The sequence below is a fragment of the Geobacter sp. genome (assembly GCF_030834625.1).
Classification (GTDB): domain Bacteria; phylum Desulfobacterota; class Desulfuromonadia; order Geobacterales; family Geobacteraceae; genus Geobacter.
Window position 1 is genome coordinate 1 of sequence record NZ_JAUQXO010000021.1, and the last position, 49,376, is coordinate 49,376.

A 49,376-nucleotide genomic window follows, 5' to 3' on the forward strand; every position below is an offset into this window, starting at 1 on the left:
CCCGAGGAGCGCGAGGCGCGCGTGGTCGCGCGCCGTGAACCGGAGCGAGACGCCGCGCAGCAGGCACCACGCGACGAGGACGAGCGAGGCCAGGCCGAACCGCCACGCCACGGAGACCTCGGGGGCCACGACCCCGAGCTGGAACTTGATGGCGAGCCAGGTCGTCCCCCAGATGAACGAGGAGAGGAAGAAGAGGAAGACGTCGGACGAGCCGCCGGGCCTTGCCGACGTCGCGGGCGGGTGATCCATCCGCCGGATACTGCACCCGCCCGGCGAATCGTCCGAGGGCCGCGTCGCCCGCTTGCTTGACCCCGCCGTAGAGAAGGAATAGATTCCTATCTGCGGATGATCCGCAAATAGGAATGAAACGTAACGAGCAGGGCGACCCCGCCGGGCGGAGGCTCGAGCGCCTCCGCGCCGTCGCGAAGGAAGCGGGCCTCAAGCTCACGCACCAGCGGCTCGAGATCTTCCGGGAGCTGGCGGCGTCGGAGGAGCACCCCGACGCGGAGACGGTGTTCCGCGCGGTCCAGCAGCGGATGCCGACGGTATCGCTCGACACGGTCTACCGGACGCTGTGGGCGCTCCACGACCTCGGGCTCGTTTCGACGCTCGGACCGAGGGCCTCCGGCGTGCGTTTCGACGCCAACCTCGACCGTCACCATCACTACTTCTGCGTGCGCTGCCGGCTCGTTCGCGACTTCGAGAGCCCGGAGCTCGACGGCCTCCGGGTCCCCGACGCAGTGAAGAGGCTCGGGAGCGTCCTGGACGCGCACGTCGAGGTGCGGGGACTCTGTGGGACCTGTCAGGGCGGCCCCGAAGCCTCGAGGGTTCGAAGGCAGCCAGGAATCCGAGGAGGATGAAATGAGCGAAACCGGCACGTGCCCGTTCACCGGGGCTTCCGGCCACCCGGTCGCGGGTCGAGGCACGACGAACCGGGACTGGTGGCCCAAACAGCTGAACCTCGGGATCCTGCACCAGCACGCGCCGGCGTCGAACCCGATGGACCCCGGCTTCAAGTACGCCGAGGAGTTCAAGAAGCTCGACCTGGCGGCGCTGAAGAGGGACCTCTACGCCCTGATGACCAGCTCGCAGGAGTGGTGGCCCGCCGACTGGGGCCATTACGGCGGCTTCTTCATCCGCATGGCCTGGCACAGCGCCGGCACCTACCGCACCGGTGACGGACGCGGCGGTGGGGGCACCGGCAACCAGCGGTTCGCGCCGGTCAACAGCTGGCCTGACAACGGCAACCTGGACAAGGCGCGCCGCCTGCTCTGGCCCATCAAGCAGAAATACGGCAACCAAATCTCCTGGGCCGACCTGATGATTCTGGCCGGCAACGTGGCGCTGGAGTCCATGGGCTTCAAGACCTTCGGTTTCGGTGGTGGCCGCGTGGACATTTGGCAGCCCGAGGAGGACATCTACTGGGGAGCCGAAGCCGAATGGCTGGGCGACAAGCGCTACACCGGCGACCGCGAGCTGGAGAACCCGCTGGCTGCCGTGCAGATGGGCCTAATCTACGTGAACCCCGAAGGCCCCAACGGCAACCCCGACCCCGTGGCTTCGGGCCTTGATGTGCGTGAGACCTTCGGCCGCATGGGGATGAACGACGAAGAGACCGTCGCGCTCGTCGCCGGGGGCCACACCTTCGGCAAGTGCCACGGCGCCGGCGACCCGTCGCTGGTGGGGCCGGAGCCCGAGGCCGCCCCTCTGGAAGAAATGGGCCTGGGCTGGAAGAACAGCTTCGGCACCGGCAAGGGGGTGCACACCACCACCAGCGGCATCGAAGGGGCCTGGAAACTCAATCCCACCACATGGGACATGGGCTACTTCAACACGCTGTTCGGCTACGAGTGGGAGCTTTCCAAGAGCCCAGCCGGCGCCCAACAATGGCATGCCAAGGACGTGAAGCCGGAGCACATGATTCCGGATGCCCATGACCCATCGCTGAAGCACCGCCCCATGATGACCACGGCCGACCTGTCGCTGCGCTTCGACCCCATCTATGAGCCCATCGCGCGCCGCTTCCACCAGGACCCGCAGGCCTTTGCCGACGCCTTCGCCCGCGCCTGGTTCAAGCTGACCCACCGCGACATGGGTCCCAAGGCCCGCTACCTGGGGCCTGAAGTCCCGGCCGAAGACCTGATCTGGCAAGACCCGCTCCCCGCCGTCGATCACCCCCTGATCGACGCCAGGGACGTCGCCGACCTCAAAGCGAAGGTTCTGGCCTCGGGGCTGTCGGTGGCGGAGCTGGTTGCCACCGCTTGGGCCGCGGCCTCCACCTTCCGTGGTTCGGACAAGCGCGGCGGTGCCAACGGCGCCCGCATTCGCCTGGCGCCGCAGAAGGAGTGGGAGGTCAACCAGCCGGCGCAGCTGGCCAGGGTGCTGGGCGTGCTCGAAACCATCCAGCGGGAGTTCAACGGCACCCAGGCGGGGGGGAAGAAGGTCTCCATGGCGGACCTCATCGTGCTGGCCGGCTGCGCAGCGGTTGAAGCGGCGGCCAAGGCAGCCGGCCACGGGGTGGAGGTCCCCTTCACCCCGGGTCGCACCGACGCCTCCCAGGACCAGACCGATGTGAAATCGTTCGCCGTGATGGAGCCCGAGGCCGACGGTTTCCGCAATTACCGGAAGAAGGCATTCACCGTGTCGGCCGAGGAAATGCTGGTGGACAAGGCGCACCTGCTGACCCTGAGCGCGCCCGAGATGACGGTGCTCGTCGGCGGCCTGCGCGTGCTGGGCGCCAACGCTGACCAGTCGCAGCATGGCGTGTTCACGAAACGGCCGGGGGCGCTGACCAACGACTTCTTCCTAAACCTGCTCGACATGGCCACCGCCTGGAAGCCCGCGTCCGCTGCCGGGGACACGTTCGAAGGGCGCGACCGCACGACGGGGGCGCTCCGGTGGACCGCTACCCGGGTCGATCTGGTATTCGGCTCCAACTCGCAGCTGCGCGCCCTGGCCGAGGTATATGCCCAGGACGATGCCCGGGAGAAGTTCGTGCGTGACTTCGTAACAGCCTGGAACAAGGTCATGAACCTGGACCGCTTTGACAGGGAGAAGTAATACTGCTAATAAGAAAGAGCGCGGGAAACGCCCCATTTCATTGCCCACAAGGAGAAATCAGATGTCCACAAAGGAAAATCTCGCCGAAGCCTTTGCCGGCGAAAGCCAGGCCAACCGGAAATATCTCGCCTTTGCCAAGCAGGCCGAGGTGGACGGCTTCCCCCAGGTGGCCAGGCTCTTCCGGGCCGCGGCCCACGCCGAGACCGTCCATGCCCATGCCCACCTTCGCGCCATGGGGGGTATCAAGAAAACCGCCGAGAACCTTCAGGAGGCCATTGAGGGGGAAGGCTTCGAGTTTCAGACCATGTACCCCCCCTACCTGGAAGAGGCAAAGCAGGAAGGGGACCGCATGGCGGAAATCTCCTTCCGCAACGCCCTGGCCGTGGAGGAAATCCACCACGACCTGTACCAGAAGGCCTTCGCCGCGGTCATGAGCGGCGGCGACCTGGCGGCACGGAAGGTGTACGTCTGCGAAATCTGCGGCAACACCGTCTATGACGAGGCGCCCGACAAGTGCCCCGTCTGCCAGGTGCCGAAGGACCGCTTCACCCTGATCGACTAATCAAAAAAACACCACGAAGGAGATTGTTAGATGAGCAGCATCAAGGGAACCAAAACCGAGCAGAACCTCCTGAAGTCCTTTGCCGGCGAGAGCCAGGCCCGCAACCGGTACACCTACTTCGCCGCTGCGGCGAAAAAAGAGGGGTACGTGCAGATCGCCGACATCTTCGAGGAGACCGCCAACCAGGAGAAGGAGCACGCCAAGCGCTTCTTCAAGTTCCTGGAGGGGGGCGACACGGAGATCACCGCCTGCTTCCCCGCCGGCAGGATCGGCACCACCGCCGAAAACCTCCTGGCCGCCGCCAGGGGCGAGCACGAGGAGCACACCGACCTCTACCCCGGTTTCGCCGCCATCGCCAAGGAGGAGGGGTTCCCCGCCATCGCGGCGGTCTGGACCGCCATCTCCGTGGCTGAGAAGCAGCACGAGAAGCGCTATCGGGATCTCCTGGCCAACATCGAGGCCAACCGGGTCTTCACCCGCGACACCGAGGTGGTCTGGCGCTGCCGCAACTGCGGCTACCTCCACACCGCCGCCGGAGCGCCCGACCAGTGTGCCGCCTGCGCCCACCCCAAGGCCCACTTCGAGCTTCTGGGCGAGAACTGGTAGAGAACAGCGGGGCACCACAGCAACTGATGCGAAAAGGACACGTCCCCTGGCAGGGGAGGTGTCCTTTTTTATTCGCCGCTTCTCCGTGCCCCATTGTCATTATTGCGCTAAAGCCCTCCCCCCATTGTGCCGATAGGGAGAAGGAGGGGCTGGCGATACCGGGCCGCTCCCAAACACCAGGGAAAGGCCAAGGTACCGCCATGGACCAGCTTCGCGTCATCTGCCCCCACTGTCAACTCGCCAAGGACATCCGCCGGGATCAGGCCCCGAAGCAGCCGGTGACGGCCACCTGTCCCCGCTGCAAGGGGAAATTCCTTCTGGACCCGGCTAAACTTGCCGCTGCTCCAGCGTCCTCATCCCCGCAACCGCCTGCCGGGGGAGCAGCACCGCCTCCCCTGCGGCAACCGCCTCCCGCGCCATCATCATCTACCCCGTCCCGCCCCAATGCCTCGCGTCCGAACCCGTCGCGCCCCGCCCAGCACAGCCGGGGACAAAGGGCGGAACTTAGAGGGATCGGCGAACTGTTGCGTGATGCCTGGACGGTGTTCCAGAGCCGCTTCGCCACCCTGTTCATCATCTATCTCCTTTTCCTGCTGGCGGCGGCCGCCGCGCCGGTCGCCGCGGGGGCGCTCGGCTTCGCCCTCGCCGCGGCACTGCCGTCCGCCAAGGGGGCGGTGGTCACCCTCAGCTCCGTCATCGGCCTCGCTGCCGGCGTCCTCGGCTTTTCGTGGGGATGGGGGGCCTGCGTTGCCGCGTCCCTCGACGAAACCCTCGACACCCGCGCCGCCTTTGCTGTGGCCCGGGAGAAACTCCTCCCCTTCGCCCTGGTGAGCTTCCTGGTCGGCTTCATCATCACCGGAGGCTACCTCCTCTTCGTCATTCCGGGCATCATCTTTTCGGTCTGGTTCTTCTTCGCGAACTTCGTCATCTTCGACGACGACACCCGCGGCATGTCGGCCCTGCTCAAGAGCAAGGCCTACACCGCCGGCCGCTGGTTCGACGTCTTCCTCCGCCTCGTGGTCATCTGGGCCTGCCTGGCAGTCGTCGGGGCCATCCCGGTGGTGGGACTGCTTCTCACCCTCGTGGCGATCCCCTATACCATGGTCTACCAGGCCCTTCTCTTCAAGGACCTGAAGGAGGCAGCCGGCGAGGTGATTTACCCCTGCGGCTTCGGCGACAGCGCCCGGTGGGTCGGCCTTGCGGTGCTGGGGTATGTGGCCGTGCCGGCGATCCTGCTGGCCACCTTCGGGGCAGCCCTCTACAAGAACCTCTCCCCCCTCATGGGCGGCGGGGTGCCTGCCATCACCCTTCCGGCAACAGCGGGTTCCGGCAGCGGCGACGGAGACTTCCGCGTCATCCCGGTCCCCACACAGGGAGAACCCTCGGGAAGCATCTCCGTCTCCCCCGTCGAGAGCGGATCGTCTCCCTCCTTCCCGTCATCGTCCCAACCGGCGGAGCAGAACCAGGCCCGGCACCCTGAGCACATCCACGTATTCATCTACTCCGTCAACTACGGGGGAAAGGTGGAGGCCAACGGCTCCACCGTCAAGGAACTGGGGACCGAGCCCAACATGCAGTACAACTACAACGAGAACGGCGAGGAACTCGTCTTCGGCCGCAACAGCATCACGGTGAATTACGAGCCGGTCAAAGATCCGGCGGCAACCATGGAGCCGCGGCTCCACCTGAAGATTTCCTACTGGAACGGCAGCGACAAACGGGTGCTGGGGGACTGGGAGATCAAGGAGACAACGCCGGGAAGGAAGACCTTCGACCTGGAGATACCCGAAAATCTCGGAAAATCGTAAGGAACAAACCATGCGCAAGCGCACCGTCATCGCCTTGGCCCTGTGCGGGATGCTTCTCGCAGCCACGGGCTGCCGTAAGGAAACAGGAAACTCACAGCAGGCACCAGCCAAGAATTCCGTAGCCATGGTTTCGGCTGCGGGCGGCACCCCCATCGAGCTGCGCTACGTTCCCGAGGGATTTCCTCTGGGGCTCTCGGTCTCCCAGGGGTTTGCCCTCCACCTGTTCGAGACGCCGGGGGGCAACCAGGGGTTCAAGACCCTGCCCCCCGACTCGGGCCACAAGCGCTACTACGACGAGTTCGCCATAGCCGGCCGGAGCCACCTGGTGATAACCGAGGAGAGCACCCCGCCCCGGTTCTATTTCGACGAGAACCGCAACGGCAACCTGACCGACGACCGGGGCCCTTTCATCGCCGAGAAGGAGGGGCTGCTCCCCAACAACGTCTCCATCCAGATCCGCTACGATGCCGAAAAGGTGGTCGCCCCCTACCGGCTCTGGCTTTTCGGGAGCCCCATGGGAGGGGTCCGGTTCTACCCGGTCTGCCACTGGCAAGGCGAGCTCACCATCGACGGGCGCAGCCACCCCCTGGTGGCCTTTGACGGCAACGCCGACGGCGACTATTCCAACGATCCCCTTGCCATCGACGCCAATGGCAACGGCACGGCCGACGACGGCGAGCAGCTGAAACCGGGCGATGAGATCACCATCGACGGAAAGCAGGTGAAGCTGGTGGCGGTATCACCGAGCGGACTCACGGTGCGACTGATCTGGTAAGCTCACGGAACCGCGCTCACACCATCATCCTTGCCGTCCCCGCGCAGTGCACACTTCACAGGCACATCCGGAATCCCTCCTTGCAGCTGACCGATTTTTTTGCGATAGTTGCCCAGATTAATCCCAGCACATGCACATCTTTTCAGCAAGGAGGCAACGATGCCCAGGCGCGACGACGTCAAGAAGGTCCTCATCATCGGTTCCGGCCCCATCATCATCGGTCAGGCCTGCGAGTTCGACTACTCCGGCACCCAGGCCTGCAAGGCCCTGCGCAAGCTCGGCTACCAAATCGTGCTGGTGAACTCCAACCCAGCCACCATCATGACCGATCCCGCCATGGCCGATGCCACCTATATCGAACCCCTTAACGTGGAGACCCTCACCGAGATCATCCGCAAGGAGCGCCCCGACGCCCTCCTCCCCAACCTGGGGGGCCAGACCGGCCTCAACCTCTCCTCGGCCCTGGCCAAGGCCGGGGTGCTGGACGAGTACGGGGTGCGGGTCATCGGCGTCAACCTGGATGCCATCAAGCGGGGCGAGGACCGGGAGACCTTCAAGGAGACCATGGCACGGCTGGGGATCGAGACCGCCCGCAGCGAGATCGCCACCTCCCTGGAGGAGGCCCTGGAGGCGGCGGGACGGATCGGGCTGCCGGTGGTGATCCGGCCCGCCTACACCATGGGGGGGACCGGCGGCGGCTTCGCCTACAACCTGGAGGAGTTCCGGACCATTGCCACCCGGGGGCTCTCGGCCAGCCCGGTCAAGCAGATTCTGGTGGAGGAGTCGGTGCTGGGATGGGAGGAGCTGGAACTGGAGGTGGTGCGGGACGCCAGGAGCCAGAAGATCACCGTCTGCTTCATCGAGAACGTGGACGCCATGGGGGTCCACACCGGCGACTCCTACTGCACGGCCCCCATGCTCACCATCGCCCCGGAGCTTCAGGCACGGCTCCAGGACTACTCCTACCGCATCGTCGACGCCATCGAGGTGATCGGCGGCACCAACGTCCAGTTCGCCCACGACCCGAAAACCGGTCGTGTGGTGGTCATCGAGATCAACCCCCGCACCTCCCGCTCCTCGGCCCTGGCCTCCAAGGCCACCGGCTTCCCCATCGCCATGGTGTCGTCGCTCCTGGCCGCCGGCCTTACCCTGGACGAAATCCCCTACTGGCGGGACGGCTCCCTGGAGAAGTACACCCCCTCCGGCGACTACGTGGTGGTGAAGTTTGCCCGCTGGGCCTTCGAGAAGTTCAAGGGGGTCGAGGACAAGCTCGGCACCCAGATGCGGGCCGTGGGCGAGGTGATGAGCATCGGCAAGAACTACAAGGAGGCGCTGCAGAAGGCGATCCGCTCCCTGGAGATCGGCCGGTACGGCCTCGGCTTTGCCCGCGACTTCAACGCCACATCGCTGCCGAAGCTCCTGGAGATGCTGGCCGAGCCCTCCAGCGAGCGCGAGTTCATCCTCTACGAGGCCCTCCGCAAGGGGGCAGACATCGACCAGCTCCACCGCCTGACCCATATCAAGCACTGGTTCCTGCAGCAGATGAAGGAGCTGGTGGAGCTGGAGGAACAGATACTCCGGCACCGGGGAAGCCTCCCCCCCGACGGGCTGCTGCTCCAGGCCAAACGGGACGGCTTTGCCGACCGCTATCTGGCGAAGCTGCTGGAGATTCCCGAGCCCCAGGTCCGGGAACGGCGGCTGGCCCTGGGACTCGCCGAGGCGTGGGAAGCGGTGCCCGTGAGCGGGGTGGAGAACGCCGCCTACTATTTCTCCACCTACAACGCCCCGGACACGGTACCGGTCAGCGACCGGAAGAAGATCATGGTGCTGGGGGGCGGCCCCAACCGGATCGGCCAGGGGATCGAGTTCGACTACTGCTGCGTCCACACCGCCTTTGCCCTGCGGGAGGCCGGCTACGAGACCATCATGGTCAACTGCAACCCGGAGACGGTTTCAACGGACTACGACACCTCGGACAAACTCTACTTCGAGCCCCTCACCGTGGAGGATGTCCTCTCCATCTACACCAAGGAGAAGCCCGAGGGGGTGCTGGTCCAGTTCGGAGGGCAGACCCCCCTCAACATCGCCGCCGAACTGGAATCAGCCGGGGTGCGGATCATCGGCACGTCGCCGGAGACCATCGACCTGGCCGAGGACCGGCAGCGCTTCGCCAAGGTCATGGGGGAACTGGGGATCCCCCAGCCCGAATCGGGCATGGCCAGCACCCTCGAGGAGGCCCTGGCTGTCGCGGCCCGCTTCGGCTATCCCCTCATGGTCCGCCCCTCCTACGTTCTGGGCGGCAGGGCCATGGAGGTGGTCCACGACGAGGAAATGCTCACGGAGTACATCGCCAAGGCGGTGGACGTTTCCCCGGAGCGCCCCATCCTCATCGACCGGTTCCTGGAGAACGCCATCGAGGCGGAAGCCGACGCCATCAGTGACGGAACCGACGCCTTCGTCCCCGCGGTCATGGAGCACATCGAACTGGCCGGGGTCCACTCGGGGGACTCGGCCTGCGTCATCCCCCCGGTCAGCATCCCCCTGAAGCACATCGCAACCATCGATGAGTACACCCGCAAAATCGCCGTGGCCATGGGGGTCGTGGGGCTCATGAACATCCAGTACGCCATCGCCGATGACACCGTCTACATCCTGGAGGCGAACCCCCGGGCCAGCCGCACCGTGCCGCTGGTCTCCAAGGTCTGCAACATCCCCATGCCCCGCATCGCCGTCCAGGTCATGCTCGGTGCGAAGCTGAAGGATATGGGGCTCGTCCGCCGCACCTTCCCCCACTTCGGGGTCAAGGAGGCGGTCTTCCCCTTCTCCATGTTCCCCGAGGTGGACCCGGTGCTCGGCCCGGAGATGCGCTCCACCGGCGAGGTGCTGGGGCTTGCGGGCAACTACGGCCTCGCCTTTTACAAGGCCCAGGAAGGAGCCAATGCCCAGCTCCCCCTCTCCGGTACGGTTCTCTTCACCATCGCCGAGCGGGACAAGGATGATGCCCTGGAGGCGGCGCGCCGCTTCGCCGACCTGGGCTTCGCCATCCGCGCCACGGAGGGGACCTGCCGGTTCCTGGCCGGCCACGGCATCGCCGCGACGCCGGTCAACAAGCTCCACGAGGGGCGCCCCAATCTGGTGGATGCTATAAAGAACGGCGAGATCCACCTGCTGGTCAACACTCCGGCCGGGAAGCAGAGCGCCCATGACGACTCCTACATCCGCAAGGCGGCCATCGCCAACAAGATCCCCCACATCACCACCGTCGCGGCTGCCGTCGCCGCCGCCGAGGGGATAGCGGCCCGCCGCAACGGCAAGGAACCGGTCATGAGCCTGCAGGAGTACCACGCCGGCATCCGCTGACGGCACAGACCGCACTGCGCCTGTATTACCCAGGGAAACAAGGGCGCCCCGCGCGGCCCCTTGTCCATCGCCACTAAGTCCAGAGTTTTTTTCAAGTTTCCTGCAAACCTTGACAGGGGAAAGCGGCCTGATACCATTATGAAAACCTGTTAATTGCAGATGCCAGGTGAAACGCTGGAAAGAGATGACAACCGACCAGGTGCCCGATTTGTTTCAGGCTCGCGCCGTGGGCGCGCAGTCGGTTGCCGTCAATGAAAGGAGAAAGCAGATGGGTATTTTCAGCAAAATTCGTGATTCCATCTTCGGCAAGAAAGAGGAAGAGGTTCACGCTGCCGCAGCACCTCCCATTCAGGCTGAGGCGGCTCAACCCGTTTCGGCGCCAGCTCCCATGAGCGAAGTCGACGTGGAGGCGAGGCTGACCTTCATGGCGGCGAATGCCGGCCAGCAACTCAACTGGCGGACATCCATCGTCGACCTGATGAAACTTCTCGGCATGGAATCGAGCCTTGCAGAGCGCCGCGAACTGGCTCAAGAACTCGGCTATACCGGCGACACCAACGATACGGCAACCATGAACATCTGGCTGCACAAGCAAGTCATGAGGAAGCTCGCTGAGAGTGGCGGGATTGTCCCCGCCGACCTGCTCGACTGACAGGCACGGCCTCGGACGGGTCAAGGGATTTTGGCTCATTCGCTGCGTTCTTCGACATTTCCGAACACCTTGCACAAACGGCCCGCCGGAATATCCCGGCGGGCCGTTTGCTTTGGGGCTACGAACCACTCTACCGCATCAACTCAAAGAACCGGTCCTCGCAGGTCTCATCCTTGATATCGATGAACTTGTTGGCGATCTCGGTCACCATGTTGACGACACCCTGGTAGCCGATGAGGGGATAGCGATGCTTGTTGACCCGGTCCATGATCGGAAAGCCGAACCGGAAGAGGGGGATGCCGGCGTCGCGGGCGGCGAACTTGCCGTGGGAGTCGCCGATCATGGCGTCCACCGGGTCGGTCACCAGGAGGCTCCGCATGTGCCAGAGGTCCTTGCCCATGTAGATCTTCCCCTGCTTGCCGTACATGGAGCTGTCCAGCAGCGCCTGCATCTCCTTCTCGAACTTCTTGCTCCCCTTGCTGCAGAGGATGTGGTACGGGATCGCTCCCATCTCCAGGAGGAAGGAAACGTACCCCAGGAGATAGTCAGGGTCGCCGTAGACGGCGAACTTCTTGCCGTGGATGTACTGATGGGAGTCGGTCAGGGCGTCCACGGCGCGACCCCGCTCGGCCTTGAGGGACTCGGGAACCGGCTTGCCGAACAGCTCGGCGAGCTTCTTGATGAAGGCGTCGGTCTTCTCGATCCCCATGGGCATCGGCAGAGAGGCATGCTTGCCGGAGTAGTTGTCCTTGATCCAGGTGAAGGTCTTGGGCGTGGCGTAGGGGCCGACGGTGATGGTCGCCTTGCCGTTGATGGAGTCGGCCGCATCGTCGAGCTTCGTCCCCCCCGGATAGACGTGGTAGCTGCCGTCGCAGGGTGAATCGAAGGACTCGGCGATGTCGGCCAGGATGGTGCTGGGGATGCCGAACTCCTTCAGGATGCGGGCATACTCCCGGTAGTTGCCGGTGTTGAAGTCGCAGCCGGCGACGAGGTTCAGCTTGCCGGTGCAGCGCCCCTCCACCTGCTTCCCCGCGGTCAGGGTCTGGAGGATGGAGAGGAGCATGGCGTCATAGCCGTGGATGTGGGAGCCGTTGAAGCTCGGGGTGTTGGCGTATGGCGCCGGGAACTCCTGGGGGATGTGCCCCTTGTTCCGGGCGTTCTTGATGAAGGCGGTCAGGTCGTCGCCGATGATCTCGGGCATGCAGGAGGTGAAGATGGCGATCATCTTCGGCTTGTAGAGGGCCAGGGCATTCTCCAGCCCCTCGTGGAGGTTGTTCTGGCCGCCGAACACGGCGCCGTCCTCGGTCATGGAATCGGAGACCGCCGGCGCCGGCTCGCGAAAGTGGCGATTGAGGGTGGAGCGGTAGTAGGAGGCGCACCCCTGGGAGCCGTGGACAAACGGCAGCGTCCCTTCGAACCCGTGGGCGGCCAGCTGGGCACCCAGCGGCTGGCAGGCATGGGGCGGGTTGATCACCAGCGCCTGGCGGGCGAAGTTCTTTTCCTTGTACTCCTCGGTGTTGATCCAGTCCGCTACCCGCTTTACTTCCTCCTCGGGTATTTCGGTTACATATTTGACGGCGGCTTCTGCGCTCATAATTATCTCCTCTCCGGATACCAATCCGTATCACGGCAGATTATGTTTTTGTAGGGGCAGGGTTTCCCTGCCCTGGTTTACATACCCTGAACAGGATTTCAGGCGGGCGGGGAAACCCCGCCCCTACATCAGATCAAAAAGGCGACTTCACCAGCTTCCACGTGGGGCTGTTCACCGCCATATCGATATCCCGCGCGAAAACCGAAAACCCCTGATAACCGTGGTAGGGACCGGAGTAGTCCCAGCTGTGCATCTGGCGGAACGGAATCCCCATCTTCTGGAAGACGTATTTCTCCTTGATGCCGCTGCCGATGAGGTCGGGCTTCAGGGTGTGGACGAACTGCTCCAGTTCGTACTCGGAGGGGTCGTCGTAGATGACCGTGGCTTCCGGCATCTCCGGTGCGGTCCGCTCGTAGTCGTCACCGTGGGCGAACTCGTAGCCGGAACCGACACACTCCATCCCCAGGTCCTCGTAGGCGCCGATGGTGTGGCGCGGGCGGAGGCCACCCACCAGGAGCATCACCTTCTTCCCTTCCAGGCGCGGCCGGTACTCGTCGATGATCGCCTGCATGATCGGATCGTACTTGGCGATGGCCTGCTCCACCTTGTCCTGAATGGTCTGGTCAAACCGCGCGCCGATGGCCCGCAGGCTCTCCCTGATCTTGGTGGGGCCGAAGAAGTTGAACTCCAGCCAGGGGATGCCGTACTTCTCTTCCATCACCTTGCACATGTAGTTCATGGAGCGGTAGCAGTGGATGAGATTGAGCTTCACCCTGTGGGTGGCGGCGATCTTCTCCAGCTCGCCGTCGCCGGTCCAGACCGATTTGACGTTGAGGCCGATCTCCTCCAGAAGCGCCTTGGCGCTCCAGACGTCGCCGCCGATGTTGTAGTCGCCGATGAGCGAGATGTCATAGGGGCTCTCCGGCTCGGCGAACTCGCGGGTACCGATGATATGGTCCCGGATGGTGTCGTTGGAGATGTGGTGCCCCAGCGACTGGCTCACCCCGCGGAACCCCTCGCAGTTGCAGGGGATGATCGGGATATCCAGCTCCTTGGAGGACTGCTTGGCGGTGGCGTTGATGTCGTCGCCGATGAGCCCCACCGGGCACTCGGAGAGTACCGATATCCCCTTGGCCAGGGGAAAGAGCTCCTTGGCCTCCACGAGCAGTTGCTTCAGCTTCTTGTCGCCGCCATAGACGATGTCCTTCTCCTGGAAGTCGGAGGTGAACTGCATGGCGAAGTTGGTGACGCCGGTGATGCCGCTCATGAGGTTCCGCCGGGTACCCCAGGAGTACCAGCCGCAGCCGACCGGACCGTGGGAGACGTGCACCATGTCGCGGATCGGTCCCCAGACCACCCCCTTGGCGCCGGCGTAGGCGCAGCCGCGGGCGCTCATGACGCCGGGAACGGTCTTTCTGTTAGACTTGACGCAGGAGCTGACCCCGTCGTTGGGAGCGAGGTGCGGAGCCCGCTTCTTCTTCGCCTTCTCGGGATATATTTCCAGGGCCTTGTCGATCATCTCCTGGGTCGACTCTTTCGTTATTCCTTCAACTTTTCGTATTGTCTGTGTCATGTTCGATTCTCCTGTATGGTTTTTGCTTAAACCAATTGGCGAACGATTTTGAGGTCAGGTCGGCGGCTTCCAAGGAAGAGCGCGGAGGCGTGGCAGCGCCACGTCGCACAAGCGATGACGCAGGAAACGCCGAGATGGCCCAAAAGCGTTCGTCATTTCGCCGCCGCTTCAGCCACACCCACGACGGTCTCGTCCTCGGCCTCCATGATGCCGAACTCCATGAGGAGATCTTCCAGCTCTTCCATCTCCAGTGGGGTCGGCACCACCAGCATCTTGTTGTCGAGGATCTTCTGGGCCAGGGTCCGGTACTCGTTCGCCTGCGGATGCTCGGGGGAGTACTCGATGACCGTCATGCGGCGCAGCTCGGCCCGCTGCACCTGGTTGTCCCGGGGGACGAAGTGGATCATCTGGGTACCGAGCTTCTTGGCCAGGGCATCGATCAGTTCGTACTCCTTGTCGGTCTTGCGGGCGTTGCAGATGAGGCCGGCCAGCCGGACCTTGCCGGAGGAGGCGTACTTGAGGATACCCTTGGCAATGTTGTTGGCGGCGTACATTGCCATCATCTCGCCGGAACAGACGATGTAGATCTCTTCCGCCTTGTTCTCGCGGATCGGCATGGCGAACCCGCCGCAGACGACGTCACCAAGAACATCGTAAAAGACGAAGTCGAGATCCGGGGTGTAGGCACCGTTCTCTTCCAGGAAGTTGATGGCGGTGATGACGCCGCGGCCGGCGCATCCGACCCCCGGCTCCGGACCGCCGGACTCCACACACTTCACATCGCCGTAACCGACCTTCAAAATGTCTTCCAGCTCCAGGTCCTCGACCGTTCCCAGCTCCCGCACCTTGTCCATGACCGTGGCCTGGGCCTTGGCGTGGAGGATGAGCCGGGTGGAGTCGGCCTTCGGGTCGCAGCCGACGATCATCACCTTCTTGCCGAGGGAGGCGAGGCCCGCCACCGTGTTCTGGGTCGTCGTGGACTTGCCGATGCCGCCTTTGCCGTAAATCGCGATTTGTCTCATGATGTTTCTCCTTTCGTCCACCAATCCGTGGACTGCCTGGGAATGTGCGGGGCAACAAAAAAAGGCGCCCCATTCGTTATCAATGGTGGCGCCTTTGCCTGCATTCTGCAGCGAATACTCCGACGTATTCTCATATTCTCTTATGACTGGGATAAAGCATTGACCATGCCAAATCTCAACATGCCGTAATTACTGAATTGTTTCTTTATGCTCTCCCCAACTGCGCCTCTTTCCCATGCAGGTGCCAACAATTTAATCACAAATGGCAGCTGCAACCCTTCCCACCTGAACCATTTCACAATCCCCACGAATCTGCCTAAAAAATGGAAGGGCACCGACTGCTGCCGGTGCCCCTCTTCATCCAACTGCTACGCGTCTACTCCTCCATCAGCAGAATCGCCTCGGCGATCTGGCGCAGGCTCTTGCGCTTGTCCATGGCCAGCTTCTGCATCTTGCGAAACGCCTCGGGCTCGGAGAGCCCCTGTTTCCGCATCAGGAGCCCCTTGGCCTTCTCGATGACCTTGCGGCTCTCCAGGGTCTCCTTCAGGTCCTCCACCTCCTCTTTGAGGGCCTCCACCTCGTCGGCATGGGCACAGGCAAGCTCGATGGCTGGCCAGAGATCCTGCTCCCGGAACGGCTTGGCCAGAAACCCTCCGATGCCGCTCTCCTTGGCCCGCTTGACCGTCTCGGCGTCGCAGCAGGCAGTCAGGAGGATGATCGGGATCTTCAGCCGCTGCCGGATCTCCCGGGCCGCCGTAATGCCGTCCTTCTTGGGCATCGAGACATCGAGAATGACGATGTCGGGCACCGTGGCCAGTGCCGTCTGCACCGCCTGCTCCCCGTCCCCGCACTCCCGGATTTCATCGAAACCAAGTTCCTTGAGCTTATTTTTTAAGCTCATCCTGATAATCGGCTCATCATCGCACACCAGGGCACTTCTCAATGAAATCACCACCTTATCATTATTTTGTCCCGCAAAACCTTCTTACTTTGATGTGATTGAGCATAAACCGTTCCAAACACGGACTAGCGCTCACCCTCCTCAATCCTTTACAATGCCGCCCATGGTGCCAAAATAGATGCTGACGCGCCCGAAGGCGCCGCCCCACTCCGGAGGACCGTCCATGAAGAAGAAGGTGATCCTGATCGCCATCCTGCTCCTGGCCATCGCGGCCATTGCCTGGTTCGTCACCCGCCGCACCGGCGACGACGGCAGCACCGTCGCCGTCTCGGGAACCATCGAGGTGACCGACGTGGAGGTGAGTTTCAAGATTCCGGGACGGGTGCGGGAACGGCTCGTTGACGAGGGGGAGCTGGTGAAGGCGGGACAGATCGTTGCGCGACTCGACGATGACGACCTTCGCCTGGACGTGGCCCAGCGCGAGCAGGACAGGGAAGTCCTGGCGGCGAACCTGCGGGAACTGGAGAACGGTTTCCGGAAGGAGGACATCGCTAGGGCCGATGCCGCCGTAACAAGAGTCAAGGCCGACGCCGAACGGCTCAAGGCCGATTTTGCCCGGCAGGAGACCCTCTTCCAGCGGGAGGTCATCTCCCGCCGCGACTTCGATGCCGCAAAGGCTGCCTTCGAATCGTCCCGGGCTGCCCTGAGGGAGGCAGTTGCCCAGCAGGAGCTCATGCACCGGGGCCCCCGGCGCGAGCAGATCGACGCAGCCCGGGCACGCCTCGGCCAGGCCCGGGAGGCACTGGAGCTTGCCCGCACGCGCCTCGGCTACACCACCCTCTCCTCCCCCATGGCGGGGCTTGTCCTGGCCAAGCACGTGGAGCCGGGGGAGCAGGTGGCCGCCGGCACCCCCATCGTCTCCGTGGGAGACATGGCGAACAGCTGGATGCGGGCCTACATCGCCGAGACCGATCTGGGGCGGGTAAAGGTGGGGCAGAAGGCCCGGGTGAGAAGCGACACCTGGCCAGACCGCCGCTACGAGGGGACCATTACCTTCATCTCCCCGGAGGCGGAATTCACCCCCAAGAGCGTCCAGACCGAGAAGGAGCGGGTGAAGCTCGTCTACCGGATCAAGATCACCATCCCGAACCCCACTATGGAGCTGAAGCCGGGGATGCCGGTGGATGCGGAGATTCTCGCGAGCGAATGAGTGCCGCAATTGTCACCGACAACCTCACCAAACGCTTCGGCGACGTGACCGCCGTGGACGGGCTCACCCTCTCCGTGGCGCAGGGGGAGCTCTTCGGCCTCGTGGGCTCCGACGGCGCCGGCAAGACAACCACCATGCGGATGCTGACCGGCATCATGGACCCTACGGATGGATCGGCCCGGGTCATGGGACACCACACGGTGCAGGAGGCGGAGGCGCTCAAGGAGGAGATCGGCTACATGAGCCAGCGCTTCGGCCTCTACCCGGACCTGACCGTGCTGGAAAACCTCCACTTCTATGCCGACATCTACGGCCTCCCCCGCCGGGGACGCGACGAGAAGATAGGCCGGCTCCTCTCCTTCAGCAACCTGACCCCCTTCGGGAAACGGCTGGCCGGCAACCTCTCCGGCGGCATGAAGCAGAAACTGGGGCTCGCCTGCGCCCTCATCCACACCCCCCGGGTCCTCTTCCTGGACGAACCCACCAACGGGGTCGACCCGGTTTCCCGCCGGGACTTCTGGCGCATCCTCTACCAGCTCCTGCGGGAAGGGGTAACAGTCTTCGTGGCCACCGCCTACCTGGACGAGGCAGACCGCTGCAACCGGGTGGGGCTCATTCATCGCGGCAGGATCCTGGCCTGCGACACGCCCGACAATCTCAAGGGGCTCATGCGGGGCACCATCCTGGAGGTGCGGACCCCCGCTCCACGCCGAGCCGCCCTGCTTCTGCGCGAGCAGCGAGAAAAGGAATCGGTGGGGATCTTCGGCGACCGGCTCCACGTGGTGACCCACAACGCCGGGGAAACAAGCACCGCCATCGAGGCGATCCTGCGTGGCGAGGGGATAGAGCTCCAGGGCCTGCGGGCCATCGAGCCGAGCCTGGAGGATGTGCTGGTGTCGGTGCTTGAGGGCGAAAACACCTGAAACAAGTCCAACCTTGACCTTACCAGTCACACCGAGTACCATTATTCCATAATCCGGCAAGCCGGAATCCAGAAGGAGAGCATCATGGAAATGGTAAAATTAGGCAAAAAAGGGCAGGTATCCATCCCTAAGGCCGTCCTCAATCGCGTTGGAATCAGCGGGGAAGTCCCCCTGCTGGTTGAGACGACCGATGACGGAGCCATCATCCTCAGACAGGCCGCAGTCTATCCCATCGAGATTTACTCGGACGAACGGATCAGGGAGTTTCTGGCTGAAGACGCTTTGAGCCCGGAAGAGGAAAAGCAGATACGCGCCAAGCTTTCAAAGAAGAAGGCAGCATGAAGCTCTTCCTCGACGCCAACATTCTTTTCACCGCCGCCTATTCCCCCACGGGAATCTCCCGTAAAATCTTCTCCCTTGCGGAGGCCGGGCACTGCACCCTTTCCACCTCGGCCTTCGCCTTGGACGAGGCACGGCGCAACCTGGCATCGAAGACTCCGAACCATTTACAGGAACTGGATTCTCTCGTGCGGTTGCTCGTGATCGTCCCCGAACCGAAACCTGACACGGTATTGTGGGCACGGCAGCTCCCCCTTCCCGCCAAGGACGCCCCCATCATGGCGGCAGCCGTCCAGAGCGGCGCAACGGTATTGGTCACCGGCGACCGCAGGGATTTCGGCCATCTTTTCGGCCAGACGCACCAGGGGATAGCGGTGCTGAGTCCGCGAGATACGCTGGCAGAACTCCTGAAGCCGTAGATTATTGCTCCGAAGACTAAACATTTATGTCTTGGCGTATCCGATGCCGTTCAGGCATTCAAACGGTCAGGAATTGATGCAAACGAACTTTAAGAGCATTGACAAGCACGCCTGGCATCTACGCACTGGCTGAAAAATGCCCCACCATGACCCCACATACGCCGTCACCCTCCGCGACCTGGAAAAGCGCTTCGGCGACTTCGTGGCCGTGAACCGGATATCCCTCGACGTTAAACGGGGGGAGATCTTCGGCTTCCTGGGCCCCAACGGCGCGGGGAAGTCCACCACCATCCGGATGCTCTGCGGCATTCTCCAACCCACCGCCGGCAGCGGCACCGTGGCCGGCTTCGACATCGTCCGCCAGCCCGAGGAGATCAAGAAGAACATCGGCTACATGAGCCAGAAGTTCTCCCTCTACGAGGACCTGACCGTGGAGGAGAACATCGACTTCTACAGCGGCATCTACCGGATTCCCGACGCCAGGAAGAAAGAGCGCAAGGAGTGGGTCATCCGGATGGCGGGGCTTACGGAGCACCGGGCCTCCCGGACCGCCATCCTCTCCGGCGGCTGGAAGCAGCGGCTGGCCTTGGGGTGCGCCGTTCTCCACGAGCCCCCCATCATCTTCCTGGACGAGCCCACCTCCGGAGTGGACCCCATCAGCCGCCGCAACTTCTGGGACCTGATCTACCACCTTGCCGGCGAGGGAGTCACCGTCTTCGTCACCACCCACTACATGGACGAGGCCGAGTATTGTGATCGGCTGGCACTCATCTACCGCGGGGAGCTCATCGCCCTGGGGACGCCGGGGGAGCTCAAGACCCGCTTCATGGAGGAGGAGATCGTGGAGGTGCGCTGCAACCGGCCCCAGGATGCCATGGAGACAATCGAGGCCCTTCCCGGCATCGGGCACGCCGCCCTCTTCGGCCGGGCGCTCCACGTGGTGGCCCAACGGGCCGACATGGCGATTCCATCCATCGAACAGGCCCTTGCCACCGACGGGTTCACCGTGGACAGCATCGAGCGGATCGTCCCGTCCCTGGAGGACGTCTTCGTCTCCCTCATCGAGGCCAGGGACCGGGAGGCCGCACCCCAGAAGGGATTCAGCCGATGAAGCTTCAACGCGTGGCGGCCGTGGCCCGCAAGGAATTCATTCACGTCTTTCGGGACCCCCGGAGCCTCGGCATGGGGATCGCCATCCCCATGTTCCTTCTCTTCCTCTTCGGCTACGCCCTCACCCTGGACGTGGACCGGGTCCCCCTCATGGTCTGGGACCAGAGCGGCACCACTGAAAGCCGCGATTTCATCAGCCGTTTCGACGGTTCCCGCTATTTCGCCCTGACGGGGCATGTCGACACCTACCGGGAAATCGAGGGGGCCATCGACCGGCGTGACGTCCTCATGGCGCTGGTGATCCCGGCCGATTTCGCCCGGAAGGTCCGCACGGGCACACCGGCCCCGGTGCAGGCGATCCTGGACGGCAGCGACTCCAACACGGCCACCATCGCCCTCGGCTATGCGGAGGCTGTCACCCTTGCCTGGTCCCGGGAGGTGTTTCTTGAGCAGGCTCGGCGCCTGGGCACCGTCCCCACCGCCGGCAGCGTCGATGTGCGCCCCCGGGTCTGGTTCAACAACGACATGGTTTCCCGCAACTACATCTTCCCCGGGCTCATTGCGGTTATCATGATGGTCATCGCGGCCCTCCTCACCTCCCTCACCGTGGCCCGGGAGTGGGAGACCGGCACCATGGAGCAGCTCATCTCCACGCCGCTCCGAGGGCCGGAACTCATCGCCGGCAAGCTCATCCCCTATTTCGTCATCGGCATCCTCGACCTGATCCTCTCGGTCCTGGTGGGGGAGTTCGTTTTCGATGTCCCGCTGCGGGGGAGCCTCTGGCTCCTGTTCAGCATGTCGTTCATCTTTCTTACCTGCGCCCTCGCCTTCGGGCTCCTCATCAGCATCATCGCGAAGAACCAACGCCTTGCCTCCCAGATCGCCATGGTAACGACCATGCTTCCGGCATTCCTTCTCTCCGGCTTCATTTTCCCCATCGAGAACATGCCGCCTCCCATCCAGGCGGTCACCCACATCATCACGGCCCGTTACTTTGTTACGATTCTCAGGGGGATCTATCTCAAGGGGGTGGGGCTCGGGGTGCTGGCGCCGGAAGTGGTGTTCCTGGCGGTCTTCGGCGTGGTGGTGCTGGCCCTGGCGGTGAGAAAGTTCCGGAAGAAGGTGGAGTGAGGCGATGCTCGAACGGCTCAAGTGCATGCTGGTGAAGGAGATTATCCAGGCCCTGCGGGACCCTCGGATGCGCTTCATCCTCTTCATCATCCCCGCCTTCCAGACGGTGATTTTCGGCTACGCGGTGAACACCGACGTGCGGAACGTGACAACCGCCGTCTACGACCTGGACAACAGCACCGAAAGCCGCGACCTGATTGCCCGGTTCCAGCGATCGGGCTACTTCCAGATCACCGAGCACATCAGGCGGGAGGGCCGGGTGCGGGAGCTCATGGACCGGGGAGAGGTGAAGGCAATCCTCCGGATGAACCAGGGCTTCGGCGCCGACCTTGGGGCCGGGCGCACGGCCCCGCTCCAGATCATCCTGGACGGCACCGACTCCAACACCGCCGGCATCGTCCTGAACTACGCCTCGCGGATCGCTGCCCGCTTCAATGACGAGCTCCAATCGTCCCAACGTGCCCGCAGTCGGGGAATGAGCCCCTCCGCCGCCGGCGTCCAGCTCCAGAGCCGCGCCTGGTTCAACGAGAACCTGGAGAGCAGCAACTACTACGTGCCCGCGGTCATCGCCAACATCGTCCTGATCATCACCATGCTCCTCTCCGCCATGGCCGTGGTGCGCGAGAAGGAAATAGGCACCATGGAGCAGATGATCGTCACCCCCATCTCCCGGAGCGAGTTCATCCTCGGCAAGACCATCCCCTTCATCCTCATCGGCTTCATCGACGTGGCGGTCATCACGGCCGTCTCAAAATTCTGGTTCGATGTCCCGATCCGGGGGAGCCTCCTGCTCCTCTTCGGCGCCACGGCCCTCTTTCTCATGAGCACCCTCGGCTTCGGGCTCTTCATCTCCACCGTGAGCACAACCCAGCAGCAGGCCATGATGAGCTCATTCTTTTTCATCTTCCCGGCCATGCTCCTCTCCGGGTTCGCCTTTCCCATCGAGAACATGCCGCAGGTCGTCCAGTACGTCACCTACCTGAACCCGCTGCGCTACTATCTGGTCATCATTCGGGGAATATTTCTGAAGGGGGTGGGAGCAGATATACTCTGGCCCCAGATGGCGGGCCTGCTGGTGCTGGGGAGCGTCATCCTGGCATTCGCGGTGACGCGGTTCAGGAAGACCCTTGCGTAAGAGGGCATTATGGAAATTGCTGACGTCTTTTCCTCCGCGACAGTGCATTTCCGCCTGAACTGACACCTTCAAATTTTCAGCACAAAACCAACATAAAATAATCCTCCTTAAAAACGCTAAAGTTAGTGCACATCGTGCCGATACGGTAACCATACACCGTTGGAGAACTTACATCCCCCCTCGCAGAGCCGGCAGAGCAGGCTCAAAACGACTCCACGGATAAACTCCTGGAGGCTTGCCATGAAACTCAGCACGAAAATTTCCCTCATCAGCGCATCTCTACTTGCCATATCGGTTGTTTTGACAAGTGTCATCATCATGTCGGTCCTTCACCGGGATATGTCCACACTGGCAACGGAGTCGCAGGAAAGCCGGATGAAGACTTTCTGGGAACTGCTCGGACAAAAAGGGACGGAATGGAAAGTGGTGGACGGCACTCTGAAGGTTGGCGACTATGGGGTCAACGGCAACTTCGAACTCCCCGACAAACTGAAAGGGTTGTGCGGAGGTACGGCAACCATTTTCATGGGGGACAAGCGGGTTTCCACGAACGTGCTCAAGCCCGACGGGAGCAGGGCCGTCGGAACAGCCCTGCAGGGACCGGCCTACGACGCCATCTTCAAGGAAGGAAAACCATACCGGGGAGAGGCCAAGATCCTCGGCACTCCCTACTTCACGGCCTATGATCCCATCAAGGACGCCGGAGGCAACACCATCGGCGTACTCTACGTCGGCGTCAAGGAAAGCGAATTCATGAGCTCCTTCAACCGCCTGACCTGGGTTGTCGCTGGACTGGTGTTCGTATTCATCGCCGTGTCGGCGACACTGATCAAGATCTTCGTCACGCGTTCCATGAAGCGGCTCGACAAGGCGGTGGAGGTTCTCGCCCAAGTGGCTGACGGAAACATTGGCGTAAGACTGCCGAGCGGCACAGGAAAAGACGAAATAGACCTCCTGACCGGCTCGGTGAACACGATGCTCGACGAGATGGGCGCCACCCTGACGCAGGTCATCTCGGCATCCAATCAGGTGGCCGCTGCCGCCGGGCAGTTGCAGGGAGCGGCAATCCAGATCGCCACCGGAGCGGAAGAGGTGGCGTCACAGGCTGGCACCGTGGCAACGGCCAGCGAGGAGATGGCTGCCACGTCGCTCGAAATCGCCCATAACTGCGCCCTGGCAGCAGGAAGCTCCGACAAGGCCAGCGGCTCGGCCGACTCCGGCGCCTCCGTGGTCATGGCAACGGTGGAGGCAATGAACGCCATATATGGGCAGGTTCGGGATGTGGCCCAGAACGTGGCGAGCCTCGGCACCCGAAGCGACCAGATCGGCGAAATAGTGGGAACCATTGAGGATATTGCCGACCAGACCAACCTGCTGGCGTTGAACGCGGCCATTGAGGCGGCCCGCGCCGGGGAACAGGGGCGCGGGTTCGCCGTGGTGGCCGACGAGGTTCGGGCATTGGCAGAGCGCACCACCAGGGCCACCAAAGAGATCAGCCAGATGATCAAGTCAATCCAGCATGAGACGGCGTCCGCAGTCTCGTCCATGAACCAGGGCGTTACCATAGTCCAGAGCAGCACCCAGAAGGCTGCCGAATCGGGAGAAGCGCTCGCTGACATCAGGACCCAGATAGATTCCGTGGCCCAGCAGGTGAGCCAGATCGCAACCGCGGCCGAACAGCAGACTGCAACCACGACCGAGATCAGTAACAACATCCAGATGATAACCCAGGTGGTGGGAGAAACGGCCAAGGGAGCCCAGGAATCCGCAGAGGCGGCAAGCCATCTCCGAGAACTCTCCGAAGACCTCAGGAAGATGGTGGTGCATTTCCGTATGAACTGACCTCCCTCTACACCTCAGCACCCAGCAATAAGGCGCGGAGATGGCTCTCCGCGCCTTTATTCTTCATCCCCTGCCGTTGACGGCGGCAAAGCTACGCCTGATACTTCCCGTAATGGACGATCTCATCCAGCGGCTTGCGGGGGGGCCCTGCCTTCACTTCCTCCAGCGGGTAGCCGAGGGGAAAGAGCCCCACGATCCTCAGCTCCGCCGGGATGCCGATCAGCTCCCCCAACTGCTCCTCGTCGAATACCCCGACGAACACACTCCCCAGTCCCTGGTCATGGGCGGCGAGCATCAGGTTCTGGGCGGCGATCCCCACATCGGTCAGATAATACTGCTGACCCCGCAGCTCCCCGGACTGGGGCGGCTCGCCGCAGGCGATGATCACCACCGGCGCCTCGGCAAGGGCCTTGCGGGCCGGGTTCGACTTGTACCCCTTCGGGGCGAAGTACGTCTCCACGTAGGACAGCTCGCTGATCTGCGCCTTCGTTGCCTGATCCTCCACCACTACGAACCGCCAGCACTGCATGTTGGCCCACGACGGGGCCAGTCGCGCCGCCTCAAGCACTGTCTGGAGCTTCTCCGGCTCCACCGGCCGGTCGGAAAATTTGCGGACGCTTCTCCTCGTTCTGATTGCTTCCAGTGTCTCCATACCTTGGTTTCCTTTCTCCGCTCGGTGAAGGTTGTCAGCGGACTGACGCACTTCTCAATGGACTGCCGATTTCAATAATCAAAATGTATCACAACCACCACCCCACGTCCTCTCAATCTATCGCCACCACAAAGCTGCCGGGATAGCTCCCCCGTTCCAACTCCCGGCGGGCCTGCTCGGCCTTTTCCAGGGAGCCATATCTGCCGACCCGCACCCGGAAGAAACGGCTCCCCTTCACCAGCGCCTCCTGGACGGAGGAGTCCCCGTAGCGCTTCTCCAGCTGTACAGCCAGCCGTCGGGCGTTGTCTGGCACGGTGAAGGCGGCCACCTGGACGGCGTAGCTGCCGACGTCGTAGCTTGCCGGCGGACGATAGGCCGCGGTGCCGGTGGCCGTGTCTCTGCGATACCCCAGGGCCTCGATCCTGACCGGCGCGATCCCTCCGTCGGTGATCCCCAGCTGCCGCGCCGCGGCGTATGAGAAGTCGATGATCCGCTCCTTGACAAAGGGGCCCCGGTCGTTGATCCGGACAACCACCTCCCTGCCGTTGCTCCTGTTGCGCGCCCTGACGAATACCCCCAGCGGCAGGGTCTTGTGGGCGGCGGTCAGCCCGTGCATGTCGTAGGTCTCGCCGTTACTGGTGAGCTTGCCGTGGAAATCCTCCCCGTACCAGCTAGCCATCCCTTCCTGAGCGAACCCTTCGTGGCTCATGAGCGGGTCGTAGCGCTTCCCGTTGACGATGTATGGCTTCTCCCACCCCTTGCGGCCTCGCGTTTCGGGGGTGTCAATGACCCGCGTGCGATAGGTGGTGCAGGCGGAGAGAAGCCCCGCAATCAGCAGCGACGCTAGGGCATGCCCAATGACTGATACCGGTCGTTTTCTCAGCGTTTCACCTCTCCTGCCCCACAGTTAAGAAACAGAGGACTGGTTCTCCTTGCCGCTACCTGCCCCGTCATTTTCCGGGAATCCGCTCAACCAGCGTCGCCGTCACGCTCCCCACCGTAACCTTGGTCCGGGCCCGCACCGGGATGCGACGCTCGTCGTCGGTGAGCCAGATGTGGACCGTCCCCTTCCCCTCGAAGACCCCCTCGGAGGCTACCATCGGCTGGATAACGATGGTGTTCACCTCGCCGAAGACCGTCTTGATCCGCTCCTTCCGCAGGACCCGCACCGCGATCCGCCGCTGCCGCTTGCTGTCGAGGATGTTGACTGTCGGGGACTTCCCTACCTCCAGCGGCAGGTAGCGAATGTAATAGAAGCTGCCATAGACGTCAATGGTATCCACGGGGATGGGAATGTCGACCTTATCTCCCTTCAGGTTGTCGCGATAGTGGGCCACTCCCCGCTCCTGTTCGAAAAAGATCTCGCGGTCCCGCTGGCGGCTTCCCTCGCGGGTTTTCAGCCGGTAATGGCGGGCCAGCCCCGGGAATGGCCCGCGGTTCCGGTCATAGGAGCTCTCGATCCGGTCCTCCACCGGGAAGAAGGTCGACAGCCAATCGTTGGAACGGGCCGTGGAAACAATCTTCCGCGTGGTTCCGTCCTCCGTAATTTCCTGACTCGCCGTGCCGACGGATATTCCGGTCCAGGAAAGCTCGTAGACAAGTTTCTCAGGGACTTTCGAGTCTGCCACTGCCTGCGTGGCAAGCATGACCAGCACGAGAACCATCGTTACACCGTTAATGAATCCCATAACACCTCCGCCGTTTGATGATTCTCTCCATCATCCGCAAAGTATCCCACAGAGCGGCAGGAACTCAACCCCCTTGACTACCGGACGGTCCAAGGCACAATTGTCATAGGGTGTCCGCAACAGCACAAACAGAAACGCGGACCAAGGAGGATGCCATGCCGGAAAAACTGCTCGTGCCATCCATCGAACAAAGGCTCGCCGGAATGGTCGAGGTCGCTCGCAGGATGAAGGGGAAAACCGAGACCGAAAAACGTACCGGACACAAGCCAACTATCACCATTTCGCGGGAGTTCGGCTGCGAGGGGTATCCCGTGGCGGAGCGGCTCAAGGAAATCCTTGAGCTCTCGACCAAGGAGCCATGGGTCGTCATGGACAAGGCGCTTCTCGAGGAAGCAGCGAAACACCATGACATTTCCGAGGAGGTTTTCCGATCCCTTGGCCACCGGCCCCGATTCCTCGACGACATGATTTCCACCCTCACCCCCCGCTGGAAGAGCGAGCGGGACCACTACAAGCTCCTCTGCAGCCAGATCGTCTCCCTGGCCGAGGTGGGCAACGTGATCATAATGGGAAGGGGAAGCTCCATCATCACCCAGCAGATGAACAACTGCCTCCATTTCCGCATCTATGCCTCCCACCATTTCAAGGTCCGCTCCATTGCCCGGCGAGCAAAAATTTCGGTCCAGGATGCAGAGCATTTGGTGGAAAAAAGGCAGAAGGAACGGGACAAGTTCATTCGCAGTTTCCTCGACCGGGACATCACCGATCTGAACCTCTATCACCTTGCCTTCAACAACGATAAGAACTCGCCTGCTCAGATCGCCCAGACCATCGCCGATTACCTCTGCCAGAAAACCGCAGACTGATTCCTGGTCAGGTACTGCAAGGGGAGAACGGCACTCATCGCCGCTCTCCCCTTGCGTTCCCAAGCGCCGCCGTCTATACTCCACCGATGTTAACTTTCACCATTACCGAATCCGACCACTGCCGCACGGTGGAGAGCTTCCTCAGGAACCTCCTCCCAAGCGCTCCTTTCGCCTACTTGGGCAAACTTGTCCGAGGGGGGCATCTGGCCGTCAACGGCCTCCCTGCCACCCCCGACACTCTCCTGGTCGCAGGGGACGCGGTCACCCTCAAGGAGAGTAACCGGACGCTGGAGCTCATGGCCGTCGTGCCTCCCTACCTCGACATCCTCTTCGAGGATGACCGGATCATCGTCGTCAACAAACCGCCGGGGTTGCCGGTGCACCGGACCGCCGAGGACGAACAGACACTCGTCGACGTGGCTGAACAGTTTCTGGCCGATCGGGGAACCCCGGTGAAACTCCGCCCCGTGAACCGTCTTGATCGAGGCACCTCCGGCGCCACGATCTTCGCCAAGAGCGCCACGAGCGCCGGCATCTTCGGTAGGCTCGTCAAGGAGACCGGTCTCGGCAAGCTCTACCTGGCCGTTGCCGATGGCAAGCTGCCGTCCGAAGGGACCATCGACGCACCGCTGGAAGGCAAAGAGGCCCAGACCCAGTTCCGCACCCTCTTCCAAGGCCATGGTGCGGCCCTCCTCCTCGTCACCCCTGTCACCGGCAGGATGCACCAGATCCGCAAGCACCTCGCCCTCACCGGCCACCCCGTGCGAGGCGATCGCCGTTACCGGGGCGCCCCCCTCGCAGACTACCCTGGCCACTGCCTCCATGCCTTCCTGGTTTCCTTCAGCCATCCTGTCACAGGGGAGGAGATCGTCATCCACGCCCCTCTCCCCACAGGTCTGCTGGACCAGCTGCGTCGGTTGGCCGGCGAATTCTTCCCCCCTCTGCTCCGCTCACTTCCCGCGCTGTCGCCGCCGTAAGGCTTCGCAGAATGCGGAAGCACCATTGCCATCGCCCTTTCTTACCTCGCTGATCGGCCGGAAGATCTCCATCGCATTCGCCGGGCGCGGACAATTCAAGCAAAGAGCGGCTTTCTCCTTGATTTTATTGAATTTATTTTGAAGCCATATTACCTTTTTCTAATTGACTGCACCTTGTAGAAATGGCATAATTCACCCCGTTTTAGCCGGGCTCGTCCCGTTGCCGATCACGTGAGACACGCTCCCCCTCCCACCGGGAAATGGAGCAATTACCTTAAGTCATGTGCGAAGAGCACAGAGGAGGAACGATGAATGCAGTAAGACGCATCAGGCTCTTTGCCGTCGCTGGCCTGACCCTGGCGGTTTCGCTCTGCCTGGGTTTGGGAAGCCCGGCCAAGGCCGCCCCGGCCGCCCCGAAACTGGTTCAGGACGACTGCGTGAAGTGCCACGCCCAGCCCCCGGCAGACATCGCCAGCGCCGGTGCCGGCCACAAGAAGATCACCTGCTTCGACTGCCACGCCAGCCACCGCCCCGCATCGAAGAACAACATCCCCCAGTGCAGCCAGTGCCACACCGGCAAGAAGCACTATGAGCTCGCAAACTGTCTCGGGTGCCACAAGAACCCCCACACCCCGCTCAACATCATCCTTTCCGGCAACATCACCGATCCGTGCCTGACCTGCCACAGCCCGCAGATCGAGCAGCTCAAACAGTTCCCGAGCAAGCACACCAAGCTCTACTGCTCCACTTGCCACAACGTCCACGGCAAGATCCCGGCCTGTACCCAGTGCCACAAGCCCCACTACGCCGAGCAGACTGCCGGCGACTGCAAGAAGTGCCACAAGGCCCACCAACCCAAGAACGTAGCCTACGGCAAGGAAGTTCCCAACAAGGAATGCGGCGGCTGCCACAAGAAGGCCCTCGACCTGCTGACCGCCAGCCAGGCAAAGCACAAATCCCTTGCCTGCGTCTACTGCCACCAGGACAAGCACAAGATGGTTCCGGCCTGCCAGAGCTGCCACGGCACGCCACACCCGGCTGCCATGCTTGCCAAGTTCAAGGGTTGCGGCGACTGCCACAACATCGCCCACGACCTGAACCGCTGGGACGCTCCGTCCAAGACCGCTCCGGTCAAAGCTTCTCCGGGAAAACCGGCAAAGAAGAAGTAACCCTTCTCCGAAGCTAACAAAAAAAGGCCTGCACACTCGCTGTGCAGGCCCTTTTTTTAATGGTAACCAACGGCTATTAATGAACGGATAACTTCTCCCTCATACTGCCCGAGGTGAGCATGCCAGGACATCCCTCCTGCTCATGATATATAAGGGCCATCTTTTCGTCGCAAAGGCATCGGCACGGCTTCGCCACTTCAATCACCTGAACATCACGGCCCCATTATACAAACAATAAGAGGGCGGTTCCACCAGTGGAACCGCCCTCTTATTACTGCGTTATCAGCCTACCGCGAACTATTCAGCCTTGGTGACGACCACCTTAAGGGTAGCTGCAATCTCAGGATGTACCTTCACAGAGGCGGTGTACTCACCGATATGCTTGATTGGCTCTGCAAGGGAAATCTTCTTCCGGTCCACCTCAACGCCTTGGACCTTCAGATGCTCGGCAAGCTCCATGTTGGTAACGGCGCCGAACAGTTTCCCTTCCTCACCTGCCTGGTGAACGATTGCAAGGGTCAGTCCCTCAATCTTGGCAGCAAAGGCCTTTGCCTGCTCGAGGACCTTGTTGCGCTTGTACTCGAGTTGACGCTTGGCATGGTCAAGAGCCTTGGCGTTCTTCTCGGTGGCTGCGATGGCATAGCCTCTCGGTAGCAGGTAGTTGCGGGCATAGCCCGGTGCAACCTTTACGATGTCGCCGATGTGACCAAGGTTTTCCAGATTTTCTTTGAGAATAACTTTCATCGATTTTTCCTCCCAGCCTGATTATTACAGGTTTTTTCGAATTCTCGGCCTGCGGAAATCCGCCCAGAGGTCAAAAAGCCCCAAAAGCGCCACTGCAAGAGCCAGATACGCCTGCAGAACGAGCAGGACATAGAAAAACATCCTGAAAAATGCCGGCACAGTGTACGCCGCAAAAAAATGCGCTACCACTGCAATCCCCTGGATGAAATAGAGGAACCCGGCAACGACGATTACATTAAGGGCCGCCGCCTGCACGACATGATTGTCGACAAGAAGGGCAAACCCTGCGACTATTACTCCCCAAACCAGGTGTTCGGGGTTTCTGAAGCTGCTCAAGGTTGCATCGGGAAGCTTGACCGTCAGTCTGTCCCGAAACCGGCGAAGTATGAACAGATTGATTCCGGCCACCGAAACAAGAGTGACCAGGAGCATCGCCGGATAAATCTGCCCGAAGAGGGCACCGACCTGCTCCAGTCCTTCCTTGAGAAACTGGAGATCGTCTCCCGTGGCTCCTCTCGCCGTGTACAGGGTAATGGTCTGTTCCAGGTTTGTCCTGATCGCCCCAGTCACCTGACCGTGGAGATCTATCCCCTTCACAATTCCATACCCGGACACCGTAGCGGCGGCAACCACTGCTACGGTAAGCACCGCTGAGGCAAGAGCACGACTGAAACTGTAGCCTCGAGCCAGAAAGTGGGACAAGACAACCGACAGCAACCCAGCCTGGATCAGATACAGCATAGCTACCGACGGGCCACCGATCAGAACAAGGATCAGAGCCGTTACGAAAACGACGGAAACTCCGACTACCCATCGCCCCCACTTCAGTTGGTAGAAGAGAACAGGGAGGGGAGCCACAACCCCCGCCCCGATTCCTAGCAGAGGCACCTGCAGGTAGGCAACAAACAGTACTACCGTCAGGCACACCCCCTTGACGATGTCGAGAAGGATACCCCGGTCGCCAGTCACCATCGAGCGCTTCGCCGCTTACGCGACGACGTGCTTTGAGGCAATCGGGATAAGGGCGATATTGCGTGCCCGCTTGATCGCCTCGGTGATCTCACGCTGATGCTTGGAGCAGTTGCCGGAGATCCGCCGCGGAACGATCTTCCCCCGCTCGGTGATGAAGGAGCGGAGAACGCGGGGGTCCTTGTAGTCAATGGCAAGATCCTTGTCTGCACAGAAGCGGCAAACCTTCCGGCGCTGGAAGGGTCTTCTCTTACGAGGACCGTTGCCACGGTATTGGGGCCTTTCAGGCCGCTCGGATCTTTCAGTTCTCTCGGGTCTTACAGTAGTTTCTTCACTCATCTATCCTGAACCTCCGATCTCTTATTCAGCGGCTTCGGCGGCCGGCGCCGTCTCGACAGGGGCAGCCTTTGCTGCAGGAGCTGCGACTTCCTTCTCGATCTTCACGCTCTGATAGCGCAGGACCTTGTCGTCAAGGCGCAGACGCCGCTCCAGCTCGGCGATCAGTGCGGCGTCACCGTCAAAGCGGATGTAATAGTAGCGGCCCCGCGGGTTCTTGTTGATCGGGTATGCGAGTTTCCTCACCCCCCAGTCCTCCAACCGATGGAGATCACCCTTCATTGTAGCAATGATGTCCGTAACCTTGGTATTGAGCCCCTTGAGCTCATCATCACCAAGGTCCGGCTGGACGATCATTACCGTCTCGTACTTCCGTACCATATGTATTTCCTCCTCACGGATTAGTAGCCCCGGTCTGACCCGGAGCAAGGAGCTTGCGGCCCACGGCCGCTGCAAAAAAAGAAGCGTACTACAGGTTGCTCTGCCGTTCAAGAATTTTATCGTAAAATGCAGCCAGTCCGGCCACCTTCGGACTACCGTCTCCCTACACGTTGAACCGGAAGTGCATGACATCGCCGTCCTGCACCACGTATTCCTTACCTTCGAGGCGCATGAGCCCCTTATCCTTTGCCCCAGCCTCGCCCCCCGCAGCAATGAAGTCGCGGTAAGCGATGACTTCCGCCCGGATAAACCCCTTCTCAAAATCGGAATGGATGACTCCCGCCGCCTGGGGAGCCTTGGTTCCAACGGGAATGGTCCAGGCCCGGACCTCTTTCTTGCCGGCGGTGAAATAGGTAACCAGGCCAAGGAGATCGTACCCCATTCGGATCAGGCGATCGAGTCCCGACTCGGCAAGTCCCATCTCGTCAAGAAACGCCTTTTTCTCGTCACCGTCGAGCTCGGCTATCTCCGCCTCGATCCTGCCGCAGATAACGACGATCCGGGCTCCTTCGCTCTCGGCCAACTCCCGCACCTTGGCCACAAAGGGATGCGCCCCCTCCAGGTCATCCTCGGCAACGTTGGCAACATAGAGAACCGGCTTATCGGTCAGCAGATGCAACTCCCGCATCCAGAGGCGCTCATCATCCCCAACCTCAACGTGTCGGGCGGGGATACCCTTCTCGAGAGCGTCCTTGATGCGGGCGTAGAAATCGCTTTCGTCTTTGATCTTCCTGTCGCCGCCCTTGGCCTGCTTCTCAACGCGTTGGAACTTTTTCTCGACGCTGTCCAGATCAGCCAGGGCCAGCTCAGTCTGAATGATCTCGATATCACGGATCGGGTCGACGCTTCCACTCACATGCACCACATTCTCGTCGTCAAAACAGCGCACAACGTGGACAATGGCATCCACGGACCGGATGTGGCCAAGGAACTGGTTACCAAGTCCCTCACCCTGACTGGCTCCCTTGACGAGGCCGGCGATGTCGACGAACTCAATGGTAGTGGGGAGGATACGCTCCGGATTGACAATGTCAGCCAGCCTGTCAAGCCTCTCGTCGGGGACCTGGACAATGCCGACGTTGGGGTCGATGGTACAAAAGGGATAGTTTGCCGACTCTGCCCCGGCCGAGGTCAGCGCATTAAAGATGGTGGACTTCCCCACGTTGGGGAGACCGACGATGCCGCAGTTGAAACCCATGATACGTTCTTCTTTCGCGTTGAGATGGCAGCTAAGCAGAAATCAGGCCGACAGGAAATCCCTGTTGTTGTAAAGGCTCATGGTTCGTGGAAGACCGCTCTTCACGAGCTCACCCAGGAGGTCGACAACGCCGTCCAGCAGAATGGGGAGACTGGCCATTTCCGTGGGAGGGAAGTTGGCGAGAACATAATCGGCGGCGTCACCATGGACCGGCCTGCCGACGCCAATCCGGACCCGCACGAATCCGCCACCACCGAGTTCCTGCATGAGGGAGCGGAGACCATTATGGCCGCCATGTCCCCCGCCCTCCTTGATTTTTACCCGACCAAAGGGGATATCAAGATCATCATGGATCACAATGAGGTCAGAGAGGGTAAGCTTGTGAAAACGGAGGGCCTCGGCCGCAGAACGCCCCGAAAGATTCATGAAGGTCTGGGGCTTGAGAAGCAATAGTCGGTCGCCGTGCCAGCCCCCCTCGCCGTAAAGGCCGGAAAAGCTCTTCTTGGCGACCGCAACCCCCATGACACGGGAAAGGCGGTCCAAAACCATGAAACCCGCGTTGTGGCGGGTCCATTGGTATTTCGGGCCGGGATTACCCAGCCCGATTATCAGTCGTGTGGCCATCGGTACAGGGCGTGCGAAAGAGACTACTCTTCCTCGGCTGCCACCGGCTCCTTGGCCTTGCCATGGATGCTGACGACAGATGTCTTCGGGTCGTCAAGCGCTTTGACGCCGGCGGGAAGGGCCAGGTCACCCACATGGATGGTGTGCCCGAGAGACAGTTCGGTAACGTCCACCTCCACTTGCCCGGGAATCTGCGCAGGGAGGCACTCCAGGTCGAGCGAATGCATAAGCACCTCGAGCATTCCCCCATCCTTGACACCGGCAGCGGTACCGACGACCGCTATCGGCACATGCACACGAACCTTCTCGTCCAGGTTGATCTGATGCAGGTCAACACTGATGTACTCACCCTTAAGGGCTGCCCGCTGAAGATCCGCAACGATTACCGTAGTGCCGTTGAGGCTCCCGCCCCCCTGAAGGGAGATCAGATTGTTGCGCCCCCCCTCACCGACAATGGCACCGGCAAGTTCTTTGGCATCCACGGACACGGCGAGCGGCTCGACGCCCTTACCGTAGACAACCCCGGGAACACGCCCTTGGGTACGAAGTTTCCGCGCCACACCCTTGCCTACTTTTTCTCTCAGTTCTATGCTAATCGTTTTCTGTTGCATGCTTTCCTCCGCTACCAGCGATTCAGATTCTATTCTACGGCGGGCAAAGCCCGCACGGAACTAAACAAAGAGAGAGCTCACCGACTCGTCGCCGTGAATGCGACGGATTGCCTCAGCCAATAGACTGGAGACGGTGAGTACCTTGATTTTACTGGTTTTCTCGGCCTTATCCCCAAGGGGTACGGTGTCGGTGATGACAACCGCCTCGATGTCGGAATCGTTGATCCGGTCGATGGCCGGTCCCGAGAGAACCCCATGGGTTGCACAGGCGTAGATGGCCTTCGCTCCGTGCTCTTTCAGGGCCCTGGCGGCTTGGGTCAGGGTTCCTGCGGTGTCGATCATGTCATCGAGAATGATGGCGGTCTTGTCCTTCACATCGCCGATCAGGTGCATGACTTCGGCCACATTGGGGCCCGTGCGGCGCTTGTCGATCACCGCCAGGGTACAGCCCAGCCGCTTGGCAAAGGCCCTGGCGCGCTCGGTACCACCGGCATCAGGAGAAACCATAACGATGTTGTTCTCAGGGAAACGCTGCTTGAGATTTTCCAGGATAACCGGCGCGGCATAGAGGTTGTCGACCGGGATATTGAAGAACCCCTGAATCTGGCCGGCATGGAGGTCGACAGTGACTACCCGGTCGGCGCCGGACGTCGTAATGATGTCAGCCACAAGTTTCGAAGTGATCGGGGTTCGGGGGGCCGCTTTGCGGTCCTGACGGGCATAGCCGTAGTAGGGGATCACGGCGGTTATAGTAGCTGCCGACGCCCGCTTAAGGGCGTCAATCATGATGAGGAGCTCCATCAGATTGTTGTTGGTAGGCGCACAGGTAGACTGAACCACGTAGATGTCGCGCCCGCGCACGTTCTCGGCAATCTCCACCATGATCTCGCCGTCGGAGAAATTCTTGACGTTGGCCTTGCCGAGGGGAAGCCCGAGATTCTCACAGATCTGCTCCGCAAGCGCACGATTGGAATTGCCGCTGAACACCTTGATCTTGTCGTTCATACGATGCCTTGCCCACCCGAAATGATGTCCCGCGGCAATCCGCAGGAAAGTGCTGAAGTAAATGGCTGGGGCGCCAGGATTCGAACCTGGGAGTGCCGGAATCAAAATCCGGTGCCTTACCGCTTGGCGACGCCCCAATGTGGTTTTATGGTGCTTACGTGAAGATTGGCCTACACCAGCGCCCGGACCGTCGTAACGAACCAGTCGACCGCCCTGGCCATGGAGCGGGCCGCCCGGCGAGCCTCCTCCTCAACCTCGAAGAGACCAAAGACCGTGGGACCACTGCCGGACATCAGAGCACCCGCAGCCCCCTCGGCGATCAGCCTCTCCTTGATCTCGCCGATGACCGGATACTTCCCGATGGTCACCGGTTCGAGGTCGTTGGAGAGAACGGCACAGACATCATCTACACCCTTGAAGAAGCGAGGAATAGTATCGCCATTCCACTCCCCTGTCAACCGCAAACTTTGGTACACCCAGGCAGTCGATACCGGGATGTTGGGGTTCACGATCACGAGCCAGAGGGGCGGAACGGACTCAATGACAGTGAGGATTTCGCCGATTCCCTCGGCCAGGGCGTTTTTCCCGAAGACAAAGAACGGCACGTCGGCGCCGAGCGTCACACCGATCTCCATGAGTCGCTCAGTGGAAAGGCCGAGCCCCAGGAGCTCGTTCACCCCCAGAAGAACCGTGGCAGCGTCGCTGCTCCCGCCACCAAGGCCGGCAGCCACGGGAATGTTCTTGGTGATGGCGATATCGATCCCCGCCTCCCTCCCTGAAAGGCTCAGGAGCGCGTTGGCGGCACGCCAGGCGATATTTTCCGGACCGTCGGGCACCCCGTCACGGCCGCAGGAGACCTGGATGCCTGGGATGTCGGAGAGGGTGATCGTGATCTCGTCGCAGAGATCGATCCGCTGCATGATCATCCGGAGGTCGTGGTAGCCATCGGGACGGCGGTGGAGCACGTCGAGCCGGTAGTTGACCTTGGCGGGCGCCTTGAGTGTCAGTGATTTCATGGAAATATCGCTTTCTGTGACAGGATGGAAAGGCTTCTTTCTAAACCAATACTGCCCGGCAAATCAAGGGATATCTCGTCACTCCACGGCCACGTCAGAGAGCGGCACGAACCGGAATCCCCGCCTGCGGAGTTCTGGGATGGCCGCCATGACCCCGGCGGCGGTGCCGGACTCGGGATGATTCATGTGGAGGAGAGCGATGTCGCCGGGCCGGGCCTTCAGGAGAGCATCGCGCACCTGCTGGGCCGAAAAGGTCGCCCCCGCGTCGCCGAGGAGGGAATAGCCAGCCACTCGCTGCCCAAGGGCAGCGGCGATCTCCACCGCCACCTCGTCGTAGTGGGCGGTGCCGGAGCGGTAGAAGGCGGGGCGCCTGCCAGTGACCTCCTCGATCCGTCGGGCGTTCAGTTCGATCTCGTCCACCACTTCGCCCACATCGCGGGATCCCTGTATGCCGTAGGCCTTCTGCCCCGAGACCGACGCAGGGCGGTGCCGGTGGCCGTGGTTGGCGATCTCGAAAAGGGGGTTCGATGCCAGACGGCGGAAAAGTTCCGGATTGGCCTCGATCCAGAGGCCGCTCACAAAGAGGGTGGCCGGAATCCTCTCCCGCTCCAGAAAGCCGATGAGGGTCGCGTCGAATCCTTTCCCCCGGGGGCTGCCGCAGGCGTCGAAGGTAAGGGCGATGGCCATGCCGCCACCGGCAAGACGGGTCTTGACCCCCGGCACCGTTTCGCCCCACTCCTTCGGCGTCCGGCCACCGAAGCGGGCCGCAAGCTGCTCGCGCAGGGCTGCATACTCCCCGGGGGGAGACTTCTGGAAGGGGGCGGGCGCCTCCGCGGCAGAGAGTGAAAACGGTGCGGCGATAACGCCTGCCCCAAGTACGGCTGCGGCTGCCGCCCACACTATCCGGTGCTTCATGGTGTCTCCCGTGTGCGGTTTTCAGCAATCCTAGCCCCGATTGTTCCCGATGAGAAGAAAAAAGCGGGCGCTCCCCGGAAGGGATGCCCGCCACAGAAACTCGGAGCACACGAGATCTTATCTTTTCGTAATGACGAGGCCGTCTCCGCCATGGGAGAGGTCAGCCCGGATGGTGTCCCCCTCCCCGAACTTCCCTTCGAGGAGCATGAGGGCCAGCGGGTCCTGGACCTTGCGCTGAATCGCCCGCTTAAGGGGGCGGGCTCCGTAAGCCGGATCGTACCCCTCCTGAGCCAGGTATTCCCGTGCCTTGTCCGTAATCTCCAGAGTGATGTGCCGCTCGGCGAGGCGTTTCTTCAGACCCTGGACCTGGATGTCGATGATCTGCTTGATACGCTCCAGCGGCAGCGCGTGGTAGATGACCACTTCGTCGATCCGGTTCAGGAACTCGGGCTTGAAGCTCTCCCGCAGGGTTTCGGTCACCATCTGCTTCATCCGGGCATAGTCACTGGCGCCGTACTGCTGAATCCACTGGGAGCCCAGGTTGCTGGTCATGATGATGACCGTGTTGCGGAAATCCACCGTCCGCCCTTGGCCGTCAGTGAGCCGGCCGTCGTCCAGGACCTGGAGGAGCACGTTGAACACCTCAGCGTGGGCCTTCTCAATCTCGTCGAACAGGACGATGGAGTAGGGCCGTCGCTTGACCGCCTCCGTGAGCTGCCCCCCCTCCTCGTACCCCACGTAGCCGGGGGGAGCGCCGATGAGCCGGGCCACGGTGTGCTTCTCCTGGTACTCGCTCATGTCGATGCGGACGATGGCCTGGTCGTCGTTGAAGAGGAACTCGGCCAGGGCCTTGGCGGTCTCGGTCTTCCCGACCCCGGTGGGGCCCAGGAAGAGGAAGGAGCCGATGGGGCGATTGGGGTCCGAGAGACCCGACCGGGCCCGGCGGATGGCGTTGGCCACCAGCACGAGGGCGTCGTCCTGGCCCACCACGCGGGTCTTGAGCCGATCCTCCATGTGCACGAGCTTGTCCGCCTCCCCCTCCAGCATCCGGGAGACCGGGATGCCGGTCCACTTGGAAACGATTTCGGCCACCAGTTCCCCGTCCACCTCTTCGGGGAGCATCTTCCCTTCCTTCTGGAGCGCCTCTAGTTGCCGCTTCTTCTCCTCCATCTCCTTCTCGATGGCGGGAATCTCGCCGTAGCGGATCTCGGCGGTGCGGGCCAGGTTCCCCTCCCGTTCGGTCTTCTTCGCCTGCTCCTTTTTCTCCTCAAGCTGCTGCTTCAGCTCACTGAGTCCCGTGATGCTTTCTTTCTCCCGCCGCCAGTGGACCTTCAGCTCCGCCGCCTGGGTTTGGAGCCCATTCAGCTCGTCCGTCAGCTTCTGGAGACGCTCCAGGGCGTGGGGGTCCTGCTCCCGGAGCAGGGCCTGCTTCTCGATCTCCAGCTGGATGATCTTCCGCTCCACCTCGTCGATCTCCATGGGCATGGAGTCGATCTCGATCCGCAGCCGCGAGGCAGCCTCGTCGATGAGGTCGATGGCCTTGTCGGGAAGGAAGCGGTCGGTGATGTAGCGGTCCGAAAGCGTCGCGGCGGCGATGATGGCGCTGTCCTTGATCCGGATGCCGTGGTAGGTCTCGTACTTCTCCTTGAGCCCCCGGAGGATGGCGATGGTGTCCTCCACGCTCGGCTCGCCGGTGTAGACCTGCTGGAAGCGCCGCTCCAGGGCCGCGTCCTTCTCGATGTACTTGCGGTACTCGTTGAGGGTCGTGGCGCCGATGCAGTGGAGCTCCCCCCGGGCCAGGGCCGGCTTCAGCATATTGGAGGCGTCCATGGCCCCCTCGGCGGCCCCGGCCCCCACCAGGGTGTGGAGCTCGTCGATGAAGAGGATCACCTTCCCCTCGGACTTGGCCACCTCCTTGATGACCGCCTTGAGGCGCTCCTCGAACTCACCCCGGTACTTGGCGCCGGCGATGAGCGCACCCATGTCGAGGGCCACGAGCCGCTTCTCCTTCAGGGTTTCGGGGACGTCACCGGAGACAATCCGCTGGGCGAGACCCTCCACGATGGCGGTCTTCCCCACCCCCGGCTCGCCGATGAGGACCGGGTTGTTCTTGGTGCGCCGCGACAGGACCTGGAGCACCCGCCGGATCTCGTCGTCGCGGCCGATGACCGGATCAAGCTTCCCCTGGCGGGCGAGGTCGGTCAGGTCCCGGGCATACTTGGTCAGAGCCTGGTACTTGTCCTCGGGGCTCTGGTCGGTAACCCGCTCCCCGCCCCGGATCTCCACCAGGGCAGCCAGTACGTTCTCCCGGGTGGCGCCGGCATCGAGAAGCGCCCGGGTAGCCGCGCACTGTTTTTCGGCGAAAAAGCCCAGGAGGAGATGCTCGGTGGAGACGAACTCGTCCTTCATGGCGTCGGCTTCCCGCTGGGCTCCGTCGAGAATCCGGTTCAGGGTGGGGGAGAGGTAGGCCTGGGCCATGGCGCCGCTCACCTGGGGGAGCTTCTTCACCAGCGCGTCGACCGCGCTCCGCAGGGATGCCGGCGCAGCCCCCACCTTCTGGAGGATCGGGGCCACGAGCCCCCCCTCCTGTTCCAGGAGCGAGGCCAGGAGATGCTCCGGCTCGATGGCGCCGTTTCCCTGCCGAGCGGCCAGTTGCTGGGCGCCGGCCAGGACCTCCTGGGTCTTTATGGTCATCTTTTCGGGTCTGATCATGGGGCGTTCTCCTTTCGTGTTACAAGGAAAACATAGGCACACCGGGGGGGGAAGTCAAGGAAGGGGAAAATGAATTGTGAAGGATGTCAGGGGGAGGAAAGGAGGTCCAGCTCCATCTGCTTCCAGTTCTCCCGCTTGATCTTCGGGCCGGGATAGTAGCGGGGGCAGGAGGAGATGACGGCTGCGGCCATCTGCTTGCAGTGGCGGCGGCAGGAGAGACAGAGTTTGTTCACATCGTTGTTTCGCTTCATGGGCACCTCAAAACGTATCCCATGGTAGCAGAAAGTGGGGCAAAAAGAAAAGGCGGCGTTTCCGCCGCCTGTTCCGCTGCCATCAGGCGATCTTCCGGGTCCAGCCGAAGGTGTCGGGAACCCGGCCGGTCTGGATGCCGGTGAGGGTATCGTAGAGCTGGCGGGTGATAGGTCCCACGCCGCCGTTCCCCACCGTGTACTCCTCCCCCTTGTAGGCGAGGACGCCGACCGGGCTGATGACCGCGGCAGTGCCGCTGCCGAAGGCCTCGGTCACCTTGCCCGCCTTGATGTCGGCCATCAGCTCGTTCACGTCGATCAGCCGCTCCTCGATGGTGTAGCCAAGACTCGCGGCCAGCTTCAGGGTGGAGTCGCGGGTGACGCCGTTCAGGATGGTGCCGGTGAGGGGGGAGGTGACAATGGTCTTGCCGTAGGCGAAGAGCATGTTCATGGCCCCCACCTCCTCGATGTAGCGGCGCTGGACCCCATCGAGCCAGAGGACCTGGTCGTACCCCTTCTTCTTCGCCTCAAGGCCGGCCTTGAGGGAGCCCGCGTAGTTGCCGCCGGTCTTGACCTCGCCGGTCCCTCCGGGGACGGCACGGACATAGCGGTCCTCCACCATGATCTTGATGGGGTTGAACCCGGCGGCGTAGTAGGCCCCCACCGGCGAGAGGATCACGTAAAAGTAGTAGTGGTCCGCGGGCTTTACCCCCAGGGCCGGCTCCACCCCGATCAGGGTTGGGCGGATGTAGAGGGAGGTCCCCTCCGACGTGGGAATCCAGTCGCGCTCCAGGGAAACAAGCTTCTCGATACCGGCGATGAAGAGCTCCTCGGGCACTTCGGGCATGCAGAGCCGGTCGGCGGAGTGGTTGAACCGCCGGGCGTTCATCTCGGGCCGGAAGAGGGTAATGGTGCCGTCGGCCCACTTGTAGGCCTTGAGCCCCTCGAAGATCTCCTGGGCATAGTGAAGAACAGAGCAGGCCGGGTCCAGGGAAAAGGGGCCATAGGGTTCGATGCGGGCATCGACCCACCCCTGGCCCATTTTCCACTCGACCATGAACATCCGGTCGGTGAAGAGCTTGCCGAAACCGAGCTGGGATTCATCGGTGTACTTGGGCTTTTTCCGGTCCTCCGGGAGCGGCACGATTCTGATCTCCATCTGCTGGAACCTCCATTGATTCGGCGCAGTGCGTCGTGATAGGAAACTCATTACGGTTTATCACAGGAATACAGGAGGGGGCAAGGGGTTTTGCCCGGCATGGGCTGCGGACAGTAGTCAATCCAACCCCTTGATTTTTCGTTTTCCACTTGCTATGCTTATTAGCACTCAGGCAAACCGAGTGCTAATCCACTACCAACATTTGCGACAGGAGGACACGATTCATGACCATGAATCTCCCCGTTGTTGCCGACAGCCTCACCCTCTACCTGGCGGAAATCAGGAAATTCCCCGTCCTCACCCCCGAGGAGGAGCGCCTCTACGCCGTAAAGTTCTTTGAAGAAAAGGACCTGGAGGCCGCCCACCGCCTCATCACCGCCAACCTCCGTTTCGTCGTAAAGATCGCCGGCGAATACAAGTCCTACGGCATGAAGATGCTCGACCTGATCCAGGAGGGAAACATCGGGCTCATGATGGCGGTCCGCAAATTCGACCCCCACAAGGGTATCCGCCTCATCTCCTACGCGGTCTGGTGGATCAGGGCCTACATCCAGAACTACATCATCTCCGCCTGGAGCCTCCTGAAGATCGGCACCACCCAGGCCCAGAAGAAGCTTTTCTTCAAACTGAACCAGGCCAAGAACGCCATCCGCCGCCTGACCGGGGGCGACGATGCGGAAGCCACCGCCCTCTCCCTCGATGTGAAGGAGTCGGAGGTGCTCGAGATGGACCAGCGGATGCGGGGCGACTACTCCCTGGACGCCGAATTGGTGGCCGGAGAGGGGCTCACCATGCTGGAAACCCTTGCCGACGAGCGCCAGAACCAGGAGGAGGCCCTGGCGGAGCAGCAGGAGGCGTCCCTTCTCCACGGCCAGGTGGCCCAGGCCATGGAGCGTCTCAACGAGAAGGAGCGCTACGTGATCGAGACGCGGGTAACGGCCGATGAACCGCTCACCCTCCAGGAGATCGCCGACCACTTCTCTATCTCCCGGGAGCGGGTCCGCCAGATCGAAGAAGGTGCCCTGAAGAAAATCAAGGCGTATCTGGCTCCCATAACCGTGTAACCCTGCTGCCCATAAGCCCTTTTAGCGAAACCTGAAGCCCCGCCTTGACGAGACGGGGCTTTTTTAGTATTACCGTCAAGAAACTATCCTTGGTGTCGGGAGAAAACCCACATGTTCACCGCAGAACAATCCGAACGCTACGCGCGGCACATCATACTGGAAAATGTCGGCGAGGCGGGGCAGGAGCGACTCCTGGCGGGGAAGGTCATGGTCATCGGCGCCGGCGGCCTCGGCTCCCCCATCGCCCTCTACCTGGCGGCCGCAGGCGTCGGCACTATCGGCATCGCCGATTCGGACCGGGTGGAACTCTCGAACCTCCAGCGCCAGATTGCCCACTACACCGCCGACCTGGGCCGGCCAAAGGTTGTCTCTGCCCAGGAAAAGATGGCGGCCATGAATCCCGACGTGACCGTCATTCCCTTCGAGACGCGGATCGAGGCATCGAACATCGCGGACATCATCGCCGACTTCGACTTCGTCATCGACGCCACCGACAACTTCGCCGCCAAGTTCCTCATCAACGACGCCTGCGTCGCCGCCGGCAAGCCGTTCTCCCACGGCGGCATCCTCCGCTTCGACGGGCAGACCATGACCGTCCTGCCGGGGAAATCCCCCTGCTACCGCTGCATCTTCCCCGAGCCGCCGGAGAGCGACGAGGTGGCCACGGCCTGCTCGCGGGCCGGTGTCATGGGGGTTCTCCCCGGCGTCATCGGCACCATCCAGGCCACCGAGGCAATCAAATACCTCCTCGGCATCGGCGAACTCCTCACGGGACGCCTTCTCACCTACGGCGCCCTGGCGCTGAAATTCCGCGAAATCCCCATCAAGAAAAAGGCCTCCTGCCCCGCCTGCGGCTAGCCGCAGGCGCCCCCCTCCAAGCCCTGCCCCTTCAAACTTGCCAATCCATGGTACACTGTCACCATAGGTATGGCCGTGCGACATCTTCCGCAGAATGTTTATCCTTAAACAAATACGAAGACTTGTGCATTCCCTAAAACCACACAAACAAGCTCAACAATGCATCGATTTTATTTCTTGACAAAAATAATGAAATACACAAAAATCCAACCATACTTTTAGCATCAACAAACTAAAAAATCCCTCGTAAGTATAACTAACAACCGCAGGTACAGACAATCGGGAGCTCACCAATGGTGGTAGACGATACAAAACTCCAGAAACTCCTGAGTGATCCTGCCAAACCCTTAACCCCCAAGGATCTGCGGCGCGACGGGAATGTCTTTATGGTTGGGGGAGAGCTCCCTGCCCAGGAGACCCTGGAAACTCTCTTCGACAGCCACTGCCTTGCCCCGGCCGAACTTTTCCATCTCAGCTTCGGCGCCCCGGACACTTTCTCCAACGGTGAAACCCTGGCGCGGCTCATCAAGAGGAATTTCAGCGCCCATATCCTGGGAAAGATGGACTACCCTGCTTCCGCGCCAATCCTGGAACGGGTATATGCTGCCGGCGTTGACATCATCGATATCCCCCTGACCTCTTTCGACCGAACGGATCGGGAGAGCCGTCTCGCTTCGCTGCAGAGCGCGCAGGCGATCTTCCCGCGCTGGACGGTGGTTTCCACCCTTGTACTGGGGGAAGAGCCCCTTGAGGCTACCCTCACGGAGATCGGCCACCTTCTCGCCCGCGGCATCGTTCCGCTGCTGCATCTCCCATCACAGACAAACCGCTGCGGAATTGAAGATGCGACGGCAGCCTACACGAAGCTGGCAACGGAGTGGCGCACATTCAAGGTAACCGTCGCCCCGCTCCTGCCGTTCATTGCCCTCACAACACCCTTCGTACAGCCAAAGCAGGGGGGTGCTTTGCGGGGCTTCATGGACCGGATGCGCGACCGGCGGCTCCTGGCCGCGTCTGACTTCCGCCGCGCCCTGCGGGTGCGTCAGGTGGAAGAATCGTTCGAATCGGCGGGACTCTGATGGACCAGACACTCTTCGACAAACCGCTGAAGATTGACCGGCGCCCCCTCTGGCTGATCCTCGCGGACCGGACCGTCCGCTACCAGGTTCTGGCAGGGCTTCTTATTGTTGGTGCGGTGCTCTTCAACCTCAATCCACCGCAAGGACTCACGCTTCAGGGATACCACGCCCTGGTCCTGTTCGGCGCCACCATCTTCCTCTGGGTGACGGGGCTTCTCCCCATGGCCGTGACGTCGCTCCTGGCCATGGCAATGCTGCCGCTTCTCGGGATCATGGAGGCGAAGAAGACCTATGCCCTCTTCGGGAACGAGTCGGTATTCTTCATCCTGGGCGCCTTTATCATCGCGGCGGCCATGACCGGGTCGGGGCTCTCTGCCCGCCTCGCCCGGGGGATGCTGGCCACCTTCGGCAGGACCCCGAAGCGGCTTGCTCTCACGGTCTACCTCCTGAGCGCGATTCTCTCCTTCTGCATGAGCGAGCATGCGGTGGCAGCGATGATGTTTCCCATCGTGGCCGAGATCGCCGGGAGCCTGGGGCTTGGCCGGAACCGGAGCTACGGAAAGCTCCTCTTCATGGGGATCGGCTGGGGGTGCGTGATCGGGGGGATCGCCACCTTCCTGGGCGGTGCACGGGCGCCCCTGGCGGTGGGGATGCTCCGGGAGAACACCGGCCTCGACTTCTCCTTCGCCGAGTGGACCCTCGCCGCCCTGCCGCTGGTGCTCCCCCTTCTCGTGGTCGGGTTCATCCTCCTTCTGAGGATTTTCCCCCAGGATATCGACAGCGTGGAGGACGGCATCAGATTCCTGAACCGCAAGCGGCTTGAAGCGGGACGGATGGGCTACGGCGAAATGGTGGTGGCGGTGGTGACGGTTCTCACCATTCTCGGCTGGGCTTTCTTCGGCAAAAAGTTGGGACTCGCCCCCATCGCCATCCTGGGTACAGCGGTCCTTTTCGCCTGCCGCGTCGTTTCGTGGGAGACCATCGAGGAATACGTCAACTGGGGAGTGATCCTCATGTACGGCGGGGCCATCGCCCTGGCAACGGCCCTGGAAAAGACGGGCGCGGCGGCCTGGCTCGCCCAGAAGGGGCTTGCCGGTCTCACCGATTCACCGTTCATCCTCATCGCCGTCATCTCCCTGATCTCGATCCTCCTCACGGAATGCATCAGCAACGCGGCGGTCATCGCCATCCTCTTCCCCATCGGCATAAGTCTCGCCAAGTCCATGGGGATCGATCCCCGGGTGATGACCTTGGCGATAACGCTTCCGGCAGGCCTTGCCTACTGCCTCCCCATGGGGACGCCGGCAAGCGCCATTGTCTTCTCCTCGGGCTTCCTGAAGAGCCGGGAGATGATCGTGCCAGGGAGCATCATCATGGCCATTTCGTGGCTCCTCTTCCTGGCATCGGCCCGGTTCGTCTGGCCCCTGCTCGGATTCACCATCTAACGAAACAGAGGAAGGACCCATGAGCGAACATCCCTCCAAACAGCTTCCCTCGATCCCAGCCGATGCCTCCCCACAGGAAATCCTGCGGATCGGCATGAACGTAGCCGATGGCCCGGTCAAGCTCGCCTGTTCCTTCTCGGTGGAGGACGTGGTCATCATCGACATGATCGCCGAACTGAGGCTCGACATCGGCATCTTCGCCCTCGACACGGGCAGGCTTCACGAGGAAACCTACGAAGTGGCCGACGCCCTCGCCGAACGCTACCGGATCGCCATCGAGTGGTTCTTCCCCCGCCAGGAGGCAGTGGAAAAGCTCCTCCGGGAGAAAGGGACCTTTTCCTTCCGGGAGTCCCTGGAGAACCGTCACGAGTGCTGCCACATCCGCAAGGTGGAGCCCCTCGGCCGGGCGCTGAAAGGGCTCGCCGGCTGGGTCACGGGACTGCGCCGGGAGCAGAGTGTGACCCGCACCGGCCTCGCCCCCATCGAAATCGACGAGGCCAATGGCGGCATACTGAAAATCAACCCGCTTCTGGAGTGGACCGAGGCCCAGGTCTGGGAGTACGCGGAAGCTCGCCGGATTCCGGTGAACCGGCTCCACAAGCAGGGGTATCCTTCCATCGGCTGCGCCCCCTGCACCCGCCCCGTGGCCCCGGGGGAGCATCCCCGGGCCGGCCGCTGGTGGTGGGAGAACCCCGAGCACAAGGAATGCGGCCTGCACCGGAGATGAGGAACAAGGAGCTACAGAAATGAACGACAATCTTACCCACCTGCAGCAGCTCGAAGCCGAAAGCATCCACATCATCCGCGAGGTGGTGGCCGAATTTGCCAACCCGGTAATGCTCTACTCCATCGGCAAGGATTCGGCGGTCATGCTGCACCTGGCACGCAAGGCCTTTTACCCGGCGCCGCCACCGTTTCCCCTGATGCACGTGGATACCACCTGGAAATTCCGCGAGATGATCCAGTTCCGCGACCGGATGGCGGCCGAATGCGGCTTCGACCTCATCGTCCATGTGAACGAGGAGGGGGTGAGGCAGGGGGTTTCCCCGTTCACCCACGGCTCGGCCCTCTACACCGACATCATGAAGACCGAGGGGCTGAAGCAGGCCCTGGACAAGTACCGGTTCGACGCCGCCTTCGGCGGTGCCCGCCGGGACGAGGAAAAGTCACGGGCCAAGGAGCGGATATTCTCCTTCCGCAGCGCCAACCACCGCTGGGATCCCAAGAACCAGCGCCCGGAGCTCTGGAATATCTACAACACCCGCATCAAGCCGGGGGAGAGCATCCGGGTCTTCCCGCTCTCCAACTGGACCGAGCTGGACGTCTGGCAGTACATCCACCTGGAAAATATTCCGATCGTGCCGCTCTACTATGCCGCCGTCCGGCCGGTGGTTGAACGGGACGGCATGCTGATCATGGTGGACGACGACCGACTGGACATCAAGCCGGACGAAACGGTCCAATACAAGTCGGTTCGGTTCCGCACCCTCGGGTGCTACCCCCTCACCGGAGCGGTGGAGTCGACGGCCGACACCCTCCCCAAAATCATCCAGGAGATGCTCCTGACCCGCACCTCCGAGCGCCAGGGTCGACTCATCGACCACGACCAGGCGGGATCCATGGAGAAGAAAAAGCAGGAGGGGTACTTCTGATGGCACACCAATCTGAACTGATCGAAAAGGATATCCTCGCCTACCTCAAGAGCCAGGAGGAAAAGTCGCTGCTCCGCTTCATCACCTGCGGCAGCGTCGATGACGGCAAGAGTACCCTCATCGGGCGGCTTCTCTGGGACTCCAAGATGATCTTCGAGGACCAGTTGGCGACCCTGGAGGCGGACAGCAGGAAGGTCGGCACCCAGGGAGGCGCCATCGACTACGCTCTGCTGCTGGACGGACTGCAGGCGGAGAGGGAGCAGGGGATCACCATCGACGTGGCCTACCGCTTCTTCTCCACCGACCGGCGCAAGTTTATCGTCGCCGACACCCCCGGCCACGAGCAGTACACCCGCAACATGGTCACCGGCGCCTCCACCGCCCAGGTGGCGGTGATACTCGTGGACGCCCGCAAGGGGCTCCTGACCCAGACGCGGCGCCACAGCTACCTGGTCTCCCTCGTGGGGATCCGCCACGTGGTCCTGGCAGTGAACAAGATGGACCTCATCGACTTCGACAAGGGACGATTCGCCTCCATCGTGCGCGACTACGAGGAGTTTGCGGCTCCCCTCGGGTTCGCCTCCATCACCGCCATCCCCATCTCGGCCCTGAACGGCGACAACATCATCGAGGCGAGCAGCAGCACCCCCTGGTACCAGGGCCTCACCCTCATGAGCTACCTGGAGACCGTGCAGGTCGCCGAGGATCGCGCGACTGAGCCGTTCCGGCTGCCGGTTCAGTGGGTGAACCGTCCCCACCTCGATTTCCGAGGCTTCTGCGGTACCATCGCCGCAGGTACCGTCCGACCGGGGGATGAGGTGCGGGTCGCCGCATCCGGTCGCACCAGCCGGGTGGCACGGATCGTCACCATGGGGGGCGACCTGCCGGAGGCGGTGGCCGACCAGGCGGTGACCCTGACCCTCACCGACGAGATCGACATAAGCCGTGGCGACATGCTGACATCAACCGATGCGCCGCCGCGTCTCTCCCGGCACCCGGAGACCCACCTGGTCTGGCTCCATGACACCCCCCTGGTACCAGGGCAGGTATACCTCGTTAAAACCGCCACAGCCGTGACCCCCGGCCGGGTCACCCGTGTCCAGTACGCGGTGGACGTCAACACACTGGAACAGAGACAGGTGCCGACGCTGGAGCTCAACGGCATCGGTGTGGTCCGCCTAGAACTGGACCGCGCGGTGGCATTCGATCCCTACCGCCAAAACCGTGAAACCGGCAGTTTTATCCTCATCGACCGGTTCAGCAATGCTACTGTGGCTGCAGGCATGGTGATCGCCGCCGCCCCCCTTGAGTTGCCGGAGGCTCAACTGGCGGAAGCGGGTACCGATGAAGGCGCATTCCTCCCCCGGCGATTCATCCTGAGCGAAGGTTCCGTCAGTGGCACGGACATGGGGGTTGCTGACCTGACACGGGAATGGGGGCCGATCGAGTTTGAGGTTTCTCCGAGCTTCCTCGACCACCTCGGCAAGGGGAACCGCGTCCTCTTCAGACTTCGGGACGTGGGGCAGCTGGCACCGGTTGCCCAGATGGCCTACAAGCACAACCTCGTCTTCGAGTTCGGCCGGGACCGCGATCGAGTCAATGTTATTCTTTTCAAGAGTGGGCCGGAGCCGCACTCCCAGAATTTCGAGCAAGGCGGGATCTAGCACGCCTTAGTCCTAAAAAAGGTGGTCCCATCAATGGGACCACCTTTTTTTGCATCCAGTCTTTCGCTGAGATTGGAGAATAGCGCGAGAGTCTGCCCGTAAAAGAGGTAGTGACGCACAAAAAGCCCCGCACTCATTTAAGAGAGCGGGGCTTTTTGTAATAAAATCCCGGCGGCGACCTACTTTCCCACACAGCTACCCGTGCAGTATCATCGGCCCAGAGGGGCTTAACTTCCGTGTTCGGGATGGGAACGGGTGTGAC

Annotated in this window: 47 protein-coding genes, 1 tRNA gene and 1 rRNA gene; 26 read left to right on the forward strand and 23 right to left on the reverse strand. The window is 62.0% G+C overall.

Features of this window, described 5'->3' with window-relative positions:
* The coding region (locus RCH91_RS05275) for a DMT family transporter (RefSeq protein ID WP_306533537.1) at positions 1 to 249 on the reverse strand (249 nt) is incomplete at its 3' end.
* A gap of 113 nt (positions 250 to 362) precedes the next feature.
* Here RCH91_RS05275 and RCH91_RS05280 point away from each other — a divergent pair.
* From RCH91_RS05280 to RCH91_RS05315, 8 genes are all read left to right on the forward strand, one after another.
* Positions 363 to 860 (forward strand): Fur family transcriptional regulator, encoded by a 498-nt coding sequence (locus RCH91_RS05280; protein ID WP_306533539.1) that lies wholly within the window; start codon positions 363 to 365, stop codon positions 858 to 860.
* Position 861: 1 nt separating this feature from the next.
* Entirely contained in the window at positions 862 to 3,060 is a 2,199-nt protein-coding gene (gene katG / locus RCH91_RS05285) for a catalase/peroxidase HPI (protein WP_306533540.1), read from the forward strand.
* 61 nt (positions 3,061 to 3,121) lie between these two features.
* Positions 3,122 to 3,622 (forward strand): rubrerythrin family protein, encoded by a 501-nt coding sequence (locus RCH91_RS05290; RefSeq protein WP_306533542.1) that lies wholly within the window; start codon positions 3,122 to 3,124, stop codon positions 3,620 to 3,622.
* A gap of 30 nt (positions 3,623 to 3,652) precedes the next feature.
* The gene (rbr, locus tag RCH91_RS05295; protein WP_306533543.1) at positions 3,653 to 4,228 is read left to right on the forward strand and encodes a rubrerythrin; all 576 of its coding nucleotides are present in this window, start codon (positions 3,653 to 3,655) and stop codon (positions 4,226 to 4,228) included.
* Positions 4,229 to 4,428: 200 nt separating this feature from the next.
* Positions 4,429 to 6,036, forward strand: a complete 1,608-nt coding sequence (locus tag RCH91_RS05300; protein WP_306533545.1) for a hypothetical protein — start codon at positions 4,429 to 4,431, stop codon at positions 6,034 to 6,036.
* Positions 6,037 to 6,046: 10 nt separating this feature from the next.
* Positions 6,047 to 6,811, forward strand: a complete 765-nt coding sequence (locus RCH91_RS05305; protein WP_306533546.1) for a hypothetical protein — start codon at positions 6,047 to 6,049, stop codon at positions 6,809 to 6,811.
* Positions 6,812 to 6,970: 159 nt separating this feature from the next.
* Positions 6,971 to 10,171 (forward strand): carbamoyl-phosphate synthase large subunit, encoded by a 3,201-nt coding sequence (gene carB, locus RCH91_RS05310; protein WP_306533547.1) that lies wholly within the window; start codon positions 6,971 to 6,973, stop codon positions 10,169 to 10,171.
* Positions 10,172 to 10,337: 166 nt separating this feature from the next.
* On the forward strand, positions 10,338 to 10,823 hold the full coding sequence (locus RCH91_RS05315; protein ID WP_306533548.1) for a DUF3597 domain-containing protein: 486 nt from the start codon (positions 10,338 to 10,340) through the stop codon (positions 10,821 to 10,823).
* 130 nt (positions 10,824 to 10,953) lie between these two features.
* Here RCH91_RS05315 and nifK read toward each other — a convergent pair whose 3' ends face one another.
* From nifK to RCH91_RS05335, 4 genes are all read right to left on the reverse strand, one after another.
* Positions 10,954 to 12,417: a nitrogenase molybdenum-iron protein subunit beta gene (nifK, locus tag RCH91_RS05320; RefSeq protein WP_306533550.1), complete on the reverse strand. Its 1,464-nt coding sequence runs from the start codon at positions 12,415 to 12,417 to the stop codon at positions 10,954 to 10,956.
* Between the two features lie 133 nt (positions 12,418 to 12,550).
* Entirely contained in the window at positions 12,551 to 13,990 is a 1,440-nt protein-coding gene (gene nifD, locus RCH91_RS05325) for a nitrogenase molybdenum-iron protein alpha chain (protein ID WP_306533552.1), read from the reverse strand.
* Positions 13,991 to 14,142: 152 nt separating this feature from the next.
* Positions 14,143 to 15,012 carry a nitrogenase iron protein gene (gene nifH, locus RCH91_RS05330; RefSeq protein ID WP_306533554.1) on the reverse strand — a complete coding sequence of 290 codons (870 nt, stop codon included), beginning with the start codon at positions 15,010 to 15,012 and terminating at the stop codon, positions 14,143 to 14,145.
* Positions 15,013 to 15,388: 376 nt separating this feature from the next.
* Positions 15,389 to 15,955, reverse strand: coding sequence for an ANTAR domain-containing response regulator (locus RCH91_RS05335; RefSeq protein WP_306533555.1), 567 nt, complete (start codon positions 15,953 to 15,955; stop codon positions 15,389 to 15,391).
* Between the two features lie 181 nt (positions 15,956 to 16,136).
* Here RCH91_RS05335 and RCH91_RS05340 point away from each other — a divergent pair, with 181 nt between their 5' ends.
* The 8 genes from RCH91_RS05340 (at position 16,137) to RCH91_RS05375 (ending at position 24,022) form a co-directional block, all read left to right on the forward strand.
* Entirely contained in the window at positions 16,137 to 17,123 is a 987-nt protein-coding gene (locus tag RCH91_RS05340) for an HlyD family secretion protein (RefSeq protein WP_306533556.1), read from the forward strand.
* A complete protein-coding gene (locus RCH91_RS05345; RefSeq protein WP_306533557.1) occupies positions 17,120 to 18,046 on the forward strand; it encodes an ABC transporter ATP-binding protein in 927 nt (308 codons plus the stop codon). Before RCH91_RS05340 ends, RCH91_RS05345 begins: the two co-directional genes overlap by 4 nt.
* An 84-nt stretch (positions 18,047 to 18,130) precedes the next feature.
* Positions 18,131 to 18,388 carry an AbrB/MazE/SpoVT family DNA-binding domain-containing protein gene (locus tag RCH91_RS05350; RefSeq protein ID WP_306533559.1) on the forward strand — a complete coding sequence of 86 codons (258 nt, stop codon included), beginning with the start codon at positions 18,131 to 18,133 and terminating at the stop codon, positions 18,386 to 18,388.
* Positions 18,385 to 18,804, forward strand: coding sequence for a putative toxin-antitoxin system toxin component, PIN family (locus RCH91_RS05355; protein WP_306533560.1), 420 nt, complete (start codon positions 18,385 to 18,387; stop codon positions 18,802 to 18,804). The genes RCH91_RS05350 and RCH91_RS05355 overlap by 4 nt, the downstream gene beginning before the upstream one ends.
* A gap of 136 nt (positions 18,805 to 18,940) precedes the next feature.
* Positions 18,941 to 19,915 (forward strand): ABC transporter ATP-binding protein, encoded by a 975-nt coding sequence (locus RCH91_RS05360; protein ID WP_306533561.1) that lies wholly within the window; start codon positions 18,941 to 18,943, stop codon positions 19,913 to 19,915.
* Positions 19,912 to 21,045: an ABC transporter permease gene (locus RCH91_RS05365; RefSeq protein ID WP_306533562.1), complete on the forward strand. Its 1,134-nt coding sequence runs from the start codon at positions 19,912 to 19,914 to the stop codon at positions 21,043 to 21,045. The genes RCH91_RS05360 and RCH91_RS05365 overlap by 4 nt, the downstream gene beginning before the upstream one ends.
* Positions 21,046 to 21,049: 4 nt before the next feature.
* Positions 21,050 to 22,180 (forward strand): ABC transporter permease, encoded by a 1,131-nt coding sequence (locus RCH91_RS05370; protein WP_306533564.1) that lies wholly within the window; start codon positions 21,050 to 21,052, stop codon positions 22,178 to 22,180.
* Between the two features lie 240 nt (positions 22,181 to 22,420).
* Positions 22,421 to 24,022, forward strand: a complete 1,602-nt coding sequence (locus tag RCH91_RS05375; RefSeq protein WP_306533566.1) for a methyl-accepting chemotaxis protein — start codon at positions 22,421 to 22,423, stop codon at positions 24,020 to 24,022.
* A gap of 91 nt (positions 24,023 to 24,113) precedes the next feature.
* Here RCH91_RS05375 and RCH91_RS05380 read toward each other — a convergent pair whose 3' ends face one another.
* From RCH91_RS05380 to RCH91_RS05390, 3 genes are all read right to left on the reverse strand, one after another.
* Positions 24,114 to 24,674 (reverse strand): nitroreductase family protein, encoded by a 561-nt coding sequence (locus tag RCH91_RS05380; RefSeq protein ID WP_306533567.1) that lies wholly within the window; start codon positions 24,672 to 24,674, stop codon positions 24,114 to 24,116.
* 112 nt (positions 24,675 to 24,786) lie between these two features.
* Complete coding sequence (locus RCH91_RS05385; protein ID WP_306533568.1) at positions 24,787 to 25,353, reverse strand: SPOR domain-containing protein; 567 nt, start codon at positions 25,351 to 25,353, stop codon at positions 24,787 to 24,789.
* Between the two features lie 271 nt (positions 25,354 to 25,624).
* Positions 25,625 to 26,362 carry a DUF3108 domain-containing protein gene (locus RCH91_RS05390; protein ID WP_306533570.1) on the reverse strand — a complete coding sequence of 246 codons (738 nt, stop codon included), beginning with the start codon at positions 26,360 to 26,362 and terminating at the stop codon, positions 25,625 to 25,627.
* Between the two features lie 155 nt (positions 26,363 to 26,517).
* Here RCH91_RS05390 and RCH91_RS05395 point away from each other — a divergent pair, with 155 nt between their 5' ends.
* The 3 genes from RCH91_RS05395 (at position 26,518) to RCH91_RS05405 (ending at position 29,374) form a co-directional block, all read left to right on the forward strand.
* Positions 26,518 to 27,228 carry an AAA family ATPase gene (locus RCH91_RS05395; protein ID WP_306533572.1) on the forward strand — a complete coding sequence of 237 codons (711 nt, stop codon included), beginning with the start codon at positions 26,518 to 26,520 and terminating at the stop codon, positions 27,226 to 27,228.
* A gap of 86 nt (positions 27,229 to 27,314) precedes the next feature.
* Positions 27,315 to 28,205 carry an RluA family pseudouridine synthase gene (locus RCH91_RS05400; protein WP_306533573.1) on the forward strand — a complete coding sequence of 297 codons (891 nt, stop codon included), beginning with the start codon at positions 27,315 to 27,317 and terminating at the stop codon, positions 28,203 to 28,205.
* 308 nt (positions 28,206 to 28,513) lie between these two features.
* The gene (locus RCH91_RS05405) at positions 28,514 to 29,374 is read left to right on the forward strand and encodes a cytochrome C (RefSeq protein ID WP_306533575.1); all 861 of its coding nucleotides are present in this window, start codon (positions 28,514 to 28,516) and stop codon (positions 29,372 to 29,374) included.
* A gap of 297 nt (positions 29,375 to 29,671) precedes the next feature.
* Here RCH91_RS05405 and rplI read toward each other — a convergent pair whose 3' ends face one another.
* From rplI to RCH91_RS05475, 14 genes are all read right to left on the reverse strand, one after another.
* Positions 29,672 to 30,118, reverse strand: a complete 447-nt coding sequence (rplI, locus tag RCH91_RS05410; protein ID WP_306533576.1) for a 50S ribosomal protein L9 — start codon at positions 30,116 to 30,118, stop codon at positions 29,672 to 29,674.
* A 24-nt stretch (positions 30,119 to 30,142) separates the two neighbouring features.
* A complete protein-coding gene (locus tag RCH91_RS05415; RefSeq protein WP_306533577.1) occupies positions 30,143 to 31,090 on the reverse strand; it encodes a YybS family protein in 948 nt (315 codons plus the stop codon).
* Between the two features lie 15 nt (positions 31,091 to 31,105).
* Complete coding sequence (gene rpsR, locus RCH91_RS05420; RefSeq protein WP_306533578.1) at positions 31,106 to 31,426, reverse strand: 30S ribosomal protein S18; 321 nt, start codon at positions 31,424 to 31,426, stop codon at positions 31,106 to 31,108.
* Positions 31,427 to 31,447: 21 nt separating this feature from the next.
* Positions 31,448 to 31,804, reverse strand: a complete 357-nt coding sequence (gene rpsF, locus RCH91_RS05425; RefSeq protein ID WP_306533580.1) for a 30S ribosomal protein S6 — start codon at positions 31,802 to 31,804, stop codon at positions 31,448 to 31,450.
* A 163-nt stretch (positions 31,805 to 31,967) separates the two neighbouring features.
* Positions 31,968 to 33,062, reverse strand: coding sequence for a redox-regulated ATPase YchF (ychF, locus tag RCH91_RS05430; protein ID WP_306533581.1), 1,095 nt, complete (start codon positions 33,060 to 33,062; stop codon positions 31,968 to 31,970).
* Between the two features lie 42 nt (positions 33,063 to 33,104).
* The gene (gene pth, locus RCH91_RS05435) at positions 33,105 to 33,686 is read right to left on the reverse strand and encodes an aminoacyl-tRNA hydrolase (protein WP_306533583.1); all 582 of its coding nucleotides are present in this window, start codon (positions 33,684 to 33,686) and stop codon (positions 33,105 to 33,107) included.
* Positions 33,687 to 33,709: 23 nt separating this feature from the next.
* Positions 33,710 to 34,297: a 50S ribosomal protein L25 gene (locus RCH91_RS05440; RefSeq protein WP_306533585.1), complete on the reverse strand. Its 588-nt coding sequence runs from the start codon at positions 34,295 to 34,297 to the stop codon at positions 33,710 to 33,712.
* Between the two features lie 60 nt (positions 34,298 to 34,357).
* Positions 34,358 to 35,302, reverse strand: a complete 945-nt coding sequence (locus RCH91_RS05445; protein WP_306533586.1) for a ribose-phosphate pyrophosphokinase — start codon at positions 35,300 to 35,302, stop codon at positions 34,358 to 34,360.
* 62 nt (positions 35,303 to 35,364) lie between these two features.
* Positions 35,365 to 35,439, reverse strand: a tRNA-Gln gene (locus RCH91_RS05450).
* Between the two features lie 33 nt (positions 35,440 to 35,472).
* Positions 35,473 to 36,318, reverse strand: a complete 846-nt coding sequence (gene ispE, locus RCH91_RS05455) for a 4-(cytidine 5'-diphospho)-2-C-methyl-D-erythritol kinase (protein WP_306533587.1) — start codon at positions 36,316 to 36,318, stop codon at positions 35,473 to 35,475.
* Positions 36,319 to 36,396: 78 nt separating this feature from the next.
* A complete protein-coding gene (locus tag RCH91_RS05460) occupies positions 36,397 to 37,233 on the reverse strand; it encodes a polysaccharide deacetylase family protein (RefSeq protein ID WP_306533589.1) in 837 nt (278 codons plus the stop codon).
* A gap of 117 nt (positions 37,234 to 37,350) precedes the next feature.
* The gene (clpB, locus tag RCH91_RS05465; protein WP_306533590.1) at positions 37,351 to 39,945 is read right to left on the reverse strand and encodes an ATP-dependent chaperone ClpB; all 2,595 of its coding nucleotides are present in this window, start codon (positions 39,943 to 39,945) and stop codon (positions 37,351 to 37,353) included.
* Between the two features lie 86 nt (positions 39,946 to 40,031).
* Positions 40,032 to 40,196, reverse strand: a complete 165-nt coding sequence (locus tag RCH91_RS05470) for a hypothetical protein (protein ID WP_306533592.1) — start codon at positions 40,194 to 40,196, stop codon at positions 40,032 to 40,034.
* A gap of 82 nt (positions 40,197 to 40,278) precedes the next feature.
* Positions 40,279 to 41,352 carry a branched-chain amino acid aminotransferase gene (locus RCH91_RS05475; protein ID WP_306533593.1) on the reverse strand — a complete coding sequence of 358 codons (1,074 nt, stop codon included), beginning with the start codon at positions 41,350 to 41,352 and terminating at the stop codon, positions 40,279 to 40,281.
* Positions 41,353 to 41,576: 224 nt separating this feature from the next.
* Between RCH91_RS05475 and rpoH the strand changes: the two genes are divergently transcribed.
* The 7 genes from rpoH to cysN all read left to right on the forward strand — a co-directional run bounded on the left by rpoH (position 41,577) and on the right by cysN (position 49,114).
* Positions 41,577 to 42,416, forward strand: coding sequence for an RNA polymerase sigma factor RpoH (gene rpoH, locus RCH91_RS05480; protein ID WP_306533594.1), 840 nt, complete (start codon positions 41,577 to 41,579; stop codon positions 42,414 to 42,416).
* A gap of 111 nt (positions 42,417 to 42,527) precedes the next feature.
* On the forward strand, positions 42,528 to 43,274 hold the full coding sequence (locus RCH91_RS05485; protein WP_306533595.1) for a molybdopterin-synthase adenylyltransferase MoeB: 747 nt from the start codon (positions 42,528 to 42,530) through the stop codon (positions 43,272 to 43,274).
* A gap of 293 nt (positions 43,275 to 43,567) precedes the next feature.
* Positions 43,568 to 44,353 carry a hypothetical protein gene (locus RCH91_RS05490; RefSeq protein WP_306533596.1) on the forward strand — a complete coding sequence of 262 codons (786 nt, stop codon included), beginning with the start codon at positions 43,568 to 43,570 and terminating at the stop codon, positions 44,351 to 44,353.
* The gene (locus RCH91_RS05495; RefSeq protein ID WP_306533597.1) at positions 44,353 to 45,798 is read left to right on the forward strand and encodes a DASS family sodium-coupled anion symporter; all 1,446 of its coding nucleotides are present in this window, start codon (positions 44,353 to 44,355) and stop codon (positions 45,796 to 45,798) included. The genes RCH91_RS05490 and RCH91_RS05495 overlap by 1 nt, the downstream gene beginning before the upstream one ends.
* A 19-nt stretch (positions 45,799 to 45,817) precedes the next feature.
* A complete protein-coding gene (locus tag RCH91_RS05500) occupies positions 45,818 to 46,525 on the forward strand; it encodes a phosphoadenylyl-sulfate reductase (RefSeq protein WP_306533598.1) in 708 nt (235 codons plus the stop codon).
* Positions 46,458 to 47,450 carry a sulfate adenylyltransferase subunit CysD gene (gene cysD / locus RCH91_RS05505; RefSeq protein ID WP_306533601.1) on the forward strand — a complete coding sequence of 331 codons (993 nt, stop codon included), beginning with the start codon at positions 46,458 to 46,460 and terminating at the stop codon, positions 47,448 to 47,450. Before RCH91_RS05500 ends, cysD begins: the two co-directional genes overlap by 68 nt.
* The gene (gene cysN, locus RCH91_RS05510) at positions 47,450 to 49,114 is read left to right on the forward strand and encodes a sulfate adenylyltransferase subunit CysN (protein ID WP_306533600.1); all 1,665 of its coding nucleotides are present in this window, start codon (positions 47,450 to 47,452) and stop codon (positions 49,112 to 49,114) included. Before cysD ends, cysN begins: the two co-directional genes overlap by 1 nt.
* A 166-nt stretch (positions 49,115 to 49,280) precedes the next feature.
* Here the strand turns inward: cysN and rrf are convergent.
* Positions 49,281 to 49,376 (reverse strand): 5S ribosomal RNA (gene rrf / locus RCH91_RS05515); the annotation flags it as partial.

Coding starts and splice junctions, on each gene's coding strand:
- RCH91_RS05290 (WP_306533542.1), top strand. CDS start 3,122: ATGTCCACAAAGGAAAATCTCGCCGAAGCCTTTGCCGGCGAAAGCCAG.
- RCH91_RS05390 (WP_306533570.1), bottom strand. CDS start 26,362: ATGGGATTCATTAACGGTGTAACGATGGTTCTCGTGCTGGTCATGCTT.
- rpsR (WP_306533578.1), bottom strand. CDS start 31,426: ATGAGTGAAGAAACTACTGTAAGACCCGAGAGAACTGAAAGATCCGAG.
- RCH91_RS05475 (WP_306533593.1), bottom strand. CDS start 41,352: ATGGAGATCAGAATCGTGCCGCTCCCGGAGGACCGGAAAAAGCCCAAG.
- RCH91_RS05385 (WP_306533568.1), bottom strand. CDS start 25,353: ATGGCTAGCTGGTACGGGGAGGATTTCCACGGCAAGCTCACCAGTAAC.
- cysN (WP_306533600.1), top strand. CDS start 47,450: ATGGCACACCAATCTGAACTGATCGAAAAGGATATCCTCGCCTACCTC.
- nifK (WP_306533550.1), bottom strand. CDS start 12,417: ATGAGCGCAGAAGCCGCCGTCAAATATGTAACCGAAATACCCGAGGAG.
- RCH91_RS05300 (WP_306533545.1), top strand. CDS start 4,429: ATGGACCAGCTTCGCGTCATCTGCCCCCACTGTCAACTCGCCAAGGAC.
- RCH91_RS05415 (WP_306533577.1), bottom strand. CDS start 31,090: ATGGTGACTGGCGACCGGGGTATCCTTCTCGACATCGTCAAGGGGGTG.
- rplI (WP_306533576.1), bottom strand. CDS start 30,118: ATGAAAGTTATTCTCAAAGAAAATCTGGAAAACCTTGGTCACATCGGC.
- RCH91_RS05380 (WP_306533567.1), bottom strand. CDS start 24,674: ATGGAGACACTGGAAGCAATCAGAACGAGGAGAAGCGTCCGCAAATTT.
- ychF (WP_306533581.1), bottom strand. CDS start 33,062: ATGGGTTTCAACTGCGGCATCGTCGGTCTCCCCAACGTGGGGAAGTCC.
- RCH91_RS05305 (WP_306533546.1), top strand. CDS start 6,047: ATGCGCAAGCGCACCGTCATCGCCTTGGCCCTGTGCGGGATGCTTCTC.
- RCH91_RS05340 (WP_306533556.1), top strand. CDS start 16,137: ATGAAGAAGAAGGTGATCCTGATCGCCATCCTGCTCCTGGCCATCGCG.
- RCH91_RS05375 (WP_306533566.1), top strand. CDS start 22,421: ATGAAACTCAGCACGAAAATTTCCCTCATCAGCGCATCTCTACTTGCC.
- nifD (WP_306533552.1), bottom strand. CDS start 13,990: ATGACACAGACAATACGAAAAGTTGAAGGAATAACGAAAGAGTCGACC.
- RCH91_RS05470 (WP_306533592.1), bottom strand. CDS start 40,196: ATGAAGCGAAACAACGATGTGAACAAACTCTGTCTCTCCTGCCGCCGC.
- RCH91_RS05500 (WP_306533598.1), top strand. CDS start 45,818: ATGAGCGAACATCCCTCCAAACAGCTTCCCTCGATCCCAGCCGATGCC.
- RCH91_RS05365 (WP_306533562.1), top strand. CDS start 19,912: ATGAAGCTTCAACGCGTGGCGGCCGTGGCCCGCAAGGAATTCATTCAC.
- RCH91_RS05440 (WP_306533585.1), bottom strand. CDS start 34,297: ATGCAACAGAAAACGATTAGCATAGAACTGAGAGAAAAAGTAGGCAAG.
- rbr (WP_306533543.1), top strand. CDS start 3,653: ATGAGCAGCATCAAGGGAACCAAAACCGAGCAGAACCTCCTGAAGTCC.
- RCH91_RS05490 (WP_306533596.1), top strand. CDS start 43,568: ATGGTGGTAGACGATACAAAACTCCAGAAACTCCTGAGTGATCCTGCC.
- RCH91_RS05445 (WP_306533586.1), bottom strand. CDS start 35,302: ATGAACGACAAGATCAAGGTGTTCAGCGGCAATTCCAATCGTGCGCTT.
- RCH91_RS05395 (WP_306533572.1), top strand. CDS start 26,518: ATGCCGGAAAAACTGCTCGTGCCATCCATCGAACAAAGGCTCGCCGGA.
- RCH91_RS05370 (WP_306533564.1), top strand. CDS start 21,050: ATGCTCGAACGGCTCAAGTGCATGCTGGTGAAGGAGATTATCCAGGCC.
- RCH91_RS05485 (WP_306533595.1), top strand. CDS start 42,528: ATGTTCACCGCAGAACAATCCGAACGCTACGCGCGGCACATCATACTG.
- RCH91_RS05345 (WP_306533557.1), top strand. CDS start 17,120: ATGAGTGCCGCAATTGTCACCGACAACCTCACCAAACGCTTCGGCGAC.
- pth (WP_306533583.1), bottom strand. CDS start 33,686: ATGGCCACACGACTGATAATCGGGCTGGGTAATCCCGGCCCGAAATAC.
- katG (WP_306533540.1), top strand. CDS start 862: ATGAGCGAAACCGGCACGTGCCCGTTCACCGGGGCTTCCGGCCACCCG.
- nifH (WP_306533554.1), bottom strand. CDS start 15,012: ATGAGACAAATCGCGATTTACGGCAAAGGCGGCATCGGCAAGTCCACG.
- RCH91_RS05355 (WP_306533560.1), top strand. CDS start 18,385: ATGAAGCTCTTCCTCGACGCCAACATTCTTTTCACCGCCGCCTATTCC.
- rpsF (WP_306533580.1), bottom strand. CDS start 31,804: ATGGTACGGAAGTACGAGACGGTAATGATCGTCCAGCCGGACCTTGGT.
- carB (WP_306533547.1), top strand. CDS start 6,971: ATGCCCAGGCGCGACGACGTCAAGAAGGTCCTCATCATCGGTTCCGGC.
- RCH91_RS05400 (WP_306533573.1), top strand. CDS start 27,315: ATGTTAACTTTCACCATTACCGAATCCGACCACTGCCGCACGGTGGAG.
- RCH91_RS05405 (WP_306533575.1), top strand. CDS start 28,514: ATGAATGCAGTAAGACGCATCAGGCTCTTTGCCGTCGCTGGCCTGACC.
- RCH91_RS05280 (WP_306533539.1), top strand. CDS start 363: ATGAAACGTAACGAGCAGGGCGACCCCGCCGGGCGGAGGCTCGAGCGC.
- RCH91_RS05460 (WP_306533589.1), bottom strand. CDS start 37,233: ATGAAGCACCGGATAGTGTGGGCGGCAGCCGCAGCCGTACTTGGGGCA.
- RCH91_RS05360 (WP_306533561.1), top strand. CDS start 18,941: ATGCCCCACCATGACCCCACATACGCCGTCACCCTCCGCGACCTGGAA.
- rpoH (WP_306533594.1), top strand. CDS start 41,577: ATGACCATGAATCTCCCCGTTGTTGCCGACAGCCTCACCCTCTACCTG.
- ispE (WP_306533587.1), bottom strand. CDS start 36,318: ATGAAATCACTGACACTCAAGGCGCCCGCCAAGGTCAACTACCGGCTC.
- clpB (WP_306533590.1), bottom strand. CDS start 39,945: ATGATCAGACCCGAAAAGATGACCATAAAGACCCAGGAGGTCCTGGCC.
- RCH91_RS05350 (WP_306533559.1), top strand. CDS start 18,131: ATGGAAATGGTAAAATTAGGCAAAAAAGGGCAGGTATCCATCCCTAAG.
- RCH91_RS05495 (WP_306533597.1), top strand. CDS start 44,353: ATGGACCAGACACTCTTCGACAAACCGCTGAAGATTGACCGGCGCCCC.